This window comes from Streptomyces sp. NPDC043854 (genome assembly GCF_056436005.1).
On sequence record NZ_JBWKDK010000041.1, the window covers coordinates 15,662 to 57,854 of the forward strand.

Annotated in this window: 33 protein-coding genes; 16 read left to right on the forward strand and 17 right to left on the reverse strand. The window is 74.6% G+C overall.

All coding sequences use genetic code 11. The features are described 5' to 3' along the window. Nucleotides 1–372 precede the first annotated feature (372 nt). Both AC068A_RS28760 and AC068A_RS28765 read left to right on the forward strand, forming a co-directional pair. Nucleotides 373–1,227, forward strand: coding sequence for an NmrA family NAD(P)-binding protein (locus tag AC068A_RS28760; protein ID WP_478589166.1), 855 nt, complete (start codon nt 373–375; stop codon nt 1,225–1,227). 477 nt (nt 1,228–1,704) lie between these two features. After that, entirely contained in the window at nt 1,705–2,718 is a 1,014-nt protein-coding gene (locus AC068A_RS28765; protein WP_478589167.1) for a recombinase family protein, read from the forward strand. 66 nt (nt 2,719–2,784) lie between these two features. On the opposite strand, the gene AC068A_RS28770 is transcribed toward AC068A_RS28765, so the two are convergent. The 4 genes from AC068A_RS28770 to AC068A_RS28785 all read right to left on the reverse strand — a co-directional run bounded on the left by AC068A_RS28770 (nt 2,785) and on the right by AC068A_RS28785 (nt 6,012). Next, the gene (locus tag AC068A_RS28770) at nt 2,785–3,420 is read right to left on the reverse strand and encodes a DUF305 domain-containing protein (RefSeq protein WP_478589168.1); all 636 of its coding nucleotides are present in this window, start codon (nt 3,418–3,420) and stop codon (nt 2,785–2,787) included. Nucleotides 3,421–3,620: 200 nt separating this feature from the next. Further along, a complete protein-coding gene (locus AC068A_RS28775; protein ID WP_478589169.1) occupies nt 3,621–4,043 on the reverse strand; it encodes a DUF6153 family protein in 423 nt (140 codons plus the stop codon). 126 nt (nt 4,044–4,169) lie between these two features. Next, nucleotides 4,170–5,279: a mechanosensitive ion channel family protein gene (locus AC068A_RS28780; protein WP_478589170.1), complete on the reverse strand. Its 1,110-nt coding sequence runs from the start codon at nt 5,277–5,279 to the stop codon at nt 4,170–4,172. A gap of 307 nt (nt 5,280–5,586) precedes the next feature. Next, entirely contained in the window at nt 5,587–6,012 is a 426-nt protein-coding gene (locus AC068A_RS28785) for a nuclear transport factor 2 family protein (protein WP_478589171.1), read from the reverse strand. A 165-nt stretch (nt 6,013–6,177) separates the two neighbouring features. On the opposite strand from AC068A_RS28785, the gene AC068A_RS28790 reads away from it, so the two are divergent. The 4 genes from AC068A_RS28790 (at nt 6,178) to AC068A_RS28805 (ending at nt 9,077) form a co-directional block, all read left to right on the forward strand. Next, complete coding sequence (locus AC068A_RS28790; protein WP_478589172.1) at nt 6,178–6,753, forward strand: PadR family transcriptional regulator; 576 nt, start codon at nt 6,178–6,180, stop codon at nt 6,751–6,753. Further along, complete coding sequence (locus AC068A_RS28795; protein ID WP_478589173.1) at nt 6,734–7,558, forward strand: SGNH/GDSL hydrolase family protein; 825 nt, start codon at nt 6,734–6,736, stop codon at nt 7,556–7,558. Before AC068A_RS28790 ends, AC068A_RS28795 begins: the two co-directional genes overlap by 20 nt. 94 nt (nt 7,559–7,652) lie before the next feature. Continuing rightward, entirely contained in the window at nt 7,653–8,249 is a 597-nt protein-coding gene (locus AC068A_RS28800) for a dihydrofolate reductase family protein (protein WP_478589174.1), read from the forward strand. Between the two features lie 96 nt (nt 8,250–8,345). Next, on the forward strand, nt 8,346–9,077 hold the full coding sequence (locus AC068A_RS28805; protein WP_478589175.1) for a DUF7873 family protein: 732 nt from the start codon (nt 8,346–8,348) through the stop codon (nt 9,075–9,077). A 432-nt stretch (nt 9,078–9,509) separates the two neighbouring features. Here AC068A_RS28805 and AC068A_RS28810 read toward each other — a convergent pair whose 3' ends face one another. The 4 genes from AC068A_RS28810 to AC068A_RS28825 form a co-directional block, all read right to left on the reverse strand. After that, on the reverse strand, nt 9,510–9,683 hold the full coding sequence (locus AC068A_RS28810) for a hypothetical protein (protein WP_478589176.1): 174 nt from the start codon (nt 9,681–9,683) through the stop codon (nt 9,510–9,512). A gap of 112 nt (nt 9,684–9,795) precedes the next feature. Next, a complete protein-coding gene (locus AC068A_RS28815) occupies nt 9,796–11,553 on the reverse strand; it encodes an acyl-CoA dehydrogenase family protein (protein ID WP_478589177.1) in 1,758 nt (585 codons plus the stop codon). Then, nucleotides 11,550–17,720 (reverse strand): type I polyketide synthase, encoded by a 6,171-nt coding sequence (locus AC068A_RS28820; RefSeq protein WP_478589178.1) that lies wholly within the window; start codon nt 17,718–17,720, stop codon nt 11,550–11,552. The genes AC068A_RS28815 and AC068A_RS28820 overlap by 4 nt, the downstream gene beginning before the upstream one ends. After that, nucleotides 17,721–19,520 carry a methyltransferase gene (locus AC068A_RS28825; RefSeq protein WP_478589179.1) on the reverse strand — a complete coding sequence of 600 codons (1,800 nt, stop codon included), beginning with the start codon at nt 19,518–19,520 and terminating at the stop codon, nt 17,721–17,723. 712 nt (nt 19,521–20,232) lie between these two features. On the opposite strand from AC068A_RS28825, the gene AC068A_RS28830 reads away from it, so the two are divergent. Next, nucleotides 20,233–21,273: a GNAT family N-acetyltransferase gene (locus AC068A_RS28830; protein WP_478589180.1), complete on the forward strand. Its 1,041-nt coding sequence runs from the start codon at nt 20,233–20,235 to the stop codon at nt 21,271–21,273. Nucleotides 21,274–21,329: 56 nt separating this feature from the next. On the opposite strand, the gene AC068A_RS28835 is transcribed toward AC068A_RS28830, so the two are convergent. Then, nucleotides 21,330–22,169 (reverse strand): dienelactone hydrolase family protein, encoded by an 840-nt coding sequence (locus AC068A_RS28835; protein WP_478589181.1) that lies wholly within the window; start codon nt 22,167–22,169, stop codon nt 21,330–21,332. Nucleotides 22,170–22,839: 670 nt separating this feature from the next. On the opposite strand from AC068A_RS28835, the gene AC068A_RS28840 reads away from it, so the two are divergent. Next, on the forward strand, nt 22,840–23,337 hold the full coding sequence (locus AC068A_RS28840) for an STAS domain-containing protein (RefSeq protein ID WP_478589182.1): 498 nt from the start codon (nt 22,840–22,842) through the stop codon (nt 23,335–23,337). 40 nt (nt 23,338–23,377) lie between these two features. Here the strand turns inward: AC068A_RS28840 and AC068A_RS28845 are convergent, their stop codons facing one another. After that, complete coding sequence (locus AC068A_RS28845) at nt 23,378–25,729, reverse strand: SpoIIE family protein phosphatase (protein WP_478589183.1); 2,352 nt, start codon at nt 25,727–25,729, stop codon at nt 23,378–23,380. A 12-nt stretch (nt 25,730–25,741) separates the two neighbouring features. Further along, nucleotides 25,742–28,657, reverse strand: coding sequence for a hybrid sensor histidine kinase/response regulator (locus AC068A_RS28850; RefSeq protein ID WP_478589184.1), 2,916 nt, complete (start codon nt 28,655–28,657; stop codon nt 25,742–25,744). A 143-nt stretch (nt 28,658–28,800) separates the two neighbouring features. Between AC068A_RS28850 and AC068A_RS28855 the strand changes: the two genes are divergently transcribed. Further along, entirely contained in the window at nt 28,801–29,034 is a 234-nt protein-coding gene (locus AC068A_RS28855) for a hypothetical protein (RefSeq protein WP_478589185.1), read from the forward strand. A 77-nt stretch (nt 29,035–29,111) separates the two neighbouring features. On the opposite strand, the gene AC068A_RS28860 is transcribed toward AC068A_RS28855, so the two are convergent. The 3 genes from AC068A_RS28860 to AC068A_RS28870 form a co-directional block, all read right to left on the reverse strand. After that, nucleotides 29,112–30,404: a cytochrome P450 gene (locus tag AC068A_RS28860; RefSeq protein WP_478589186.1), complete on the reverse strand. Its 1,293-nt coding sequence runs from the start codon at nt 30,402–30,404 to the stop codon at nt 29,112–29,114. Between the two features lie 216 nt (nt 30,405–30,620). Then, nucleotides 30,621–31,676, reverse strand: a complete 1,056-nt coding sequence (locus AC068A_RS28865; RefSeq protein ID WP_478589187.1) for an NAD-dependent epimerase/dehydratase family protein — start codon at nt 31,674–31,676, stop codon at nt 30,621–30,623. Nucleotides 31,677–31,680: 4 nt separating this feature from the next. After that, on the reverse strand, nt 31,681–32,244 hold the full coding sequence (locus AC068A_RS28870; protein WP_478589188.1) for a hypothetical protein: 564 nt from the start codon (nt 32,242–32,244) through the stop codon (nt 31,681–31,683). A gap of 197 nt (nt 32,245–32,441) precedes the next feature. On the opposite strand from AC068A_RS28870, the gene AC068A_RS28875 reads away from it, so the two are divergent. Then, entirely contained in the window at nt 32,442–33,002 is a 561-nt protein-coding gene (locus AC068A_RS28875) for a hypothetical protein (RefSeq protein WP_478589189.1), read from the forward strand. After that, a complete protein-coding gene (locus tag AC068A_RS28880; protein ID WP_478589190.1) occupies nt 32,999–33,700 on the forward strand; it encodes a hypothetical protein in 702 nt (233 codons plus the stop codon). The genes AC068A_RS28875 and AC068A_RS28880 overlap by 4 nt, the downstream gene beginning before the upstream one ends. Nucleotides 33,701–33,812: 112 nt before the next feature. Here the strand turns inward: AC068A_RS28880 and AC068A_RS28885 are convergent, their stop codons facing one another. The 3 genes from AC068A_RS28885 to AC068A_RS28895 all read right to left on the reverse strand — a co-directional run bounded on the left by AC068A_RS28885 (nt 33,813) and on the right by AC068A_RS28895 (nt 37,448). Beyond that, complete coding sequence (locus tag AC068A_RS28885; RefSeq protein WP_478589191.1) at nt 33,813–36,125, reverse strand: immune inhibitor A domain-containing protein; 2,313 nt, start codon at nt 36,123–36,125, stop codon at nt 33,813–33,815. Nucleotides 36,126–36,255: 130 nt separating this feature from the next. Continuing rightward, nucleotides 36,256–36,642, reverse strand: a complete 387-nt coding sequence (locus tag AC068A_RS28890; RefSeq protein ID WP_478589192.1) for a hypothetical protein — start codon at nt 36,640–36,642, stop codon at nt 36,256–36,258. Between the two features lie 116 nt (nt 36,643–36,758). Further along, nucleotides 36,759–37,448, reverse strand: a complete 690-nt coding sequence (locus tag AC068A_RS28895) for an alpha/beta hydrolase (RefSeq protein ID WP_478589193.1) — start codon at nt 37,446–37,448, stop codon at nt 36,759–36,761. Nucleotides 37,449–37,648: 200 nt separating this feature from the next. Between AC068A_RS28895 and AC068A_RS28900 the strand changes: the two genes are divergently transcribed. The 5 genes from AC068A_RS28900 (at nt 37,649) to AC068A_RS28920 (ending at nt 41,985) form a co-directional block, all read left to right on the forward strand. Continuing rightward, nucleotides 37,649–39,478 (forward strand): serine/threonine-protein kinase, encoded by a 1,830-nt coding sequence (locus AC068A_RS28900; RefSeq protein WP_478589194.1) that lies wholly within the window; start codon nt 37,649–37,651, stop codon nt 39,476–39,478. Nucleotides 39,479–39,513: 35 nt separating this feature from the next. Beyond that, nucleotides 39,514–39,831 carry a hypothetical protein gene (locus tag AC068A_RS28905; protein ID WP_478589195.1) on the forward strand — a complete coding sequence of 106 codons (318 nt, stop codon included), beginning with the start codon at nt 39,514–39,516 and terminating at the stop codon, nt 39,829–39,831. 274 nt (nt 39,832–40,105) lie between these two features. After that, on the forward strand, nt 40,106–40,768 hold the full coding sequence (locus AC068A_RS28910) for a lysophospholipid acyltransferase family protein (protein ID WP_478589196.1): 663 nt from the start codon (nt 40,106–40,108) through the stop codon (nt 40,766–40,768). A 306-nt stretch (nt 40,769–41,074) separates the two neighbouring features. Next, a complete protein-coding gene (locus AC068A_RS28915) occupies nt 41,075–41,449 on the forward strand; it encodes a hypothetical protein (protein ID WP_478589197.1) in 375 nt (124 codons plus the stop codon). A 188-nt stretch (nt 41,450–41,637) separates the two neighbouring features. Continuing rightward, nucleotides 41,638–41,985, forward strand: coding sequence for an ArsR/SmtB family transcription factor (locus AC068A_RS28920; protein WP_478589198.1), 348 nt, complete (start codon nt 41,638–41,640; stop codon nt 41,983–41,985). Nucleotides 41,986–42,193: the final 208 nt, after the last annotated feature.

The following is a 42,193-nucleotide window of genomic DNA, read 5'->3' on the forward strand; positions in this document are numbered from 1 at the left end:
CCTCTCGTGGGGGCCATTTCTTTCTTTTTTTCCTGTTTCTTCGGCTCGCGCCCCCCCCCCCCCCCCCCCCCCCCCCGCTGGACGACCTCGGCGCCGCGACTGGCGCTCGCCCTCGGACTCGCCGTTGCGGCGGCCGCAGTCGCCGGCCTGCTCGGGTGGTTCGCATCCGAGTGGCTGCCGTCGCACACGCCGGTGCCCGACGCCGGATGGCTGGAGCGACTGCGGATCGACCTGCCTTTGTCAGCCGCTCTGGCCGCCGCCATCGTCACCTGGCGGTGGCACGGCGCGACCTCCCGGCAGCAGACGTGACCCGCCCCTCCACACCCCTTCTCCAAACCCCTCAACCGTGAAAGGCTCACTGTGATCACCATCATGGGCGCAACCGGCGCCACCGGCGGGGCGCTGCTCCGGCGGCTGACCGAACTCGGCGTCCCCTGCCGCGCTGTCAGCCGCACCCCCGACACACTGCGCGCCGCCATCGACGCCGAAGCGCCGGTCGAGATCGTCGGCGCGGACGCCGCAGATCCCGGCACACTCCGCGACGCCCTCAAGGGATCCACACAGCTGTTCCTCGCCATGGCCAACAGCCCGCGTCAAGCCGAGCTGGAGACCAACGCCATAGACGCCGCGGCCGTGTGCGGGGTACAGCACGTGGTCAAACTCTCCGCCCCGGCAGCCGAGCCCGCCTCACCGGTAGCCATCTCGCGCGGCCACTGGGGGGTCGAGGACCACCTGGCGGCAACCGGCATGACGGCCACGATGCTCCGACCCTACGCCTTCATGCAAAAGCTGCTCCTGAACGCCCCGGCGATCGCCCAGGGCGCACTCATCGGGGCGATGCGCGACGCACCCTGCAACTACATCGACGTCCGGGACATCGCCGACGTCGCCGCCGAAACCCTCCTGCGCCCCAGCCTTGCCGGCACCACGTACACCCTGACCGGCCCGCAGGCCTTCAGCCACTCCGAGCTCACCCGTCTCCTCAGCGAGCTGACGGGCCGCCCCGTCCGTTACATCGACCTGCCACCGAACGAGTTCTACAGCCATCTGTTGTCGACCGCACACATGCCACCCTGGCTCGCGAGCCACGTCGTAGAGATCCAGCAACTGGCCATTGCACGGCCGGAATCCCCCAACGACACCATCGAGACCGTCCTCGGCCGCCCCGCCAGGACGCTCCACAGCTTCATCGGCGAGCACCTGCGCGTGTTCACCGCGACCAACTGACCGACAGCTCAACTGCCCGTCCCGGATCCTCCGCCTTCTCCGGGATACTGACCCCTGTATCCCGGAGAAGGCCAGCAGGGCCGGCGTTGTACATAGGAAGCCGCCATGCGACGCCGGGCCGCGTCCGCACACATCGCACAACGCTGCCCTCCGGCCACCCAACCGCCCTCCTCGGACCAGCCACGCAGCAGCCGACCAGGGTTCAGAGACAGGCGCTGTGTTCGCGGGGCCTGCCGGTCTATCGGGACAGGCCGGTCGCCGATGCGCCGTCGACCGCCCCGTGGTGATCTTCCCCAACCCGAAGCGAGGGCCAGAGCTGTACTCGCAGCAACTCTCACAAACGTTCCTTTGCGCAAGCAAGATCAACAGATGGCCGCCAAACCCCCGTCGAACCCCGATCGGTTCTCAGAACCAGTTCTCACTCGAAAGCGGAACGGAGCCCTTTATGAGACTTGCATTGTGCGAAAATCTGGGCCCATGACGGACCCTCAGCCGCCCTCCCCGGCCGTCCGGTCGGAGGCTGATGCTGTCGAACAGCACACCTGTCCGAAGTGTGACGCACAGCCCGGCTCGCCGTGCCGCTCGCGCGGCGGCGCGGTCGCCTCCGCCTACCACACCCGCCGCTTCACCCTGGTGCCCCGACTGAAGAAGGCACTGCGGGTGCCGACCCCCGCCGACCGCGGCCCAGGCCGGCCATGGCGGCCCGGCACCCCGCCGCCGGCGCCGATCGACCCGGTCCTGCCGAGCGCGGACATCCGCATCGGTTACGCGCGCTGCTCGACCCTCGGGCAGGAGCTGGACTCGCAGCTCGACGCGCTCAGCAAGCACGGCATCCCGAGGGACAAGATCTTCAGCGAGAAGATCAGTACCCGGGTCCGCGTACGGCCCAAATTCGAGGAAGCGCTGCGGACGGCGCGGGAGGTCAAGGCACACGCCCCGCACTGCCGGGTCATCTTCACCGTGTACGAGATGAAGCGCCTCGGCCGCGACGCCGCCGAGCTCACCGCGCTCGCCGACCACCTCACCGCCCACGGCCTGGTCCTGGAGATGCTCGCCGGGCCCCTGCCCGGCATCTACGACCCCACCGGCCCGGGCAGGCTGCTGTTCGCGTTCTTCGCGGCGATGGCGGAGACCGAGCGGGAGAACATCCGCCGGTCCACTCTCGAAGGGCTCGACACCGCAGCACGCAAGGGCGAGCACGGCGGCCGGCCGCCGGTCATCACCGCCGACATGCTGCACACCGTGCTGCGGCGCCGCGCGAACGGCGAGTCCGTCGAGCAGATCCAGCCCGACCTGATCATCCCCACCGGCAAGCGCATGGGACAGAGCCCGTCCGTCGCCAGCGTTTACCGGGCGCTCGCCGAACACGGCAAGCGCGAGGCATACCCCGAAGCCGTCGAGCAGGCCCACGCCGACTTCGCCGCTCTCCAAGCCGGCGAAGTCCCCGGACCCCGCCTCGCTTACAGAGAGCTACTCGTCACTTCGCCGTAGCTTCGGGAGAACAGGGCCGGTTCAGGCGCCAAAGGGCGCCCGCACCCGGGCCGGGGCGTCCGCGGGTCAGCTCCTGCCGAGGAGCTTGTTCATCTGCGCGATCTCGGCGGACTGGGAGGTGATGATCGCCTCGGCCATGGTCTTGGCCGCCGGGAAGGAGCCCGCGGTCTGCTCCGTCCTGGCCATCGCCACGGCACCCTCGTGGTGCTTGATCATCAGCTCCATGAAGGCGGTGTCGAAGGCCTTGCCCGAGGCGTTCTTCAGCCGGTCCATCTCCTGAGCGCTCATCATCCCGGGCATGCCGTGCGCGGAGTGGTCCATGGCGCCTTCGGCGGGCACCTGCTCGCCCCACGAGGTCAGCCACCCGGACAGGGTCTTGATCTCCGGGTCCTGCGCCTTCTTGATGTCGGCGGCGAGCTTCTTCACCTCGGGGTTCTCGGCGCGGGTGGCGGCCAGGTCGGCCATTTCGACCGCCTGGCGGTGGTGGGGGATCATCCCCTTGGCGAAAGCGGCGTCCGCGGCGTTGTGCTGCCCCTGTGCGGCGGGCTTCGAGGCCGGAGCGGACGGGGCGGCCGACGTGGTGGCGCCGTCCTGCGCGGAGCTGCCGCCGTTGCCGCCGCAGGCCGCGAGGACCAGGACGGCCGCCGCGGAGGTGACGACGGCGGTGGCGGTACGGCGGACGAGAGAACGCTTGCTGCTCATGGTGGTGCGACTCCTTGGTGCGGCGCGGCCCGGTACGGCGTACGGGTGCGCGTGCGCTGGTGAGCACACGCGCGGACGGACTACGGGGTACGGGGCACGCGCGAGGAAACGGATGAAGAGGTACCGGCGGGCACGGCACCACCACGCCCCCGCCGACCGGTGTCGGGCAGGGCGGGCAGGGGCGGGCCGCGCGGGCCGCTCTAGATCCGCAGGAGCTGCAGTACGGCCAGATCCGGCGGTGCCCGGTTGGCCACCGCCGACGCCGGCACCGCACCGGGGCGCACCGGCGCGGGAGCCGCGCCCACGAGGGCGGCGGCCGGTGCCGGAGGCGCGTACGCGGAGCCGATGCCGGCCGCCGCGCAGGTCGCGTCGGCGTGGCCCAGGTGGCCGGATCCGCCGCCGGTGTGCGAGCAGACCCTGTCCTGGTCCGCGGCCGCGGCGGCATGGCCGGCGGCCATCGCGTGCCCGGCGTGCGCCGCCTGCGCGGCTGCGGCCGGACGGGCCGCGGCGGGGCTGGGCGACAGGGCGTGCATCCCGAGCACGCCGGCCAGCAGCACCAGTACCAGCAGCACGAAGCCGCGCCCGGCGGGGCGGCGGCTCGTCGGCTGCGCGGCAAAGGTCATGTGCCCATCGTACGGAGGCCGTTTCCGCGCGGACGCAGCGGGAGGGCCGTTCAGCGGTACGGCACCACCCGCCCGTACCGCCGGACGACCCTCCACCCCGCCCGCCGGACCCCCGGCGCGCGGGAACTACCGGCCGGTCTCGGTCGTCAGCACGGACGGCGAGGTCCCGCGCTGCTGGGGGAGGGCCGCGCCGAGCGCGGGCGACCTCGGGTCCCCCTTGATCGCGACCGTGTGGGTGGGTGCGGGGATGGAGATGCCCTCCTCCCGGAACCGCCGGTGCAGCCGCTTGATGAACTCGTGCTTGATCCGGTACTGGTCGCTGAACTCGCCGACGCCGAGGATCACCGTGAAGTTGATCCGGGAGTCCGCGAACGTGTGGAAGCGGACGAGGCCCTCGTGCTCGGGAACGGCGCCGTTGATCTCCGCCATCACGCCGTCGACCACCTCCAGCGTCACCCGCTCCACGTGTTCCAGGTCGCTCTCGTACCCGACGCCCACCTGCACCAGGATGGTCAGCTGCTGCTCGGGCTGCGTGAAGTTGACCATGTTCGTCTTCGCGAGCCGCGCGTTCGGGATGATCACGAGGTTCTTCGACAGGTTGCGGACCACGGTGTTGCGCCAGTTGATGTCGACGACGTACCCCTCCTCCCCGCTGCTGAGGCGGATGTACTCGCCGGGCTGCACCGTCTTCGAGGCGAGGATGTGCACGCCCGCGAAGAGGTTCGCGAGGGTGTCCTGAAGCGCCAGGGCGACCGCGAGACCGCCCACGCCGAGGGCGGTGAGCAGCGGTGCGATGGACACGCCCATCGTCTGGAGGGCGACGAGGAAGCCCATCGTGAGCACCACGATCCGGGTGATGTTCACGAAGATCGAGGCCGATCCGGCCACCCCGGTCCGCGACTGCGCCACGGACTGGACGAGGCCCGCGATGACCCGGGCGGTGCTGAGCGTGGCGATCAGGACCAGCAGCGCGGTCAGGGACTGGTTGAGCAGTCCCGAGACCCTGCTGGTGAGGGGCAGCATCGAGCCGGCGACCGCGGCGCCGGCGAGGAGTGCCGCGCCCGGAGCGACGGGCCGCAGTGCGTCGACGATGATGTCGTCGCCCGCCCACCGCGTCCGCTCGGCGTGCTTGGCCAGCCGCTTCAGGACGGCTCGCAGCAGGAGGGCGGCCAGGGCGCCCGCGGCGAGCGCGATCCCGGCCGTGAGCCAGTCGTGCAGGACGAGGTCGCGGTTCAACGGACGCCCTCCGTGGCCTGCCGGGCCGGGGGAGCGGCGACGGGTGCTGCCGGCCGTCGTATGGAGTGTGTCGTCACCTTGCCACCTGTCAGTTTGTCGTGCATGGGGGCCTGTTCGGGCGTACGCGTGTACGCAACCGGAACGGATGGCCATCCTGCCGCATGGGGGTGGCGGTGCCGCGACCGGGCCGGTCGGTCGCCGGATTCCCCGTTCCGACGCCCAACCGGCCACGGCCGCACGGTTCGTGGCGGTGCGTAAGCGGACGGCGCCCCGCGCTACCGCGGGGCCTGGGCGCCGGCCGGGCGCGCTATGCCGCGCCCGGGACCAGGCCGTCCGCGACCAGGCCGGCGAGCACGGCCTCGCCGAGGGTGTGCACGGCGGACTGCGGCCGGACCATGACCGTGAACTCCTTGACCCGGCCGTCCTCGGCGAAGTGCAGCAGGTCGATGCCGTGGACCTCGCGGCCGTTCACGGTCGTCCGGAACAGCAGCACCGCGGACGGGGTTTCGCCGCCGTCCGCGCTGGTCTCGGAGGCGCCGTCGAAGCGGCCGATGTAGCGGAAGTCGTCGAAGGTCCGCAGCAGGACCCCGAGGAGCCCCAGCACCATCGGCCGGCCCTCGAACGGTGTGAACTTGACCGGGCTGAACAGGCGGACGTCCTCGGTGAACAGCTCCTCCATGGCGGCGAGGTCGCGGCTCTCGACGGCGGCGCGGAAGCGATCGGCTGCGTTCATGGCTCCTCCGGCTCTTCGGTGCTCGGGCAGGCGGGTACTCGGGTACTCGGGTGTTCGGGTACTCCGAAACTCGAATACTCAGAAATGTGAGTAGTCAGGTTCTTGAGTATCATGGGCCGGTGCGGCCCTGCCAGAGGGCGGCCCGAGGAGACGGGAGACGGCCCCATGGCCCTGCGCCACGCCGTGCTGGCAGCCCTGCTCGACGCGGAGCTGAGCGGCTACCAGCTGGCCAAGTCCTTCAGCGTGGGCGTCGCGAACTTCTGGCACGCCCTGCCCCAGCAGCTCTACGCCGAGCTCGCCCGGCTGGAGAAGGAAGGCCTGGTCGCCGGGCGGGAGGTGGTCCAGGACACCCGCCCCAACAAGCGCCTGTTCACGGTCACCGGTGCGGGGCTCGCCGAGCTGGAGCGGTTCACGGCAGCCGCCGCCAAGCCCTCCTTCATGCGCGACGACCTCGTGGTCAAGGTCCACGCCGCCGACCACGTCGACACCGCGGCGCTCCTCGCCCAGCTCACCGAACGCGCCGAGGTGGCCCGGGCCAAGACCGCCCTCTTCGGCCAGCTGCTGGAGAAGATGCGCGGCGGCCGCAGCGAGGAGGAGTTCCTCCGCCACGGGGAGCGCGTCGGCCCGTACCTGACCTGCCTGGCCGGCATCGCCTACGAGCAGGCCAACGAGCAGTGGTGCGAGCGCACCGCCACCGTCCTCGAGGAAAGGGAGGCCGCCCATGCCCGCCGACGGCACTGACCCGCACCGCGGACACCCCGGCGAGCCGCCGTACGGGTGCACCGGCCGCTACGAGCGGTACGTCGCCCTCGGCGACAGCCAGACCGAAGGGCTCGGCGACGGCGACGACGCCACCGGCCTGCGCGGCTGGGCCGACCGCCTCGCCGAGCAGCTGGCCCGCCACCACCCCGGCCTCCGGTACGCCAACCTCGCGGTCCGCGGCCGCCTCGCCGGCCAGGTCCGGGCCGAGCAGCTCGCCCCGGCCCTCGCGCTGCGCCCCGACCTGGCCACCGTGGTCGCCGGGGTGAACGACCTGCTGCGGCCCCGGTTCGACGCCGACGAGGTGGCCGGCCACCTGGAGGCGGCGTTCGCCGCGCTCACCGCCCAGGGTGCCCGGGTCGCCACCGTGACCTTCCCCGACGTCTCCCGGATCACACCGCTCGCCCGCCCGCTCGCACCCCGCGTCACCGCCCTCAACCACCGGATCCGCGAGGCCGCCCGCCGCCACGGCGTCGCCGTCGCCGAGACCGCCCACCACCCGGTGGTCGCCGACCGCCGCCTGTGGAGCCCGGACCGGCTGCACGCGAGTCCGCTCGGCCACGCGCGGATCGCCGCAGCGGTCGCCCAGGCCCTCGCCGTCTCCGGCAGCGACGACTCCTGGACCCGCCCCCTGCCGCCCGTACCGCCCGTGACCCGACGCCAGGCTGCCGCGGCCGAACTCGGCTGGGCCGCCGGCTTCCTCGGGCCCTGGCTGCTGCGGCGCGTGCGCGGCCGCTCCTCCGGCACCGACCGCACCGCCAAACGCCCCCACCTCCTGCCCGTGTGACCGGGATCACGCGTGCCGGAACGATGACTCCGGCCCGCCGCGGGTGTCTCCATGTGAGTCACCACAGAGATCGACAGCAACAGGAGCGAGTCCCATGCGTATCGTGGTCAGCGAGTTCATCAGCCTCGACGGTGTCGTGCAGGCCCCCGGCGGCCCCGACGAGGACCGGGACGGCGGTTTCGCCCACGGCGGCTGGACCCACCCGTTCTTCGACCCGGAGATCGTCGGCGGTGCCTTCGCCGACGCCGTCTCCCAGGCCGACGCACTGCTCTACGGCCGCCGCACCTGGCAGAACATGGCCGCGGCCTGGCCCGGACGGGCGGGCGACCCCTTCGCCGACCGGATGAACTCCCTCCCCAAGTACGTGGTTTCGGACACCCTCAGGGAAGCCGACCTGACCTGGGAGAACACCACCCTCGTCGCCGGTGGCGGAGCCCTCGGCCGCATCCGCGCGCTCCGCGACAGCGCGGGCGGCGACCTGCTGGTCATGGGCAGCCCCACCCTCGTCCGCACCCTGATCGGCGAGGGCCTGGTCGACGAGCTCCGGCTCATGGTCATGCCGGTGCTCCTCGGCGGCGGAAAGTCCCTCTTCCCGGCCGACGGCGGCCTGCACACCCTCGAACTGGTCTCCGCCACCACCAGCCCGACGGGCGTCCAGGTCGCCACCTACCGCACGACCGCCCGCTCCTGAACCACTCCGCCCCCTCCCGGCCGCGGGAGGGGGCGGGTCCGGGGCCGGAGAAAAAAAGACATGTGGCCGGTTCTGGTGTGCTGTTAGGTTTCTCCCGTGCCGAAGTTGAATCAGATCATCGCCGTTGAAAAGGGCGTCAAGTCCAAGTCCCTCCAGGAACTGACGCAGGCCCACCACGATGTCCAGAAGCCCGCGCTGCTCGCCGGCATTGCGCGTACCTACCAGCCCAAGGACGAGGAGGGCGAGCAGCTGCCGCCCGAGTCCACCCGGGTGCAGGTCAAGGCCGAGGACGTGCTCCGGGCCACGGCGACGACCCTGAAGCGGCTCTTCGACGTCACGGCGACCAAGGACTGGGCGAACCGCACGGCGGCCGCGGACGTCGTCGTCGACGGAACGGTTCTGCTGCCCCAGGTCCCGGTCCCGTACCTGCTCTTCCTGGAGAAGCAGCTCACCGACCTGCACACCTTCGTCCGGAAGCTTCCGGTGCTGGACGCCTCGGAGTCCTGGACCCTCGACCCCTCGACGGACTCGTGGAAGACGGACGCGGTCCGCACGATCCGCACCAAGAAGGTCCCGCGCAACCACGTCAAGGCGGAGGCCACGGACAAGCACCCGGCCCAGGTCGAGGTGTACTACGAGGACATAGCCGTCGGGTACTGGACGACCGTGAAGTTCTCCGGCGCCCTTCCGGCCCGGCGGGTCAACGAGCTCCTGGACCGGTTGGAAAGGCTCCAGCAGGCCGTCAAGTTCGCCCGCGAGGAGGCCAACGGCGTCGACGTCACCGAGCAGCGGGTCGGCGATGCGGTGTTCGGCTATCTGTTCGGGTAGCCTTGAGACTCCCTCCTTTTGAGCGGGGAGGGTGCGCGTGAAGCGCAAGCTGAAACTGAAGTTGAAGCTGACCGAGGGGTAACGGTTGGGGGTTCGAATCCCTCCCCCGGCACACGAGCCGGGGTGGCCCAAGTGGTAGAGGCGGCCCCGTAAATCTCAGATTCTCGCTCCAGTCTCAGTATTCGCCGCCGAACACCGGATCGACCGAGCGTGGACGATCATCGATGGATGGGGGTTCAAGTCCCCTCTGTGCCTCTCTCGTGGCGCGGTAGTTCAAAGGTAGAACACATCGATCTCAGAATGATCCGCGACTCTTAAACGCCGCCGGTGTGCGCAATTGGGTGGCACACAGGAGCCCGGGAGCTGGACATACTCCCGGGCTCCGCCACATGCACGCCCCGCCGGACAGCCCTGCCCCGCAGCGGAACCGGCTCAGCCGGCCCGGTGGTGCACGCTGCGCTGGCCGGGGACCGTCCTCAGCCGGGCAGGATCCGTACCCGGCACCTCGGGATCGGGGTTGCGCCGGACGGGCGCCGCCGGCGCCACCGCGAGGAGGGCGATGCAGCCGAGGACCGCGACGAGGATGAGCACCGTGACAAGGGTCATGTTTCTGCCTTCCGCCGGGTACTGAGTGCCTGTCACCAGCTGGTGTAACCGGAATGACGAACGGTAAACACGAAGCGTAGTGACACTTCCGGGCTATGGGCTGCTCAGTCCGTCAATCCGTCAGATCCCGTACGTAGTCCCCGCCGGCGAGCGGACCCTTCAGCACCGCCGGCGGCACCTCCAGCAGCTCCACCAGCACCGCCGCCTGCGGCACGAGCCGGCGGCACGACGCGGACAGCTCCCGGCCCAGGCCCGCCGCGGACGCGGGGGAGAGCAGCCCGGCGGCCGCGTACCAGTCGGCGTGCGGCAGCACGGACTCCAGACCCAGCAGCCGGTACAGCTCGGCCCGCACCTCGGCCTCCGCACCGGCCGGCTCCCGGCCGGGCCCCGGCCGCCACTGCGCGGCCAGCACCTGCACCGTCACCCGCGCCCGGTGCGCCTCCGCGAACGCCTGCGCCGCGTCCAGGTGCTCGTGCCACGCCGCCGACGGCTCCTCCCCGGCCTCGGCCGCGCCCCGCAGAGCCGCCGCCAACCGCTCGTACAGTGCCCGCTCCCGGGCCGCCAGCAGCAGCGGCCAGTCCGGCTCGGTCCCGTCCCCCGGTGTCTGCCGCGGCGCCGGCGGCGGTTCGTACGCGTCCCCGGTCACCATGTGCCATGCGGCGTCGAGCAGCATCAACTGGTTGTCGCCGCCCGCAGAACGGAACGCGGACGTGAGTGCCTGGTACTCGATCAGCCGGTTCTCCGAGAAGAACCCGGCAGCCCCGCAGGCCGCCCGGCAGCGGTCCACCGCCTCGTCGGCCAGCTGGTCCACCGCCACCTTCACCTGCGCCAGTTCGCCCATGACCGCGGGCGGCAGTCCCCGTCCCCGGCCGCCGCCCGGCGGTATCCGCCAGCTCACCTCCGTGACCTGCCGGGCCACCGCCGTCGCGGCCAGGGCCCGCGCGGCCGCGCCGAACAGCAGCCGCTGCTGGTTGGGCCGGTGCAGGGCGTACTCGACGGCGCCCCAGCGGTCCACCGTGCGCCGGCGCCCGGCGTGCGGCAGCGCAAGGGCCACACCCGCCCGGGCCACCGCCGCCAGCCCCGCCGTGACCGCCCCCCACGCGAAGCGGCTCCAGCTCGTGCTGCGGGCCGTCCGGAGCCGCGGATCGTCCAGCGGGTCGTGGAGGCCGCCGGCCGCGGACACGGACGCCCCGTCGGCGAGCCAGCGGTGGTACGGGACGCGCACCCCCTCGAACCGCACGGCCGCGTAGTCGAGCGGCAGCAGCGAGGTCCGCGGCCTGGGCGTGATCGTGATGCCGGCGGCCGGACCGCCGTCACCGCCGCGCAGGGGTACGAGGAACAGGTGCGTGCCGTGGTCGGTGCCCGACACGTGCAGCCGCGCGCTGACCACGGCCAGCCGCGGCAGTCCCGGCATGCCCACGTTCGGCGGGTACTTGGCCGCCTCCGCATCGGGGGAGGTCAGCACGAACTCGCGCGCCGCCGGGTCGTACACGGCCTCGGTGCGGATGGCGGTACTGCTGCTGCCCAGCCCCACCTCGGTCATCAGGGCCGCACCGACCGACCGCCCGGAGGCCAGCTCCGCCACGTCCTCGGCCGAGGCCCCGTAGTCGAGCGCGGGTCCGAGGGTCATGCACTGGTGCAGGAACAGCACGTGGAACAGGGCCGGATCGGCCATGGCCGTCAACTCCAGCAGGGAGCGCAGCCGTTCCTGCGCCGCCGGCCCGCCGGCGAGCAGCGGCACCGGCGAGCCGATCCGGTCGTGGAGGTGGCGCAGCCGCTCGTACGTGCCGACCCACGGCTGCGCCGATCGCGGGGTGCAGTCGTCGAAGATCGGGTCCTCGAAGAGCTCGGGGAGGTCCGGGTCGGTCACGGAGCGGTCTCCTGCTTCTCCTTGTCGCGGTCATGGTCCCGGCACCGGTCTGCGCAGGGGCACGCGTTCGCGGACGCGGGCTCGTACCGGTCGTGCTCCCAGGCGTCGATCGCCGCGGCGATCTCCCCGGAGTGGTTCTCCATCATCGTGAAGTGGTCCCCGGACACCTCGCGGACCGTGTGCGGCAGCCGCCAGGCGGCGGGGCGGCCGATCGGCTCCCGTGCGCGCAGCAGCAGGACGGGCGCGGGCACGTCGAGCGGCTCGGGCTGCCAGCCCCGCAGGATCCGCAGGTAGCCGCCGGTGGCGGTGAGCCGGTTCGTGCCGATCTCCCCGACGTCCCCGGTCTCACCGGGCCTCCCGGGCTTCCCGTTCTCGCCGGCCGCGCGCCACCGGTGTTCGGCCGCCGCGAGGACCAGCGACAGGTCGTCGGGCGGTACGGCGCCCTCGTACCAGGGGGTGTCGATCAGCACGAGCCCTGCCACCGGGCGCCCCTGCCGGGCGAGTTGCGCGGCGATCGCCCATGCGATCCACCCGCCGGAGGAGTGCCCGCACAGCAGCACCGGCCCGTCGTCCGCACGCCGCGCGAGCGCCCCGAGGTGTACGTCCACCAGCGCCCCGAGGTCGGCGGGCAGCGCCTCCCCCGGCCCGAACCCGGGCTGCGGCAGCGCCAGTACGGTGCGCCGTCCGGCGAACTCGGCGGCGAGCCGGGCGTATTCGTGCGGGCCTCCCGTCGGCACCAGCGACGGCAGGCACACCAGAGCGGGCGCCGGACCACTGCGGTCACCGCCGCCGGCGAGCCGGACGGGGCGCTGCACCAGGTCGGGCGCGTCCGCCGCGGTGAACGACGGCCGCAGCAGGGAGGCGGCCGACAGCAGCTCCACGGCCACCGCACCGCGGCCGTCCGCCGAAGCCTGCCGGAACAGCTCCGACAGCCGGTCGGGGAGCGGACCGCCGGGCGCCCGGTCCGGGGCCGTGTCCGAGTCCGGGGCCGTGTCCGGGTCCGGGTCCGGATGCGGGTCGGTGGGCGCGACCGCGGCCGCCGCGTTCGTGCCCGTGCCCGCCCCCGGCGCGGGGTCCTCCGCCCGGGACCGGTCCAGCCGCTCCCACAGGTGGCCGGCGAGCCCGCGCGCGGTCGGGTGGTCGAAGACCACGGTCGACGGCAGGGCCAGGTCCAGGGCCCGGGAGAGCCGTCCCCGGAGCTCCACCGCGGCCAGCGAGCCGGCTCCGAGCTCCAGGAAGAGCCGGTCCGGGTCCACGGAGTCCGCATCGCCGTAGCCGAGCACCGCCGCCGCGGACTCCCGTACCAGGAGCAGCAGTTCGTCCGCGTCGAGCGGCTGCCGAGCCGCCCCGCCGGCCCCGGCCGCCTCGAATGTCCCGTCCCGGACGGCCTCGTACGCGCCGCCCTCGCCGCCCGTGGCCGACCCCGCCGGGGGCCGGGCGGAGAGCCAGTACCGCCTGCGCTGGAAGGGGTACGTCGGCAGGGCTTCGGCCGGGGCCGGCCGGGGCCCCGCGGACACGGCCGCCCAGTCGACCCCGGCGCCCTGCACCCAGGCCTCGGCGGCCGACAGCAGCAGGCGCCGCACGCCGCCCTCGCCGCGCCGGAGGCTGCCTGCGGCGAGGGCGGGCACGCCGGCCTGCTCCGCCGTCTCCTGGACCGCGTACGTGAGGACGGGGTGCGGGCTGATCTCGACGAAGGTCCGGAAGCCCGCTTCCAGCAGCGTGGCGACGGCCGGTGCAAAGGCCACCGGGCTGCGGAGGTTGCGGTACCAGTAGTCCGCCGTGAGGTCCTGCCCGGTCAGCCAGCCCCCGTCCACGGTGGACAGGAACGGCGTCGACACCGCCCCCGGGAGGATCCCGGCCAGCTCCTCGGCCAGTACGGCCTCCAGGGGCTCCACGGCCGCGCAGTGCGAGGCGTAGTCCACGGCGACCCTGCGCGCCCGCACCCCGTCCGCGGCCAGCTCCGCCAGCAGCGCGTCGACCGCTCCGGGGTCTCCGGCGACCACCGACGCCCGCGGCGCGTTCTCGGCGGCGACGGACAGCGGCGGCCCGCTCCGGCCGGCCAGCCGGGCCGCCAGCTCCGGCCCGGGCAGGGACACGGCGGCCATCGCCCCGGCGGGCAGCCCCCGCACCGCGCGGGCGCGCAGGGCGACGATCCGGGCCGCCTGCGGCAGCGTCAGCGCGCCCGACACGTACGCCGCGGCGATCTCGCCCTGCGAGTGCCCGAGCACCGCGTCCGGCTCGACCCCGTACGAGCGCCACAGCGCCGCCAGCGACACCATCATCGTGAACAGGGCCGTCTGCGCCACGTCGACCCGGGACAGGGGCGGGGCGCCGGCGTCGCCGCGCAGCACCGCCGGCACCGACCAGTCCAGGTACGGCGCGAGCGCCTCGTCGCAGGCCGCCGCGGCCTCGGCGAAGACCTGCGAATCCCGCAGCAGTTCGGCACCCATGGCCTCCCACTGGGCCCCCTGGCCCGGGAAGACGAACACCGTGCGGCCGGTCCCTCCGGCCGACAGCCCGGTGACGAGGTCGGGGTTCTCCCGGCCGGCCGCCAGGTCCGCCAGTCCGGCGCGCAGCCGTGCCGCCCCGTCCGCTCCGTCCGCCACGACGACGGCACGCCGCCGGAAGGCCGGGTCGTTCGGTGCGCGGTACACGGCCAGGGCCCGGCCCAGCCCCTCCGGATCGGCCCCGGGGGCCGCCTGCCCGAGCCGGGCCGCCAGGTCGCGCAGCCCCGGCCGGCTCTTCGCGGCCAGCACCCAGGGCACCGCGGTGTCAGCTGCCACCGGATCCGCGACCGGATCCGCGACCGGATCCGCGACCGGATCCGCGACCGGATCCGCGACCGGATCCGCGACCGGATCCGCGACCGGATCCGCGACCGGGTCGCTCGCGGCCGCCTCCGTGGCTGCGGTGTCATCGGCTGCCGGATCCTGCACGATCACATGGGCGTTGGTCCCGCTGATCCCGAACGCCGAGACGCCCGCCGCGCGCCGGCCGCCGTCCGCGGGCCGCGGCCAGGGCCGGGGTGCGCCGAGCAGCCGTACGCCGCCCGCGGCCCAGTCCACGTGCGGGGTCGGCTCCTCGGCGTGCAGCGACCGCGGCATCTCCCCGTGCCGCAGCGCCAGGACCGCCTTGATGACGCCGGCGACCCCCGCCGCGGCCTGCGTGTGGCCGAGGTTCGACTTGAGCGAGCCCAGCCACAGCGGCCGGTCCGCGTCGCGGCCCCGGCCGTAGGAGGCCGACAGGGCCTCCGCCTCGATCCGGTCGCCGAGCGGCGTACCCGTCCCGTGCGCCTCCACGAGGTCCACATCGGCCGGCTCGAGGCCCGCGTCGGCCAGGGCCAGCCGGACGACCTCCCGCTGGGCCGGGCCGCTCGGCGCGGTCAGCCCGTTGCTGGCCCCGTCCTGGTTGACCGCCGAGCCGGACAGCACGGCCAGGACGGCCCGCCCCGCCCGGCGGGCGTCCGACAGCCGCTCCAGTACGAGGATCCCGGCGCCCTCCGACCAGCCGGCCCCCTCCGCCGAGGCGGAGAACGCCCGGCAGCGGCCGTCCGGGGACAGGGCGCCCTGCCGGCTGAAGTCCACGAACGACGCCGGGGTCGACATCACGGTCGCCCCGCCGGCCAGCGCCAGCGAGCACTCGCCGCGCAGCAGCGCCTGCCGGGCCAGGTGCAGGGCCACCAGGGAGGAGGAGCAGGCCGTGTCGACGGTGAGCGCCGGCCCGGTCAGCCCGAGGGTGTAGGAGATCCGGCCGGCCGCCACGCTGGAGGAGTTGCCCGTCAGCAGCAGCCCGTCGTGCAGCGCGGGCGCCTCGTGGAGGCGGGGCGCGTAGTCGGAGGACATCAGCCCGACGAACACCCCGGCGGGGGAGTCGCGCAGCGCGGACGGCGGGATCCCGGCCCGTTCCAGCGCTTCCCAGGCGGTCTCCAGCAGGAGCCGCTGCTGGGGGTCCATGGCCAGCGCCTCGCGGGGCGACAGGCCGAAGAACCCGGCGTCGAAGTCGGCCGCGCCCGCCAGGAAGCCGCCGTGGCGGACGTACGAGGTCCCGGGCCGGCTCCGGTCGGGGTCGTGGATCCGGTCGAGGTCCCAGCCGCGATCCGCCGGGAAGGGGCCCACGGTCTCTTCGCCCTCGGCCAGCAGCCGCCACAGGTCCTCGGGCGAGGCGATGCCGCCGGGGAAGCGGCAGCCGATGCCGACCACCGCCACCGCATCCGCGTCCGCGTGCGCATCCCCTGCCGGGCCCGGGCCGGCGGCCGCCGCGGGCTTCCCGACCGTGCCTCCCGCAGCCCCGGTCGCCAGGTCGACCAGGTGCCGGGCGAGGTGCCCGGGCGTGGGATGGTCGAACACCGCCGTCGTCGACAAGGCCAGCCCCGTACGCTCCCCGAGCCCGGCGGCCAGGCGCACCGCGCCCAGCGAGTCGAGCCCCGCCGCGCGGAAGCTCAGCCCGGTGTCCGCCTGCGCCAGGTGGGCACCGCCCACTGCCCCGGCCTGCTCCCGTACCAGGGCCAGCGCCGTGTCCAGGGCGGCCCGTTCGGGCAGGGCGGCCACCTGCTGTGCCCAGGCCGGGACCGCCTCCCGCGCCGGCTGTGCCAGCAGCGCCGCCAGCCTGCCGCGGGCCACCTTCCGCGTGGGGGTGACGGGAACGGCGTCCACGACCACGAGTTCCAGCGGCCACTTGTACGCGGCGACACCCCGGGCCGCGAGATGCGCCCGCACCTCCTCCAGGGTGAGCCGGGCCCCCGGTCTCAACTGGGCCAGCAGCACCGGGAATTCGCCGAGCCGGTCGTCGGCCCGCCCGGCGACCGCCGCGTTCTCCAGCTGCGGCAGGTCGGCGAGCAGCGCCTCGACCTCGGACGCGCTGAACTTCAGCCCGCCCACGTTGATCCGCTCCGCCTGCCGGCCCCGGTAGCCGATCGTCCCGTCCTCGTACCGGCACGCCAGGTCGCCGGTGCGCAGCCAGCCGTCGGCGGTCATGGCCGCCGCGGTGGCCTGCGGGTCGGCGAGGTAGCCGCGGAACAGCGACGGCCCCCGGAACTGCAGCTCCCCGGTCTCCCCGGCCGGGCACGGTTCGCCGTCCTCGCCGACGACCCGGACCCGGCCCTCGCCGACCGGCCGGCCGATGCTGCGCGCGGCGACCTCAGCGGGGTCGTCGGGGGAGGTGCTCAAACCCGCCCCGACCTCCGACATGCCCCACTGGACGACGGTCGCGGCGCCCAGGGCGCGGCGCACGCCGGCCACCAGGGCCGCCGGCACGGCCGCCCCGCCCGTCCGGACCTCCCGCAGCGCGGCCACCGGCCCGGGCAGCTCCACCAGGTCGCGCAGCTGGGCGGGTACGGCGAACAGCACGCTCGCCCGGGTCGCGGCCGCCAGCTCCCGGAACGCGTCGGCGTCCCAGCGGGGCAGCAGCGCCTGCCGGCCGCCGGCGACGAGGGAGAGGTGCACGGAGAACAGTCCGAACAGGTGCGTGAAGGGGCTCGCGCTGACGAGGGTGTCCTCGGCGGAGGACCGGCCCTCGCGGGCGGCGACCGTGGCGTTGCCGAGCAGGCCGCCGTGCGTGTGGATGCATATCTTGGGGCGGGCGGAGGTGGTGCCCGAGGACGGCATCAGCACCAGCGGCATGTCGGGGGTGACCTCGACGGGGTGCGGGGCGAGGCCGCGCCGGTCCCGTACGAGCGCCTCGTACGAGCCGGGCTCGTGCACCGGGGCCTCGCCGCCCACCGGTATCAGGAACTCCAGCCCGGGCAGCTCCGCCCGGGCGGGCGGCTCCGCGGCGGCCGGGAGCAGCAGGGCCCGTGCCTCCGTGCGCTTGAGCAGGGCGGTCACCTCGCGGGTGCCGAGCGTGCTGTGCAGGGGGAGGAGCACCGCGCCGACGGCGGCGATGCCCACGTGGGCCACCAGGAACTCCCAGGAGTTGGGCAGTTGGGCGGCCACCACGTCGCCGGGCCGGATCCCGAGCTCCTGAAGGGCCCGGCCGAACGCGTCGGACTCCGTGCGCCAGTCCTGCCAGGACCGGGTGCCGGCCGCATCCGGGGCGGCGACGGCGGTGGCGCCGCCGCGGGCCCCGGCAGCGGCCGCGAACACCTCGCGCAGGGTCGGCCGGGGGGTCGTCCAGGCGCCGCGGCCGTCCGGCTCGGGGGCGGTCGGGTAGTCGTGGGGGTGGACGGCCATCTACGCGTGCTCCGAACGGGTGGGGGCGGACAGGGCGGCTGCGCTGGTGGCGGCGGTGGCGGCGGTGGCGGTGCTGCGGCGGCGGGCCCGCAGCAGCGAGCCGTCGAGCGGCAGGGGCCTGCTGTCCACGAGGTCGAACCCGGCCTCGGCGAGCAGGCCGCGGTAGTGGTCGAGGGTCCGCTCGCGGCCGCCGACGTTGCACAGCATGTGCAGGTTCCAGGCCACGGCCAGGGATGCGGCGCCGTCCGTCGGCAGGAGCCGCTCGATGACCAGCAGTTCGGCCTCCGCGGGCATCGCGTCCGCGCACCTGCGCAGAATGTCCAGGCACCGCGCGTCGTCCCAGTCGTGCAGCACCCGCGACAGGATGTAGACGTCCCCGCCGCCGGGCACGGACCGGGTGAAGTCGCCGGTGAGGAAGGTGCACCGGTCCGCGGTCCCCGCCCGCTCCAGCCGCGCCCGCGCCGCGGCGGCCACGTGCTCCCGTTCCAGCAGCACGCCGCGCAGCCGGGGCGCGGCACCCAGGATCTGCGCCATCAGCTCGCCGTTGCCGCCGGCCACGTCCACGACCACGTCGACCCCGGGCCGGTCGACGACCGCCGGGACCGGCCCGAACATGGGAGAGCTCGCCTGCATCGACTGGTCGAAGACCTCGTCCCAGGGCGGGGTCTGCGCGAAGTACGGGAAGTGGTGGGCGCCGAAGTGGTGCAGGAACGCGTCCCCTCCCGTCCGTACGGAGTACAGCAGGCGGCCGAAGGACTCGTAGAAGGGGCCGCCGTAGATCAGCGCCAGCGGCCGCATCGAGTGCGGGGCGTCCTCGCGCAGCAGCCCGCCGAGCCCGGTCAGCGCGTACGTGTCGTCGTCCGGACCGTACGGGCCGACCAGCAGCCCGAGCGTCGACAGGTAGCGCAGGAGGCGCCCGAGCCCGTCGGCGTCCGCGCCGACCCGCTCCGCCAGGTCGGCCACCGCCGAGGGGCCCGCGGCATCGGGGGAGAGCGCGTCGAAGACGCCCAGCTCGGCGCCGACCGCGATGGCCTGGGTCTGCCAGGCACCCGTCATCAGCTCCAGCAGCACCCGGCCGGGCTCGTCCCGCACCAGCAGACGGTGCGCCGCGAGCGCCGGGGCCTGGCGGCCCGGCATGAGCAACTCCAGGCGCCCGTACGGGGTTCCGGCGGGGGCGGCGGAGCGGAAGTACAGGACCGTGACGTCCTCGTGCGGGTTGTAGCCGCCGCCGTCGGGCCGCATGCCCGCCCGCTCGACCAGCAGGTGGCGCAGGCCCGCGAAGACGACCTCGTCGGTGGAGGTGACCCGGAACGCGACGTGCGCCTCGTTGCGTTCCGCCCGCTCCCGCCGCACCAGATGGCGCAGGCAGACAGCGGACTCGTCCGCCGCGGTTTCCGGCACGGGCAGGCAGAAGACCTCGATCTCGCCCAGCTCCCCCTCCCCGGTGAGGACGGCGGCGCGCACGATCGACACCTCCAGCGCCTCCGGCGCGATCCCGTAGCGGGCGCGGAGCCGGTCCCGTACGACCGTACTGGGCACCGGTGCACCCGCCGCCGCCAGCCCGAGCCCCGCCAGGGCGCGGGCCGTGTCCGCGGTGGCCCGCGGGAACACCAGGACGGCCGCGTGCGCGGGCACGCACCACGCGCCGAGGGACGCCCGCTCGCCGTCGCTCAGCGCCGGTGCCAGCGTGCGCAGCATCCGCGTGACGGTCCCGGAGGAGCGTACGAGGGCGGCGGCCTCGCTGATCGCCGTCAGGTCCGCGGCATCCAGGGCCGCACTGCCGACCTGCTGTTCCGTCATGCTCTGCCCCTCGGACGGGCGCCCCCCGTTACGGCGCCGGATCCACGAAACGTATGCCCGGAGCGCCGGAAGGACGCCCAACAGCGGGAGGTGCTGTCAGGTCCGAGGCCCTGACCTCGGTGCGGACAGCCGTCCTTGACGGTTCCGCGGCAGGCCGCGGCATCGCGACCGCCGGGCGGGCCGAAGACGCCCCCCGGCCCCGGGCAGGGTCCCGGCCCGCTCGGCGGCCGCCACACCCTGGACTGCCCCGGCGGATACCCGTCCCGGCTCGAGGACGACCGGCGCGCCGCTCGCGTCGGCGGTGAGGTCCCCGCGCCTGCGATCCGGCGCGCAGGCGCGGGACGCCCGAGGGGCGGCCGGCCCGCCTGGTTTGCCCCGGCAGCGGCGGGGCAGGCGCGGGTCATGAGCGTTCCGCCACTCGGGAGTACCGCCATGAACTCGCAGCCTGCCCCGTCGGACCCCGACGTCCCGGACATCCCGCCCCGGCCGCCGGGCTCCCCGCCCTCGTCCGAACCGCCCAAGTCCCCCGACCTGCCGCCGCCTTCCGACGCGCCGCCGGAAGAGCCCGGTCCGGAAGAGCCCGGTCCGCCCGCCGCCCCGTCGGAGCCCGCCCGGGAACCGCAACCGCAGGAACCGCCCGACTGACCCCTCACCCGTATCCCCGGCCCGCCCCGCTGGGGCAGGATACGGGCATACGTCCGAGGGGAGCCCGATGACCAGCCAGAACCTCCTGGAGAACGACCCGAGCACGGTGACCGACCGGACCCCGGTACAGCCCGACTACCCCGTACGGACCGGGCGGCTCGCGCTGCGCCCCGTGCGGGCCGACGACCTCGACGCGATCCACGCCCACCGCTCCCTCCCCGAGGTCGCCCGGTACCTCCCGCACGAGCCGCACACGCGTGAGGCCACGCGCCGGACCCTGGAGCGGATGATCGCCGGCGAGGCGCTCGCCGGGCCCGGCGACTGGCTCGACCTCGCCGTCGAGACCGAGGCCGGGCGGGTCGTCGGCGAGGTCCTGCTCAAGCGGGACGGAGGGGCCCCGCTGACCGGCGAGATCGGCTTCGCCTTCCATCCCGACGTGCACGGCACCGGGATCGCCACGGAGGCCGTCACGGCCGCACTCGGCCTGGCCTTCGACACCTTCGGGTGGCACCGGGTCTTCGGCGTGTGCTCGGTCCGGAACACGCCCTCGGCGGCCCTGATGCGCCGCGTCGGCATGCGCCACGAGGCCGTCGCCCGCCACGACGTCCACCGGAAGGGCTCCTGGGGCAGCAGCTCGCAGTTCGCGGTCCTGGCCGCCGAATGGCGCCGCGGCAGGCCTCGTTCGGCCGACGAGAAGGCCGTCGACGCACTCGCCACGGCGTTCTACGCGGCCTTCACCCGCAGCGGGGGCGGGCCCGTGTCCCTGGACGCCGCCCGCGCGGTGCTCGCACCCGGTGTGGTGATCGAGCGGGTGGCCGAGGACGGCTCGGTCGACCGGATGGACGCGGACACCTTCCTCGCACCCCGCGAGGCACTGCTCAACGGGCCGGAGCTGACCGACTTCACCGAGGTCGAGGTCGCCGCCACGACCCTGGTGGCGGACGGCCGTGCGACCCGCTCCGGGCAGTACTTCAAGTGGGGCGTACGGGCCGGCGCCCCCTTCTCCGCCTGGGGCCGCAAGACCTTCCGGCTCTCCGCCGCGTCCGGCGCCTGGCTCATCGAGTCCTTCACCTGGACCGACGAACCCGAGACCGGATCCGGCGACTGATCCGCCGGGCCGCGGCACGGCCCGGGTGCGCCGAATCGGCCCCCGTCCGCTGCCGCTCAGCCGGCTTCCGGCCCGGCCGTCGGCGCCGGAACCAGCCGGCGCCGCAGGAACGCCACCGTCCGCTTGCGGGCGGCCAGGGCGGGATGCCCGGGGGTCTCCCGGACCTCCCGGGTCGTGACCGAGTGGGCGCGCCCGCCGAAGCCGCCGGCGTTGCCGGGACCCGAGTCGAGCTCGATGTACTCGAACGCGTCGCCGAGCCGGCGGCGGAGGGTCTCGAAGCGCTGCCCGGGGACCAGCCCGTCCGCGGTGAACCGCATGCCCAGGACGCACAGTCCGTCGTCCCGCATGCGCCGGGTGACGTCCGCGAGCTCCTCCTCCGACAGGCCCGGGTCCGCGCGGTGCGCCGCGGTCACCGGGAGGGGCAGCGAAGGCTGGCCCATCACTGCGGCGAGCACCGCGTCGTCCGCGGCCACCGCCAGGGCGAACCCGCCCGTGAAGCACAGCCCGATGACCCCGACACCCGTTCCCGGCGTCCGCGCGTCGAGGCTGCGGGCCAGCGCCCGCAGCCAGTCGGTCACGGGCCGCCGGGCGTTCGTGGCGAAGGCGAGGAACTCCCGGGAGACGCAGGCCCGTGCAACGGCCACGAACGACCCGGCGGACACGGAGGGCGCGCCCGGAGTGCCGAACAGCGACGGCACCACGACCGTGAACCCGCTGTCGACCAGGTGCTGCGCGAGGCCGAGCACCTCCGGGGTGATCCCGGGCAGCTCCGGCATCAGGACGACGCCGGGCCCCTCGCCCCGCTCGAAGCAGTCGTGGGTGATGCCGCACCAGGAGAACTGCTCCCGGCGCCAGCCGTCAAGGGTGGATACGGGCGCGGCGGCTGCGCTCATCATGACCTCTCACCTCTCAGGGGAAGGCGTGCGGTGGGGGTTGCGTGCCTCCGGCAGTATCCACGCTCCGGCCGCCACCGGCACCGCCACCGCCCCCCGATCCGCCGGGAGTTGCGGTGGAGTCCCCGCCGGGGGCTCCGCTGCGGGCACACCCCCGGAGGCAGCTGCTCCCCGTACGGGCGGGCCCCGGCCGGCAGCCGGCCGGTCGCACCGACTCGTGCGGGGCGACGCTCCGAGGCCGCCGGTCCAGGCGGTCCGGCACCGGCCCCGCCGCAGCCGCCCCGGCCCCCACGAGCAGCAGTCACACCGCCGGCACCAGCCGGTGGCAGCGCACACGGGCACGGGCGAGCCGCGTCAGCAGGCGGCGCTGGGCCTGGCCCGTCCGGCCCGGACGGGCCCGGACGACTCCGGGCGGCGCGGCGGTACGGGGGACGGGGCGACGGTGACGGTCACGCGAGGGGATGTCCGTTCGGGCAGTCGGTCGGAGATCGATCGGGATCAGGACACTGCGGGCCCGACCGGCGCGGATCCGCCCGTACGGGCGCCCGGCGGGAGCGCACCCGGCACTCCCGCAGGCGGCCACGGGCCGCATCCCGAGGCATGCGGCGGGACGGACCGGGTAGGGGCCGGATGAACCGGGGGCTTCGGGGGCCGAATGCGCGGGAGGTCTGCCATGGCGTCGACAGCGGCCGGAAGCCGGGAGCGAGCGCACGGCGACGGCTCCGGCGACCAGTTCGCGGTCGAGGTACGGCCCGTGGACCGCGCCGTCGTCCTCCTGCTGTCCGGAGAGCTCGACCACGACACGGCGGAGCCGCTGCGCGCGGCCTTGGAGGCCGCGCTCGCGGCCGGCGGCCCGGTACGGCTCATCGTCGACTGCGGGGGACTGGCCTTCTGCGACTCCACCGGCCTGAACATGCTGCTGCGGGCCAGGCTCGCGGCCGAGGCGGCCGGCGGCAGCGTGGAGCTGGCCGCGCTCGGCCGGCAGGTGGCGCGGATGCTCCGCCTCACCGGCGCGGACGGCGTCTTCGTCATCCACCGGGACCTTGCCGAGGCCCTGCCGTCGGGTGAGCCCGGTGAGTCCGGTGGCAACGACGGCGGCACCGGCCCCGGGAACCCCGCAGCGCCCGGACAGCCCGGACAGCCCGGACAGCCCGGACCGCCCGGACCGTGAACCGGCCCCGCCCCGCCCCGGCGGTCAGGAGTCCTGCCGGTCAGGACACGTGCACGACGACCAGGCAGGTGTCGTCGTCCGTGTCCCCGCCGACCGACGCCAGGAGCCGGTCCGCCTGGTCCTCCACGCCGCCCGCGCCCAGCCGCTCCGCCGCCTCCCGCAGGGCGGCCAGGCTCTCGTCCAGCCCCGTGTGCCGGCGCTCGACGAGCCCGTCCGTGTACAGCATCAGCGTGTCACCGGACCGCAGCCCGGTGGTGGTCTCCTGGTACGCGGCCCCCGGCAGCGCCCCCAGCAGCACGTTCTGCGGGCCCTCCAGGAAGCGGGCCGTCCCGCCGCGCAGCAGCAGCGGCGGCGGGTGCCCGGCGCCGGCCCAGCACAAGGACTGGTCCGAGGGGTCGAACAGGGCGCACACCGCGGTCGCGGTCGGCTGGTCGGGCGTACCCGAGGCGACCTCGTTGAGCCATCCCATCAGCGTCCCCGGGGAGCCGCCGGTGAACGCCAGCCCGTGCAGCGCCCCGCGCAGCGTGACCATCGAGGTGGCCGCGCCGATGCCGTGCCCGGCGATGTCCCCGACGGTGACGAGCACCCTCCCGCCGGGCAGCCGGAACACGTCGTACCAGTCTCCGCCGACCCGGTACTCCACGGCGGCGGGCCGGTAGCGGGCCGTGACCTCCAGTCCCGCCGCGGCCTGCAGGGCCGAGGTCTCGGGGACGATGGTCTGCTGGAGCCGGAGCACCACCTGGTTGCGGACGAGGGCGTCGGCCTGGGCCGCGGAGAGCCGGTCGAAGGTGGCGCTGAGCGCGAGCTCGGTGTGGTGCTGGGCGGAGACGTCCTGGTAGACCCCGGCGACGCCGACCAGGGCCGCGCCGGCGAGGACGGGCTCGGCGGAGATCCGGACGTGCCGCACGCCGCCGTCGGGGCGGTACACCCGCACCAGGGCCCGGCCGCCGGTGTGCCGGTCGGCGAGCGAGGCCAGCAGCTCGTCCAGGCGGCCGGTGTCCTCCGGGTGCAGCCGGGCGCCGAGGGCCCGCAGCGGCACGGGCGGCTCGTCCGGGCCGATCCCGAAGATCGGGTACGCCGACGGGCTCCACCGGGAGCCCCCGGCGGCGTCGTCCTCGAAGGCGGCCAGCCGCTCCAGCCGCTCCAGCGCACGTGCGATCGGCGGGCCGAGCCGGACACCCGCACGCCACAGCACGACCGCGCGCCCGCCGCCCAGCGGCAGCACCCGGACCTCGGCCATGGCCGGCCCGGCCGCCGGCCACAGATCGGCGACACCCTCCGCGGACGCGGGCAGGGCGGGCGCGTACTGGGGGGCGCCTGCCGCGCAGGCCCGGGCGACCAGGCCGACCAGCTCTTCGTACACGGCGGGATACAGCTGGGCGACGGGGCGCCCGGCCGGGCCGGGAGGGAGTGTCCGCTCGCGCACGGCGGCCGGGTTGAGGTGGTCGACGGTGTGGGGGGTGCCGCCCGCGGGGGAACGGTCGTCGGCGGCGGCGAGGCGGACCACGATGGCGGGATGGTCGAGCTGCGCCAGCACCGCCGCGAGCTGCGCCGCCACCTCCGGGCCGTCCTCGACCTCGTCCAGGACCAGCCCGGCCGGCCCGCACAGGGCCTCCACGGACGCCCGTACCCCCGCGTCGAGGACGGCCGGGGCAGCCCAGACGGCCAGCGCCAGCCCCACGACCCGGCCCTGGCGCTCCAGCGGCAGCACCGCCCGTGCCGCGTCGGCCCGCGGACCGGGCAGCCGCCCCGCCCCGCCCGGCCCCTCGGGGAACCACAGGGACCGGCCGTCCGCCAGCGCGCGGTGCAGCGGGCCCGCGGTCTCCGGCGGGACCCAGCGCCAGTGCGAGGCCTCCTGGGGGTCGGCCCCGGCCCGGCCCGAGAGCTCCAGGCAGTCGGTCGGGGTGCGCCGCCACAGGTAGAGGGCCTCGACGCCCAAGCGGTGCAGGCCGTCCTCCAGCAGACCCGCGGCGGCCTCGGAGGCGGTGTCGGAGGTGAGCGCGGCGGCGATGTGCCGCCGGATCCGCCGGGCCTGCACGCCCGGAAGGACGCCGCCGGGGCCCGCGGCGCCGGCGGCGGCCGCCTTCGCGGCCCCGGTGTCAGCCTCCTGCGCGGTCCCGGCGGCGGCGGCCTGCGCGGCGGAGCCGGCCTGCGGTGTTCCGGAGGCCGCGTTGACGATGTCGGCGGCGAGGTCGACGGCGTTCAGCCGGGAGGAGCCGGCCAGCCGCAACAGGTGTTCGCCCGCCTCGGCCGGAGACAGCCCCAGCTGTGCGGCCAGCACCCCCGAGGCCAGGTCGAGCAGCCGGCGCCGGGCCCGGTCCGCCCGCAGGGCGGCGACCTCGGCCGTGAGCTCCTCGACGGCCGCGGCCAGTCCGCTCTCCGGTACGCCCATCCCCGCTCCAGTTCAGGACCCGGCCGCACCCAGCCAGGTGCGCACGGTGGCGAGCAGCAGGTCCGGGTCCACCGGTTTGGTCAGGTAGTCGGAGGCGCCGGCGGCCATGGCCTCCGACCGGTCGTCGGGCATGGCCTTCGCGGTGACCACGACGACGGGCACGTGCGCGTGCCCGGACATGCCGCGGATGGCGCGGGTGGCCGCGTACCCGTCGAGGCCGGCCATCATCAGGTCCATGATCACGAGGTCCACATCGGGGCGGTCGGCGAGCAGCCGGATGCCGTCCGTGCCGTTGTCGGCCGTGAGCACCTGGAGTCCGGCGGACTTCAGGGTCTCGGTGAGGGCGTAGACGTTGCGGGTGTCGTCGTCGACGACGAGGACGGTCCGGTCCCGCAGGTCCACCGGCCGGGATCCGCCCTCGGCCGGGGCCGCGCGGGCGGCGGCCTCGGCCCGGCCGGCCTCGGCAGCCGGCTTCTCCGCCCGGCCGGCGCGCTCGGGCAGGTAGAGGGTGAAGCAGCTGCCCTCGCCGACCCGGCTCTCGACGGTGATGGTCCCGCCGAGGAGGCGGGCCACCTCGCGGCTGATGGAGAGCCCGAGCCCGGTGCCGCCGTACGCGCGGGCGGTGCCGCTGTGGCCCTGCTGGAACGCCCCGAAGACGGACTCCAGCCGGTCGGCGGGGATGCCGATGCCGGTGTCGGCGACGCGGAACGCCAGCACGGGCCCGGTGCCGCCGAGTGCGGCGGGGATCTCCTCCTCGGCAGCCGGCTCCACGCGGAGCGAGACGCTGCCCCGCTCGGTGAACTTCAGGGAGTTCGCCAGCAGGTTGCGCAGCACTTGGCGCAGCCGGCTCTCGTCGGTGACCAGCCCGGAGCCCGCCCGGGGCGCCGCGCTGACGGTGAACTCCAGGTTCCGCTCGTCCGCGACGGGCCGGAAGGTGGCGTCGGCGTAGTCCAGGACGCGCTGGATCGAGACGGGTTCGCGGTGCACGTCCATGCGGCCCGCCTCGACCTTCGAGAGGTCCAGGATGTCGTTGATGAGCTGGAGCAGGTCCGATCCGGCGGAGTGGATGACGGTCGCGTAGTCCACCTGCTTGTCGGTCAGGTTGCCCTCGCCGTTCTGGGCGAGCAGCTGGGCCAGGATGAGCAGGCTGTTGAGCGGGGTGCGCAGCTCGTGGCTCATGTTGGCCAGGAACTCCGACTTGTACAGGGAGGCCTGGGCCAGCTGCCGGGCCCGCTCCTCCAGTTCCTGGCGGGCCTGTTCGATCTGGAGGTTCTTCCGCTCGATGTCCCGGTTCCGGTCGGCCAGCAGGGCCGCCTTCTCCTTCAGCTCCGCGTTGCTGTCCTGCAGTTCGCGCTGGCGGGCCTGCAACTCCTGGGAGCGGGCACTGAGCTCGGCGGTCAGCTGCTGCGACCGCCCCAGCAGCTCGTCGGTGCGGGCGTTGGCGACGAGGGCGCCCACGTTGGCCCCCAGCAGCTCCGTGAACTGCTCCAGGAAGTCGCGGTGCAGGGGCGCGAACGGGCGGACGGCGGCGAGTTCGAGCGCGCCGAGGACGTGCCCCTCGACCATGATGGGCAGCACGATCAGCGTGGACGGGTCCGCGGCCCCGGTGCCGCTGGCGATCCGCGCGTACCCGGCCGGCAGGTCCTCCACGAGGAGGGTGCGGCCGTCGGCGGCGGCCTGGCCCACCAGGGACTGGCCGACGCGCACCCGCCGCACACCGGCCGCCGGGTCGTCCGGCAGCCCGTACGAGGCGATGGCCACGAGCTCGGGCCCGTCGGCGCCGTCCTGCGCGAGGAAGAAGCAGCCGTACTGGGCGCGCACCAGCGGCGGCACCTCCCGCATGACCAGCTCGGCCACGGTGGGCAGGCTGCGCCGCCCCTGGATGCCGCCGGAGACCCGGGCGAGGTTGGTCTTCAGCCAGTCCTTCTCCTCGTTGGCCCGGGTGGTGGCGCGCAGGGACTCGACCATCGCGTTGATGTTGTCCTTCAGCTCTCCGACCTCGCCGGGGGCGTCGACGGCGACCGTCCGGGTCAGGTCCCCGCGGGCCACGGCGCTGGTGACCTCGGCGATGGCACGGACCTGGCGGGTCAGGTTGCCGGCGAGCTCGTTGACGTTCTCGGTGAGCCGCCGCCAGGTACCGGAGACGTCCGCGACCTCGGCCTGCCCGCCGAGCCGTCCCTCGCTGCCCACCTCCCGGGCCACGCGGGTGACCTCGGCGGCGAACGAGCCGAGCTGGTCGACCATGGTGTTGATGGTCGTCTTCAGCGCCAGGATCTCGCCGCGGGCGTCCACATCGATCTTGCGGGTGAGGTCGCCGCGGGCGACGGCCGTGGTGACCTGGGCGATGTTGCGGACCTGGTTGGTCAGGTTGTCCGCCATCGAGTTGACGTTGTCGGTGAGGTCCTTCCAGGTGCCCGACACACCGCGGACGGTGGCCTGACCGCCGAGCTTGCCCTCGGTGCCCACCTCGCGCGCGACCCGCGTGACCTCCTCGGCGAACGAGGACAGCTGTTCCACCATCGTGTTGATGGTCTCCTTGAGCTCCAGGATCTCCCCGTGGGCGTCGACCCTGATCTTCTGCGTCAGGTCGCCGCGGGCGACGGCCGTGGCCACCTGGGCGATGTTGCGGACCTGCGAGGTCAGGTTGTCGGCCATGCTGTTGACGCCGACGGTCAGCTCGCGCCACACACCGCCCACGGGCCCCACCCGGGCCTGCCCGCCGAGCAGCCCCTGGCGGCCGACCTCCTCCGCCACGCGGGTGACCTCGGTGGTCACGAGGGAGAGCTGCGCCACCATCCCGTTGTAGACGACCGCGATCTTGCCGGGCAGGCCGCCCACGTCCTCGGGCAGGCGCGTGTCGAGGTTGCCGTCGCGTACGGCGGTCAGCCCCGCGAGCAGTTGTTCGAGTGTCCGGTCGGTCTCGTCCATGTGCACACCCATGCCGTGCCGTCGATTCCACTGTTGCACGCGATGCGGCAAGCGGTCCTCTTCTGCCGCTTCCGCCGGTCCGGCCGGTGTCGCGTGCGTCGTACCGGGTAGGGGCAGGGCCCGCCCCGGAAGGGAGACCCCTCATGGACCGCACGCGCGACGGCGCCCTGCTCCCGGACGAGGGCGCCATGGTGGACGAGCACGGCCGCCCTCCCGGCGTGCCCTCCCGCAGCGGGACGGGCTCCCCGCAGCCGCCGGCCGACCCCGCCCGGTACGCCGAGGCCAACACCCGGCCGGATGCCGCGGCCGACGCCCGGCCGGCCGGCGGGGACGGTGGTCCGTCCGGCGCGCGGCGGGCGGGGCGGACGGACGGCTGACGGGTGTCGGAGGCGCCGCCGGGCGGGTGCGGTCGACAGGCGGGTACGGTCGGCGGGCGTCGCCGGGAGCGGCGTGCTCAGCGGCCGGGCCGTGAGGGCGGGCCGGCGGCAGCGTCCGCGGGGGCGGGGGCGAGGTGGAGGACGACGCCGCTGTGCGGGCGGGTGGGGATGCGGGACAGCGGGATGGTCAGGTCCTGGTCGGGGACCTCGTGGTCGAGGCGGGCCAGCTCGCCGGCGAACGCCGCCAGAACGCTGACGGTGATGTCCTCGCCGGGGCAGCGGTGCCCCTGGGCGGGATCCCCGCCCCCCTGGGCGACGATGCCGTCCACGGCATCAGGGTGGGCGGTGAAGCGGGCGGGCGTGAAGTGGTACGGGTTGTCCCACAGCGCCGGGTCGTGGTGGTGGCCGTAGACGTCGAGCAGGATCATGGTGCCCTGCTGGATGCGGATGCCCTGCCAGGTCAGGTTCCGGGCCGCGACCCCGCCGACGAACGGGACGAACGGGTAGAAGCGGCGTACCTCGTGGGCGAAGGCCGCGCTCAGGTCCCGCAGCTGCCGGCCGGAGGCCGAGCGCAGCTCCTCGGCGAGGTCCGGGTGGCGGTGCAGGGCGTGCGCGGCGAACGTGATGAACCAGGTGATCGCGACGGTCGGCCGGATGATGTTGAGGAGTTCGACCGCGCAGGTCCGCTCGTCCGGCGGGAGGCCGTCGACATCGCGGTGGCCGGCGACGGCGGCGAGCGCCGAGCCGTCACGGACGGGCTGCCGGCCCTCCCGCACCGCCGTGATCAGGGCCGCGAGGGCCTCCTCCTGGCGGGTACGGGAGTGCCGGGCCCGCAGGTGCCGGAGCCCGGGGCTCGCGAACCCGTCGACCATCGCCACGCAGTCGTGGGCCATGAGCCGTGCCTGATCGGCGGTCAGCGCCAGCCCGACCCACTCGCACACGGCCCGCGCGAGCGCCTCGGCGGCCGTGTCGAAGAGCACCACCGCCCCGCCCCGCCGGCCCTCGACGGCCTCCCGCCACTCCCGGACCGCTGCCTCGGTGAGGGCGGCGACCCCTGCCGGGTCCCTGAGCAGGGCCAGGAACAGGGCCTTGCGGACGCGGTGGGCCGCACCGTCGAGGGTGTGCACGGCGCCCCTGCCGAACAGGGTGTCCAGGACCGGCTCCGGCACCGCCCCGGACCGCCGGACGTTCTCCTCGTCGTAGAAGAACGGCACCGCCTGCGGGCCGTGCAGGGCGATGGCCGGGTGGCCCAGGAGGTGGGTCCGCACCGGGGCTCCCGCCGTCTCGCGGAGCCGGTTGGGCAACCAGGCGTATCCGTGGAGCAGCAAGGGGAGGGTGCTGTCACCCCGCCCGTGCACGGGGACTCTCATATGGCTCATGATGCGTGCCCACGCGCGAGGCGGCACCGCGCGCGGCGGCCGGCCCGGACCCGCGAGGCACCCCCGGCACCGCGCAGGCCTGCGGCGTTGCCCGGGGGGCAGTCCACCCGGCACGGCGCCCGGCAGGGGGCCGTACGGGCGAACGGCTGCTGCCGAGCCGGGCCGGGAGGTCCCACGGGCCGTCGTCGGCGTACCCGTCATGGCCTCTCACCTCCGGTGGACCCCGGTCGCGCCCGTGCCGGCCCCGGCCAGCGGCGGGGTGTCGAGCCCGGAGCCGCTCTGCAGGCCCTCCAGGAACGCGCTCATCGCCTCCGTGGCCGTCCGGGCGGGCGTCCAGCCGAGCTCCTGCCGGGCCCGGTCCGCGTACAGCAGCGGAAGCTGCAGCACGGCGTCCAGGAGCCCCGGCGCCGCCGGCACCAGGTGCATCCGCCAGGCCGCGGACAGCGCGGCGCGGGCCGCGCCCGCGGGCAGCGGCAGGGTCCGGGCGTGCAGCAGCCGGGCCACGGACGCGGTGTCCAGGACCGGCTCGGCGGCCAGGTTGAACGGCCCGCGGACGGGCCGCAGCACCGCCGCCCGGTACGCCTCGGCGGCGTCGTCCGTGTGCAGGGCCTGGAACCGCAGGCCCCCGACGGCTGGCAGCACCGGCACCAGGCCCGGCCGGACCAGCTTCCACGGCAGCAGCGGCCCGGCGAAGATCCGCCGCTGCTCCGAAGCCGACGTCTCCTTGAACAGGAACGCCGGCCGCATCCGCACCACCCGCATCTTCTGGTGGGCGGCCTCGAAGCCGTCGAGGTACCGCTCCAGGTACGCCTTCTCCCGCGTGTACGCGGCACCCGGCCAGCCGTGCGTCGGCCAGGTCTCGTCGACGCGGCTCCCGTCCGCCGGGCCCGGGGAGTACGCACCGACGGACGAGGCGTGCACGAGGACGCCGACCCCGGCCCGCGCACACGCTTCGAACACGCGGATGCCGCCCAGCACGTTCGTACGCCAGGTCTCCGCCGGATCGTGCGTCGGCTGGAACCGCCACGCCAGGTGCACGACCGCGACCGCGTCCGCGTCCGCGCCGGCCCGGGCGAACAGCCCGACGAGATCGGTCCCGCCGGGATCCACGTTCCCGGCGACCCACCGGACGCCGGGGACCTCGTACCGGCGGGGGACCCTGCGGGCGAGCCCGATCACCTCGGTCACCGCCGGATCGGCGGCCAGCGCCCGTACGACACTGGTGCCCGCGTTGCCGGTGGCACCCGTCACCACGACCCTCATGGCGTCACGCCGCCTTCCCGCCGGGTGCGGACCCGGCGTGGACACGGGTCTGGGTACGCCGTACGGAAGGGGCGAAGACCCGGTCGGACGCGGCCGTCCGCATGCTCTCCAGCTGCCCGGCCTGCCGCTGGGCGCGCTCCAGCAGCCGGTCCATGCTGCCGCGGTCGAGGCGTACGTCGGTGGAGGCGATCGACTGGAGGGAACGCCAGGCGGCGGCCTTGCCCTCCACGCCCAGCCGCATGGCCTCCAGCTCCATGACGTCGCTGAGCGGGGAGCGGGACACGAGACGGCCGTTGAGCTTGAGGCGGCTTGCCAGCTCGCCGACCCGGCCGAGCACGGCGCGGGCGTGCATCGCGGGGATGTCCAGGGCGGTCATGACCTCGCGCAGGCTGTCCCGGTCCTCGGCGATCTGCCCGGCCAGCCGCTCCAGTTGCGGCCCGAGCCGGCTGCCGCGGTGCCGCCGGGCCATCCGCCGGATCAGCGAGACGCCGGCGTTGGCTCCGGTGAGGTGGTCGTTGAGGTAGACGGCGAGCAGCCGGCCCTCGTGGAGGTCGGAGCGTTCCTTCATGGCGGGTCTCCTCTTCGCGTGTTGTCCGCCGCGGCCGCAGGGGCGGGCGCCGGACCGTCCGCCAGGGCGCCTGCCCCGACCGGGTCCGCGAAAACACCGACCGCCCGACCCGCGCCGGGGAGGGACGGACACGTGTTTGAAGGCAAGCGGCGGGGGCAGGCGCGGGCCAGCTTCAGCGGATGGCCCTGGAGGCCGAGATGTCAGCAGAAACCCTTGTCGCCATCATCGTCCCGTCCGTCATCGTGCTCATCCTGATCGGTGTCGGCCTGTGGGCGGTGTCGAGACGACGCCACCTCAAGCACCGCTTCGGCCCCGAGTACGAGCGCACCGTCGAGGAATCGGGCGGGCGGCTCCCGGCCGACCGCGAGCTCCGCGGCCGCGAACGGCGGCACGACGCCCTGGAGATACGGGAGCTGCCGCCGGAGCTGAGACAGCAGTACACCAAGGATTGGAGCCGCGTGCAGGAGCACTTCGTGGACCAGCCCGAGAGCGCGGTCTCCGAGGCCGACTCCCTGGTCACCCGGCTCATGCACGAGCGCGGCTATCCCACGGAGGGCTACGAGCAGCAGCTCCAGGACCTGTCCGTCGAGCACGGCCGCACCCTCGAGCACTACCGCGACGCCCACGACGTCCAGGCCCGCAGCGGCGGAGACGCCACCACCGAGGAGCTCCGCGGGGCGATGGTGCACTACCGCGCCCTGTTCGACGAACTCCTGGTCGCACCCTCGGGCGCGGCCGGCCGGACGGAGGAGAAATGAAGCACGACGAGAACCGCGCGTCCCGTGAAGGACTGACCACCGAGGAGCTGGCCCGCCCGCACATGGACGCCGACCCCGACGCGGAGGGGACCGCCCGCCAGAAGCCGGCGTACCCGGGCGACGCCACACCCGTGGACGACCCGGCCACGACCGGGGCACGGCCGGACCCGGACCTCAGGGAGGAAGCGGACGCGGACGCGGACCGCTCGGACCGCCCGGACCCAGAGGACACGAGCGGACTGACGGCCGCAGCGGCGAGAACGGACCGAGTGGACGCTGCGGAATCGGAGAGGGCGGAATCGGAGACGGCGGAACCGGACACGGCGAAGGCGGAGACCGCGGAGGCGGGCACCACGAAGGCCGAGACCGCGGAGGCGGAGACCACGGGGGCGGAGACCACGGAGGCGGAGGGGACGGCCGGGCCCGACTCGACGCCCCTGATGCCGGAGTCCGAGGCCGCGGACTTCCGCGACCAGTGGAGCCGGATCCAGACGGACTTCGTCGACGACCCCAAGGAGGCCGTCCGCGCCGCGGACGGACTGGTCGCGGCCGTCATGCAGCACCTGGCCGAGACGTTCGCGACACACAAGGAGGGATTGGAGAAGCAGTGGAGCAGCGGCGGCGAAGTCGCCACCGAGGACCTCCGGCTCGCCCTCCAGCGCTACCGTTCCTTCTTCAACCGCCTGCTGGCCACCTGACCGACCGACCCACCGGCCCACCGACGGCCGCCGCCGTGCCGATGCGCACGTACCGGCCGCCCGCCCCCACCCCACCCGGGAGCGGACGGCCCGTTCGCGCACGCGGGCCGGCCTACGGCGACGGGCTGACCTGGACCGTCGTGAGCGCGCCGCCCGAGGCCTCCTTGACCACGGCGATCCGCGTCCCGGTGTCCGGCACCTTCACCCCGACCTGCGGGAGTTCGGGGTTCCAGTACGAGCCCTTGCGGTCGTCGAAGACGGGCACCCCCGGCCGCGACGGGATCACCGTCGGCGTGCCCGCCTTGTGCAGGACGATCCGGTCGCTCGCGCGCAGCGAGAACGTCGCGTCGAAGGTCTGCGCGCGGGCGTTCAGCAGCGAGCCGTCCCCGTGCCGCAGCGGCTCCGGGCGCGCGTCGACCGGCAGCAGCATCCCGGCCCCCGGGTGGGCCTTGGTGGTGTTGTCGCTGTAGGCGGTGTCCCACAGCCAGATCAGCACCCCCTGCTGGTACGGGTAGAACTCCACCTGGTCGCCGGTGAAGCCGAAGTTGTACGGCCCGGTCCGCAGCTGCTTGCCGTAGCCGGTGTAGCGGCGGTTCTCGACCAGGTAGGCGCGCGGGTGCCGCTCGCTGCCGGTGCGGCCTTCCGTGCGCGACCACTTGACCGCGCTCCAGCCGTTCGCGCCCTGCTCCGCCCCGTCGCGCAGCAGCTCGCGGGCGCCGCCGTCCGCGGTGATCCGGATGTCGTCGAAGGTGACGCCCTTGCCGTGGGTGTTGCCGTCGGACGTGACGCGCAGCCGCAGCTGGAAGCTCCGCCCCGCGAACCGGTCCAGCGGGACGGCGATCTCGGCCCATCCGCCCGAGGACCCGGACACGCCCTTCGGCGGGACGGCGGCTCCGTTCACCGTGCCGGGGAGCACCGTCCAGGAGGTGCCGCCGTCGGTGGAGGCCTCCACCGTCAGGAAGTCGAAGTCCTGCTCGATGTCGTACCAGACGCGGGCGTCCAGCCGGGCGGGCCCGGCCGCGCCGGTGAGGTCGACCGTCCGGGAGAGGGTGTTGTCCATGAAGTCGCCGGTGCCGCTCCACCACTGGCTGCCACCCTCGTACGGGTCGGTCAGCTCGGTCCGCGTCTCCGACGGCGGCAGGTGCACCAGCAGGGCCTGCGGGTCCTCGGTGTTGTAGCCCGACACCCCCAGCACGGCGCGCGTCTTGCGGCCCGCGTCGGCCTCCGTGTACTCCAGCCAGCCCAGCTGGAGCTTGCTCCACGGGTCGAGGTCGCCCGGGAAGGCGCCGGTGGTGTTGCGGCCCTTGGCGAGGTACGAGCCGGAGGACATCAGGGACCAGAAGTTGACGCTGTTGTCCCCGTCCGAGCTGTACAGGTCCGGAAGCCCCAGGTCGTGGCCGAACTCGTGGGCGAACAGCCCGGCGCCGCTGTTCTCGCCCGCGGTCAGGTAGTCGCCGGCCCAGATGCCGGAGTCGCCGACGGGGGTGCCGCCCGCCTTGTTGCCCTCGGGGCCCGCGCTGCCGGCCTGGTTCCAGTACGCGAACCAGCGGTGCGCCCAGACGGCGTCCTTGCCCTGGGCGCCGCCGCCCCAGGTCTGGTCCTTGCCGGCGTGCACGACGACCAGGTGGTCGAGGTAGCCGTCCGGCTCGTCGAAGTTCCCGTCGCGGTCGGCGTCGTACCGGTCCCACACGTCGTACTCGGCGAGCTGCGCCTTGATCTGCTCGGGCGTACGGCCCTTGGCGCGCTCGGCGTCGTACCAGGCGGCGGTGGCGTCGCGGATCATGTCCCAGTTGGTGCGGCACTGGCCGGGCTCGGAGCAGTTGTCGGTGCCGTAGCGGGCCTCGTTCCAGGGGAGCCTGACCCAGTCGGAGACGTAGCCGTCCATGTCGTACCGGCCGGAGGACTGGAGCCGGTAGTAGGCACGCAGGGACGCGGACTCGGGCTCCGTGGAGAAGAACTGCCGCTCGTAGGAGGCCCGGTCGAAGTCCTTGCGCCACAGGGTGTGGTTGTCACTCGAGGCGGGTTTGGGGATGGTGTTGTGGCGGGGGCCGGGGGTGCCGCCGAAGCGGGGCTTGCCCTCGAACTCGGTGGTGGTGTCCACCTGGTCGCCGAACTCGGCGAGGATGACGAAGACCTTGTCCTTGCGCTCCTGGGCGAGTTCGACGTACCGCTTGCCGACCTGGGCCCGGCGCGGGAGCGTTCCGTCGGCGTCCGCGCGCAGACCGGCGGGGCCGCCGGCGGCGACGCCCTCGAGTGCCTGCCGGCGCAGGGCCTGCCGCTGGAGCTCCAGGGGCGCGGGCGGGGGAGCGGGGGCGTGCTCGGCGTGCTGCGCCGGCCCGGCGGAAGGCGGGCCAGGCCGGGGTGGCGGCGCGGTGGCGGCGAGCGCGGGGGTGGCGAGGAGCGCGAGCGATATCGCGGCTCCCACCACGGCGAGTCTGCGCAACGTGACGGCCTTTCACTGAGTCGGGAAGGCTGAAGGAAGCGCGGGTAATATTTCACATGTGACAGGTGATTGGTAGAGGGCATGGCTGGCTCGCTGATCCCGCCGGCGGCGGTCAGCGGTCGGCCGGGCGGCCCGCCGGACCGAGCACCGCCCGGAAGGCCGCGGCGGACGCCGCCGACGTGTACAGCGCGGAGGCCGTCACCACACCGCCCGCCGGCCCGAGGTCCAGGCGGACCGGCGGGCGGAGGCAAAGGACAAGGTCGACCGTCGGCTCGGCGGAGCAGGCCACCGCGGCCGGGTCACCGGGCACGCGGCGCGGGCCGCGCCCCGGGACGGTCCGCAGGGCGGGGGCTGCCGACCGGACGGCGGAGCGGGGGACGGACACCTCCCCGAAGAACCCGGTCCGCAGCACCAGATGCTGCCCCCGCACCTCGTGCGGAGCCCGGAACAGGGCCGCGGTGGCCCCCAGCCCGGCGAGGACCAGCACCGCTTCGAACACGGCGTGCGCGACAGATGCCCGTGCGTGCACACACGCCCGGGCGTTCGCCCTGCCGTTTCCGGCGGGGCCTGCCGCTCCGCAGCGGCGGGATGCGGACGGGTGGGTGCGGAGGAGCGTCAGGCGGCGTGGGCGGCGTCTGCGATGAGGTCGGCCACGGCGCGTGGCTGGGAGGCCGGGGAGGCGTGGCCGGCGTCCAGCTCGATGGTCTTCTGCGGGTTCATGCGCTGGGCCATGCGCCGCTGGCTGTCGGGGTGGATCATGTTGTCGTTCACGGAGACCTGGTACCAGCACGGCTTCACACGCCAGGCCGGGGCGGTGACGCTGTCGCCGAACGTCGAGGCCGGCGGAGCCTTCTGTGTCACCGCCATCACCAGCGCCTCGTCCGCCGGGAGGTCCTGGGCGAAGCTCTCGTGGAACTTGTCCTGCCTGATCCACAGGTAGCCGTCGGAGTCCCGGGCGATGTTCCCGGCGGCCGCCGGGGGCATCTCCTCGCTGATGCCGCCCGGGCTCTCGCCCGCGTCGGGCGCGAACGCGGCGACGTAGACCAGTCCGGTCACGTTCGGCAGGTCACCGGCCTCCGTGATGACCGCGCCCCCGTACGCATGGCCGACCAGCACCACCGGGCCCTCGACCTGCCGCACCATCCGGCGGGTGCGCTCGGCGTCGTCCGCGAGGGACGTCAGCGGGAGCTCCACCGCGTGCAGCGATTCGTGGCCGCGGGCGTGGAGCTCGGCGATGACCTTGGCCCAGTGGGCGGCGCCGCCCCAGAAGCCGTGGACCAGGACGATTGTGGGCTGTGCGGCCATCGAGTCCGCCCTCTCGAAGGATCCGGGACACCTGTCGCATCCAGCAAAGCCCGGCCGCGCGGACTCCGCACATCGGGTTTGCCCCTCCACGCCGCCCCGGCGCCGACCGCGGCTACCGGGCCCGCCCCATCCGGCGGATAAGATTCCGATCTTGCTGTCCGGCCGGTCGTCGGCCCTGGTGAGCACGGGAGTTGGACTTCATGAGTGGTGCGTACCACCTGGCACTGCGTCCCCTGGCGGCGGGCGATCCGAGGGAGATCGCCGGCTACGCGCTGCTGGCCCGGATCGGAGAGGGCGGCATGGGGTCCGTGTACCTCTCGCGGACCCGCGGGAACCAGCCGGTCGCGATCAAGGTGATCCGCCGCGAGTACGCGGGGGACGCGGAGTTCCGCACCCGCTTCGGGCAGGAGGTGCAGGCGGCCCGCCAGGTCCGCGGCTACCACCTGGTTCCCGTGGTCGACCACGACACCGAGGGCGAACAGCCCTGGCTGGCCGGCACCTACATACCCGGCCTCCCGCTGGACGAGGCGCTCGCGGCCCACGGCCCGCTGCCCCGGGAGGCAGCGCTCCGCCTGGTGGCGTGCGTGGCGCGGGCGCTGGAGTCCGTGCACACCGCCGGGATCATCCACCGCGACCTGAAGCCCGGCAACATCATGCTGGCCGCCGACGGGCCCTGGGTGATCGACTTCGGCATCGCCCGCGCGGCCGAGGCCACCCGGCTCACCCGGAGCGGCGGGTTCATCGGCACCCCCCAGTTCATGTCCCCCGAGCAGGGCACGGGCGAGGAGCCCGCCCCCGCCTCCGACGTGTTCTCCCTCGGCCTCGTCGCCGCCGTGGCCGCCGGAGGCCGCCACCCGTACGGCGACGGCGGCGCGCTGACCGTCGCCACCCGGATCGCCAACACCGCGGTGCGGCCCCCGGACCTGTCCGGGTACGAGGACGGGCTGAGGCCCGTGCTCGAGGCGGCGCTCGCCGCCGATCCCGCCGCCCGTCCGGCCCCCGCCGAACTCGCCCGGATGTGCGAGGAACTCCTCGGCGGAGAGCCGGCCAGGGACCTCGCCGGATGGCTTCCGGAGCCGTGGGCGGGGGCGGTCGCCGCCCGGGAGGCGGAGCTGCGGCGGCACCTGGCCCGGGCGGCCGATCCCGCTGCGGCGCCCGCGCCGGCGGCGCCTTCGTACGTGCCCACCCGGGTTCCCGGTGCGCAGCCCGCCGCACCCGCGCCCGCCCCGTACTCGGTGCACAGTGCGCCCACCGCTGCGCCGGCGGCGGCTCCGGCGGCTCCGGGGCAGCCGCCGCGCCCGCCGCAGATGCCGTCCGCCGCTCCCGTCCCTCCCGCCGCTTCCGCCGCTCCCGCCCCGCCCGGTCCCCCGGCGGCGGCGCCCGCGCCGGGGCGCAGTCGTCGGATGCCGCTGATCGCCGGGGCCGTCACCGCGCTGGTGGCGGTGGCGGGCACGGCCTGGGCGCTGTCCGGAAGCGGGGGCGCGGACGACGAGCGGGACGCCCGGAGGGCGGACCGGGCCGCATCCGGGCAGAGCGCCGACCAGGGCAAGGGCGCCCCTGCCGCCTCCGCCACGGCCGCTGCCCCCGGCGCCGGAGGGACCGCGAAGAAGCCCGAGTACACCGAGGTCTTCAAGGATCGGACGCTGTCCATCGCCACGCCCGCGGTCGGCCAGTTCATCACGGTCGACATGGACGAGGGCAAGGTGAACCCGAAGGGCGAGATCGGCGACAAGAAGGCCGAGCTGTCGTACCTGCTGCAGTACCTGAACCTCGAGACGCCGTTCGCGAAGTCGCCCGGGCCCTCGCCGGAGGTGTGCCGGCAGGCGGTGGACTCCGCCCCGCTGCCGGCCGAGATCCCCAACACCACCCTCACCAAGGCGTCGCCGCTGGCCAAGGGGGACGTGCTGTGCACGCTCACCTCCGAGGGCAACCTGGCCAGGTTCGAGCTGACCGAGGTCAGGCAGACCGGCAACTCCATCGACCCGCCCGCGTTCACGGGCAACCTCACCCTGTGGAAGGTCTCGGGTTAGCGTCCGCCCGGCCGCCCGCGTCCTAAGCTCGCCTGGTGACGGAGAACGAGATCAAGCTGAAGGCCATCGCCGCGCTCACCGCCCTGCGTTCCGGGGCCGATACGGCGTTCGTCTCCGACCTGCTGGCGGAGGTCGTGCCGACCCAGTTCGCCGTCCCGGCCGAGGCGACGGCGCAGGAGGTCGGCCAGGCGGTGATCGAGCAGGTGTCGGCGCCGCTGAGCGCGCTGGTGAACGGGTTCATCCTGGCTTTCGACGCGCTCGCCGACGCCCACGACAGCGCCGGCCCGGACGTGAGCACCGAGCAGATCCTCCAGGACCTCGCGTTGGCCCTCGCCCGGGAGGACACCGGCTGAGCGGCGCGGGCCGACGCGTACTCCGCATCGGCCCGTGCGGGTGCATCCGTACGTCCCCGAACCGGCGAAGCACCGCCCGAAGCCGCTGCTCCAGTCGGCGGAGCAGCGGCGCGACACCGGAGTACGGGTGCGGATGCGGGTTGGGGTGACTGCGGACGGCCTCGGCGCGTTGCCTGGGTACGGTGCCCGCCCGGACCTGAGTACGAACGCTCAGGCCGGCCGCCGAGCAGGCGCCGACGATGGTGAACACCACTGCTCGGAACGGGAGATCCACATGCTCAGCCGCCTCGCCGACGTTCTCGTGCCCGCGTTCGGGTGCCTCCGCGTGACCGCGGACCGCGAGGCCGTCCTCGCGCCGGGCAGCGTGCTCGCCGCCAACCACACCTCCCTGGCCGACCCCGCCATCGTCCTCGCCGCGCTGCGCCGCCTCGGCGTGGAGCCCGTCGTCATGGCCGCCGCCGGGCTCTGGCGCGTACCCCTGCTCGGGCGCTCCCTCGCCCGCGAGGGCCACATCCCCGTGCACCGCAGGTCCCGGCAGGCCGCGGACGCCCTCGACCTCGCCGAGGCCGCCCTGCGAGAGGGCCGGCTGGTCCTCATGTACGCCGAAGGGGGCATCCCCGAGCGCAGGGACGCCGCGGAGGCCGCGCCCGGCGCGTTCCGCAGCGGGCTGTCCCGGCTCGCCGAGCGCACCGGCGCCCCCGTCGTGCCGATCGGCCAGGCCGGAGCCCGCCGCGTCACCTCGGGGAGCGCCGCGAAGCAGATCGCCGGCCTGGTCACCGCCCCGCTGCGCCGCCCGGACCTGCACGTCCACGTCGGAGCCCCCGTCCGCCTGGGCGGGGACGGCTCCGCCCGGACCCGGCAGGCGCACCACGCGGTCACGGAGGCCTGGCGCACGGCCGCCGCGCACCTGGGCGAGCCCGCCGCGCTTGCCGCGTAGCCGTGTGGCCTGCGGCCGACGGCCCTCCGGCCGAAAAGAATCGTCCCCCGTTCGACGGCCTCTCCGGCGCCATCCGGTCGGCCCGTCCCGGACCGTGTCTTCGTCGGAGTCCGTCACGGCGTACGCGGCACGCGTCGCCGACCGCGCGGGCGGCGCGAACCTCCGGCCGCCCCCTCCGCCGGCGGCGAGCCGATGATTTTGCGCCGAATCCGGGGATCCGCCCGCTCGGCGGCCGCCGCTCGGTAGCGTCCCGTTACGGAAGATCCGGTGCCGGAAACGGCAGAGCGCAGGACGAGAGGTACGGCCATGGCCAACGTGGAAGTTTCACTGAAGGAAACGATGACCTCGGTCGACGGGGCGCTGGGCGTGGCTCTGGTGGACTACAGCAGCGGAATGGCCCTCGGCACCCTCGGGGGCAGCAAGGACCTGGACCTCGCAGTCGCCGCGGCGGGCAACACCGACGTCATCAGGGCCAAGGTCCGCACCATGGAGATGCTGGGACTCCAGGACGACATCGAGGACGTGCTGATCACGCTCGGGAACCAGTACCACCTGATCCGGGTACTGAAGAGCCGCAGCGGATCCGGCCTGTTCCTCTACCTCGTGCTGGACAAGGGCCGTTCCAACCTGGCCATGGCCCGCCACCAACTGCGCCGCATCGAGGCCGATCTGGAGGTCTAGACGCAGCACCCTGACAGGTCCACGTATGCCCATGAGTTGAAAACATCTTCAACTCGGCACTTCCGAAAGTGGTCAACTTCGGTTCCGCCCGGGCCGGCAGAACGGGACGATGGACACGGCGGCCGTCCGGTGACGGGGAAGCGTGGGGCATGGCAACGGGACCGAGGAGCAGCAGGAGCGTCGTGGGAATGCAGGTACCGCTGTACCAGGCCAAGGCGGAGTTCTTTCGGATGCTCGGCCACCCGGTCCGCATCCGTGTGCTGGAACTCCTGCAGGAAGGCCCGAAACCGGTCCGCAGCCTGCTGGCCGAGATCGACGTCGAGCCGTCGAACCTCTCCCAGCAACTGGCGGTCCTGCGCCGCTCCGGCATCGTGGTGTCCACCCGCGAAGGCTCCACGGTGACCTACGCCTTGGCCGGCGGGGACGTCGCCGACCTGCTGCGGGCGGCCCGCCGCATCCTGACCGAAATGCTGGCCGGGCGGAACGAACTGCTCGCCGAACTCCGGCAGGTGGAGCCCGACCCGGCGAACACCTGACAGCCGGGCCCCCGGCCGCCCCGCGCGGCTCCGTCGCCGGCCGGAGCAGCCGAAATGGGACAGGCTGGGGGGGGGGGGGGGGGGGGGGGGCGCCCCCCCCCCCCCCCCCCCCCCCCCTCCCCCTTCCCCCCCCCCCCCCCCCCCCCCCCCCCCTGCCCGCGGAGCCGGGGTCCCGGGCCGCAGACGGCAGACGGCAGACCGGACGCGG

Coding starts and splice junctions, on each gene's coding strand:
- AC068A_RS28810 (WP_478589176.1), bottom strand. CDS start 9,683: ATGACCCTTGTCACGGTGCTCATCCTCGTCGCGGTCCTCGGCTGCATC.
- AC068A_RS28895 (WP_478589193.1), bottom strand. CDS start 37,448: ATGGCCGCACAGCCCACAATCGTCCTGGTCCACGGCTTCTGGGGCGGC.
- AC068A_RS28775 (WP_478589169.1), bottom strand. CDS start 4,043: ATGACCTTTGCCGCGCAGCCGACGAGCCGCCGCCCCGCCGGGCGCGGC.
- AC068A_RS28770 (WP_478589168.1), bottom strand. CDS start 3,420: ATGAGCAGCAAGCGTTCTCTCGTCCGCCGTACCGCCACCGCCGTCGTC.
- AC068A_RS28910 (WP_478589196.1), top strand. CDS start 40,106: ATGCTCAGCCGCCTCGCCGACGTTCTCGTGCCCGCGTTCGGGTGCCTC.
- AC068A_RS28865 (WP_478589187.1), bottom strand. CDS start 31,676: ATGAGGGTCGTGGTGACGGGTGCCACCGGCAACGCGGGCACCAGTGTC.
- AC068A_RS28795 (WP_478589173.1), top strand. CDS start 6,734: ATGCCCGCCGACGGCACTGACCCGCACCGCGGACACCCCGGCGAGCCG.
- AC068A_RS28875 (WP_478589189.1), top strand. CDS start 32,442: ATGTCAGCAGAAACCCTTGTCGCCATCATCGTCCCGTCCGTCATCGTG.
- AC068A_RS28855 (WP_478589185.1), top strand. CDS start 28,801: ATGGACCGCACGCGCGACGGCGCCCTGCTCCCGGACGAGGGCGCCATG.
- AC068A_RS28760 (WP_478589166.1), top strand. CDS start 373: ATGGGCGCAACCGGCGCCACCGGCGGGGCGCTGCTCCGGCGGCTGACC.
- AC068A_RS28860 (WP_478589186.1), bottom strand. CDS start 30,404: ATGAGAGTCCCCGTGCACGGGCGGGGTGACAGCACCCTCCCCTTGCTG.
- AC068A_RS28915 (WP_478589197.1), top strand. CDS start 41,075: ATGGCCAACGTGGAAGTTTCACTGAAGGAAACGATGACCTCGGTCGAC.
- AC068A_RS28920 (WP_478589198.1), top strand. CDS start 41,638: ATGCAGGTACCGCTGTACCAGGCCAAGGCGGAGTTCTTTCGGATGCTC.
- AC068A_RS28790 (WP_478589172.1), top strand. CDS start 6,178: ATGGCCCTGCGCCACGCCGTGCTGGCAGCCCTGCTCGACGCGGAGCTG.
- AC068A_RS28835 (WP_478589181.1), bottom strand. CDS start 22,169: ATGATGAGCGCAGCCGCCGCGCCCGTATCCACCCTTGACGGCTGGCGC.
- AC068A_RS28880 (WP_478589190.1), top strand. CDS start 32,999: ATGAAGCACGACGAGAACCGCGCGTCCCGTGAAGGACTGACCACCGAG.
- AC068A_RS28870 (WP_478589188.1), bottom strand. CDS start 32,244: ATGAAGGAACGCTCCGACCTCCACGAGGGCCGGCTGCTCGCCGTCTAC.
- AC068A_RS28830 (WP_478589180.1), top strand. CDS start 20,233: ATGACCAGCCAGAACCTCCTGGAGAACGACCCGAGCACGGTGACCGAC.
- AC068A_RS28820 (WP_478589178.1), bottom strand. CDS start 17,720: ATGGCCGTCCACCCCCACGACTACCCGACCGCCCCCGAGCCGGACGGC.
- AC068A_RS28850 (WP_478589184.1), bottom strand. CDS start 28,657: ATGGACGAGACCGACCGGACACTCGAACAACTGCTCGCGGGGCTGACC.
- AC068A_RS28765 (WP_478589167.1), top strand. CDS start 1,705: ATGACGGACCCTCAGCCGCCCTCCCCGGCCGTCCGGTCGGAGGCTGAT.
- AC068A_RS28800 (WP_478589174.1), top strand. CDS start 7,653: ATGCGTATCGTGGTCAGCGAGTTCATCAGCCTCGACGGTGTCGTGCAG.
- AC068A_RS28825 (WP_478589179.1), bottom strand. CDS start 19,520: ATGACGGAACAGCAGGTCGGCAGTGCGGCCCTGGATGCCGCGGACCTG.
- AC068A_RS28840 (WP_478589182.1), top strand. CDS start 22,840: ATGGCGTCGACAGCGGCCGGAAGCCGGGAGCGAGCGCACGGCGACGGC.
- AC068A_RS28900 (WP_478589194.1), top strand. CDS start 37,649: ATGAGTGGTGCGTACCACCTGGCACTGCGTCCCCTGGCGGCGGGCGAT.
- AC068A_RS28845 (WP_478589183.1), bottom strand. CDS start 25,729: ATGGGCGTACCGGAGAGCGGACTGGCCGCGGCCGTCGAGGAGCTCACG.
- AC068A_RS28785 (WP_478589171.1), bottom strand. CDS start 6,012: ATGAACGCAGCCGATCGCTTCCGCGCCGCCGTCGAGAGCCGCGACCTC.